The sequence below is a fragment of the Streptomyces sp. NPDC002580 genome (genome assembly GCF_042889485.1).
Classification (GTDB): Bacteria; Actinomycetota; Actinomycetes; order Streptomycetales; family Streptomycetaceae; genus Streptomyces.
Genome location: NZ_JBIAQZ010000010.1, coordinates 300,986 through 356,370 on the forward strand (window position 1 = coordinate 300,986; position 55,385 = coordinate 356,370).

Sequence of the window (55,385 nt, forward strand, 5' to 3'; positions counted from 1 at the left end):
ATGACGTCGTGCGGGTCGCCGTGGACCTCGAAGGCGATCATGGCACCGCCGATGCGCGGATAGTGGACGCGGGCCACGCGCGGATCGGCGGCGAGCCGGCGGGCGAGTTCCGCGGCGTTCGAGGACGCGGCCCGCACCCGGACCGGCAGGGTCGACAGGCCGCGCAGCAGCAGGTAGCCGGCCAGCGGGTGCAGGACACCGCCCGTCGCGAACCGCACCTGGCGCAGCCCGCGGGCGAACTCCTCGTCGCACGCGACCACGCCGGCCATCACGTCCCCGTGTCCGCCCAGGTACTTGGTGGCGCTGTGCAGGATCAGCCGCGCGCCCTGCTCGGCCGGGCGCTGCAGCACCGGCGTGGCGAAGGTGTTGTCGGCGAGGAGGGGGACGGATCCGCAGGCGTGCGCCACGGCCCGCAGGTCGAGCTCGGCGAGGGTCGGGTTGGCCGGGGACTCGACCATCACGAGACCCGTGTCGGGCCGCAGCGCGTCCGCGATCCCGGCCGGGTCGACCCAGGTGACCTCGGTGCCGAGCAGCCCGGCCGTCAGGAGGTGGTCGCTGCAGCCGTACAGGGGACGGACGGCGACGACATGGCGCAGGCCCATCGCGTTGCGTACGAGGAGGACGGCGCTCAGGGCGGCCATGCCGCTGGCGAAGGCGACCGCGCTCTCGGTGCCTTCGAGACGCGCGAGGGCGGTCTCGAAGCGGGCGACGGTCGGGTTGCCGAGGCGGGCGTAGACGGGCGGGCCCTCGGGTTCGGCGCCCTCCGCCGCGAAGGCGTCGATCCGGGCGGCCTCGCCCCGGCTGTCGTACGAGGGGTAGGTGGTCGACAGGTCGATCGGGGCGGCGTGCAGCCCCAGGGCCGCCAGGTCCTCCCGGCCGGCGTGCACGGCTTCGGTGGCGAGGGCCCGGGCCCTGGGAGCCGTCAGGACCTGGCCGTTCCCGTTCAGGTCGTCCTGCGCGTCGTACGCGCCGTGGGTGTCGTACACAACGGAGTCCATGCGGCGAAGCCTGAACACCGGACGGGGTTCGGGCGGCACATCCCGTGTTACGTTCGCGCCATGGCCGATTCTGTCGTACTCGATCCGGTGGATCTTCATCTGTTGCGGCTGTTGCAGAACGACGCCCGGACGACGTACCGCGATCTCGCCGCACAGGTCGGGGTCGCGCCCTCCACCTGTCTGGACCGGGTCACGCGACTGCGGCGGGCCGGGGTGATCCTCGGGCACCAGCTGCGGCTGGACCCGGCGAAGCTCGGAAGGGGCCTGGAGGCGCTGCTGTCCGTGCAGGTCCGGCCGCACCGCAGGGAGCTGGTGGGGCCCTTCGTGGACCGGATCCGAGTGCTGCCGGAGTCCCGCACCGTCTTCCATCTGACCGGTCCCGACGACTACCTCGTCCATGTCGCGGTCGCGGACATGACGGATCTGCAGCGCCTGGTGCTCGACGAGTTCACGTCGCAGCGTGAAGTGGCCCGGGTCGAGACCCGGTTGATCTTCCAGCAGTGGGACTGCGGTCCCCTGCTGCCGCCGGCGGCTCCGGGCTCGTCGCCCCCGACGAAATCAGGCTGACCCGGGGAAAGCACGGTCGGCCGTACTGACGGGGCGCCCGTCCCCGTACGAGGATGTGCGCATGTCGCAGACGAAGAACCCGTTGCCCCGCGAGGTCGCCGACGCGTACGTCGACGAGCTCACCGCCCTCGACCCGGTCCTCGGCACCTACCTCGGGGTGAAGGAGAGCCACAGCAGGCTCCCCGACACCTCACCCGCCGGCCAGGAGGCCGTGGCCGAGCTGGCTCGGGTGACGCTCGCGCGGCTGGACGAGGCGGAACGGCGGCCCGGCGCGGACCGCGACATCGAGCGCCGCTGTGCCCGGCTCCTGCGTGAACGGCTCACCGCCTCGCTCGCGGTCCACGAGGCGGGCGAGGGCCTGCGGTCCGTCGGGAATCTGCACACGGTGGTGCACAGTGTCCGGGAGGTCTTCACCCTGACGCCGACGGACACCGACGAGGACTGGGCCGCGGTCGCCGAGCGGCTGCGCGCGGTGCCGGGCGCGCTCGCGGGCTACCAGGAGTCCCTGGCCCTCGGGCTCGACCGCAAGCTGTACGCGGGCCCGCGCCCGACCGCGACCTTCATCGAGCAGCTGACCGAGTGGTCGGACACGGACGGGCGGGGGCGCGGCTGGTTCGAGGACTTCGTCTCGGCGGGCCCGGACGCGGCGCGCGTGGACCTGGACACGGCGGCGCGCGGCGCGACGGCGGCTCTGCTCGCCCTGCGGGACTGGATGCGCGAGGTGTACGCGCCCACGATCGCGGGCGCCCCGGACACGGTGGGCCCCGAGCGGTACGCCCGGTTGTCGCGCCACTTCAACGGCACGGATCTCGACCTCGACGAGGCCTACGCGTACGGCTGGGCCGAGTACCACCGTCTGCTCGGGGAGATGAGGACCGAGGCCGAGAAGGTGCTGCCCGGCGCCGCGACCCCCTGGGTGGCGCTCGCTCACCTCGACGAGCACGGCCGGCACATCGAAGGCGTCGACGAGGTCCGGAGCTGGCTCCAGGGACTGATGGACGAGGCGATCGCGGCCCTGGACGGCACGCACTTCGAACTCGCCGAGCCGGTACGGAAGGTGGAGTCCCGCATCGCGCCGCCCGGCGGTGCGGCGGCCCCCTACTACACCGCCCCGTCGCAGGACTTCTCGCGGCCGGGCCGCACCTGGCTGCCCACGATGGGGCAGACCCGCTTCCCCGTCTACGATCTCGTCTCGACCTGGTACCACGAGGGGGTTCCCGGCCATCACCTCCAGCTCGCGCAGTGGGCGTACGTCGTCGACGACCTGTCCCGCTACCAGGCCACCGTGGGCATGGTCAGCGCCAACTGCGAGGGCTGGGCGCTGTACGCGGAGCGGCTGATGGACGAGCTCGGCTTCCTCACGGACGCGGAGCAGCGGCTGGGTTACCTGGACGCGCAGATGATGCGGGCCGCCCGGGTCGTCGTCGACATCGGCATGCATCTGGAACTGGAGATTCCGGCCGACTCGCCGTTCCACCCGGGCGAGCGCTGGACCCCGGATCTGGCGCAGGAGTTCTTCGGCGCGCACAGCAGCCGCCCGGCCGACTTCGTGGAGAGCGAGCTGACCCGCTATCTGACGATGCCCGGGCAGGCCATCGGGTACAAGCTCGGCGAACGCGCCTGGCTGCTGGGCCGGGAGAACGCGAGGAAGCGCCACGGTGACGCCTTCGACGCGAAGGCCTGGCACATGGCCGCCCTGTCCCAGGGCTCGCTGGGCCTGGACGACCTGGTGGACGAGCTGTCCCGGCTCTGACCGTCCCCGCGCGGCCGCGGCGAGCCGTCCCGGCTCGCCGACCGCCGCGCGGGGCCCCGGCTCCGGGCCCTTGGTCAGTGCGCCTGGCGCCGCAGTAGTGCGAGGCCCACCCAGGTTTCGGGTCCTGGTTCGACCCGGGCCGCGCGGACCTCGTACCGGCCCGGTTCCAGGTCCACCCTCAGGTGGTCGCCGTGCTCGCAGGCGGTGCCCGGCCAGGCGGCGTCGAACAGGACGACGGGGCCGGGCACCTTCCACGGCACCTCCGGTTCCCCCACGGCGGCCGCCAGGGCCGCGGGGACCACCCGGAGCAGTTCGTCCTCCGAGTCGGCGGCGCACCAGCGCACGAAGGTGCCGGGTTAGGGGAGGCAGGCGGTCGGGGCGGGTCCGTCACCGAGGACCAGGGCCCTGGTGTCGCCGACGGGCAGGAGTGCGATGAACCCGTCGACGTCACAAGCCCGGTCGTAGTCGCTGGACAGGTCGTCGCCGTCGGCTCCCGCCCAGAACGGGAGCACCACCTCCGGGATCACCATGAGCGGTCCGCCGCCCGACTCCACCCACTGGACCGCGCCGGGGTCCGCGTATCCGGCCATGCGCAGAAGTCCCACGGCCCACGTCCGCCCCTGTACGGCAGGCCCCCCGGAAATCCGCCCCGTGCCCCGGCGGGAGGCGCGGGTTCCCGGGTCGGCGGCGCCGGGTCCCTGACCGGACGTCAGCAGCCACAGTCCTCCGCGTCCACCGGTGCCGTGAGCGGGTCCGCGGCACGCCGCTCACGCCCCTGCCAGGTCTCGAACTCGAAGCCCTCGCGCGCCCAGTACTCGAAGCCGCCGAGCATCTCCTTGACCTGGAAGCCGAGTTCGGCGAGGGCGAGGGCCGCCCGGGTGGCGCCGTTGCAGCCCGGTCCCCAGCAATAGGTGACGACCGGCACCGACTTGTCCAGGAGCCGCTCGGCCTGCTCGGCGATGAGCGCCGTCGGCAGGTGGACCGCGCCGGGGATGTGCCCCTGGTCCCACGACTGGGCGGAACGGGAGTCGAGGACGACGAACCCGGGGCCCTCGTCGGCGGCGAGGCCCGCGGCCACGTCGGACACGTCCGCGTGGAACGTCAGGCTCGCGCCGAAGTAGGCGGCGGCCGCAGCCGGGGAGGCGGGTGCCACCCGCAGAACGGGGTTCACGGCCGGCCCGGAACCACTCGCGGGCCCGGCCACCGTGCCCGCCGAACCGCTGGGCGCGGCGAATCCGGTGGCCGTGCCCTTCGTACCCGTCTCCTCTGGGCTCCTGTCCCCCGTCACGGCGACCCCCGCGGCGGTGCTCCCCGTGGCAGCGGCCTCCCTGGCGGTGGGTGACACGGACGTGGGTGACACGGACATGGTCACCGTGCCGGTCGTGGTGGCGTCGGCAGTCTTCGTCATGGTCGGCCCTTTCTCCGGAGTCCCGGCGTACCCGTGCCGCCGTTGCCACGCGGTGCCTCTTCCGCACCGATCTCGCGGGACTTCCTGACCAGAAATCTACGTGCGCCGGTCCCGGTCCTGAAGTGACGATCCACGGCGTCACTGTTGATCGGCCGGGGATTCACCTGGTATCCATCACGGATGACCGCGTATTCCCCGGACGCCACCGACTGGCTCATCCTCGACGTCCTCCAGCGTGAGGGCCGGTCCAGCTTCGCCGAGCTGGCCCGGGCCGTCTCCATGTCCGCGAGCGCGGTCACCGAGCGGGTGCGCCGCCTGGAGGAGGCGGGCGTCATCCAGGGGTACGCGGCCGTCGTCGACCCCGAGAGTCTCGGACTTCCGATCCTGGCGTTCGTCCGCCTCAGGTATCCGAACGGCAACTACAAGCCGTTCCACGACCTCGTCGAGACGACGCCCGAGATCCTGGAGGCGCACCACGTCACGGGCGACGACTGCTTCGTCATCAAGGTCGCGGCACGCTCGATGAGCCATCTGGAGTCGGTCTCGGGCAAGATCGGCACGCTGGGCTCGGTGACGACGAGCGTCGTCTACTCCTCGCCCCTGCCACGCCGACCCGTCGGCCGCTGAGCCCCTCGGGCCCGCAGCCCCCGGCCCCTGAGACCTCCGGTTACGCCTGCGCACCCCGTTGCCGCACGACCGATCCCGTTCTCCCCTTGACCACCTCGAGCTGGGCGTGGATGCGGCGCCGCAGGTCGGCGACATGGCTGACGATGCCGACGCTCCGGTCCCGTTCCCGGAGCGAGTCGAGGACGTCCAGCACCTCGTCGAGGGTCTGGTCGTCGAGGCTGCCGAAGCCCTCGTCGATGAAGAGCGTGTCCAGCCGCACCCCGCCGGCCTCGTCGGTGACCACGTCCGCGAGGCCGAGCGCCAGCGCGAGGGAGGCGAAGAAGGTCTCCCCGCCGGAGAGGGTCGCCGTGTCGCGCTCCCGTCCGGTCCAGGCGTCCACGACGTGCAGTCCGAGGCCGCTGCGGCCACGGCCCGCCCGGTCGGCGGAGTGCACGAGGGTGTACCGCCCCGAGGACATCCGCTGGAGACGGACGGTCGCGGCGGCCGCGACCTGCTCGAGCCGGGCGGCGAGGACGTACGACTCCAGGCGCATCCTGCGTTCGTTGTCGGCCGAGGTGCCGGCCGCCAGACCGGCCAGCCGGGCCACGCGGTCGTACTCCTCGCGCAGTGGGGCGAGCCGGAGGACTCCCGCGGTGGCGCGGGCGGAGAGCGTGTCCAGCGCCGCGCAACGCCCGGCCGCCGCGTCCCGCGCCGAGGCGGTGTCCCGCAGACGGCGGGCGGCGGACTCCGCCTTCTGCTCGGCGGCCGGCAGATCGGCGGGCGGCCGTCCGGCCGCGGCCACGGTGTCGGCCTCGGCCAGGACGACGCGGACCGCGGACTCCTCCGACTGCCAGGCGTCGAGCTGCCGTTGGAGATCTCGGTGGGCCGTGTCGTCGAGCAGCGCGGCCGCCGCGGCCGCCGGGGTCTCGAACCCGGCGCGGAAGGCCGCGTCGGCGAGCCGCGCGTCGGCCTTCTTGAGGCGCCGCGCGGTGTCCTCGGCCGTTCGGACGCGGTCCGCGGCCTCGGTGAGCAGGGCGACGCGCCGCTCCAACTGCGCGGCCCGCCCGGACACACTGCCCGCGGCGCCGCGCGCCTGCTCCAACTCCTCTTCCAGCGAAGCCTTCTCACGGTCGAGTGCATCCCTGAGCGAGGCACGTGAGGCGACCCGGCGGGCGGCCTCCTGCTGGGCGGTGAGCCGCCGCTCGTGTTCGCGCTCCGCCCGCTCGCGGGCCTCGCGCGCGGCGTGCAGCCCGGAGGCCGACTCCCGGGCCTCGGCGTGCTGCCGCTCCAACCCCTCGGCTTGTTCAGCGAGTTGCCCGGTCGGTGTGTCACCCGCCTCGGCGGTGGCGGCGGCCAGCGCCTCGCGTACGACGCCGAGCCGCCGGTCGGCCTCGGCGCGCGCCTCGTCGGCGCGCCGGTGGGCGGCGAGGGCCCGCTCCTCCGTCTCCCGGTCGACGTGACCGGCGACCTTCCGGGCGGGCGCGGGGTGTTCGGTGGCGCCGCACACGGCGCAGGACTCGCCGTCCACCAGCCCGGCGGCCAGTTCGGCGGCGATGCCCGCGAGGCGCTGTTCCTTCAGCTCCAGCCAGTGCGCCTGGGCCGCCATGGCCTGTTCGCGCGCGGTGAGACCCACCTCGTGGGCCCTCTCGGTGTCCCGGGCCAGCTCGTCGCGCAGACGCGCCGCGTCGAGCCGTCTGAGCGCGGGCTCACGCCGGACGGCCAGCTGTTCGGCGCGCGCCGCCGCCTCCTGCGCGGACTCGATGCTCGACTCGACGCCGGCACGGGTGCTCTCCCAGCCGGCCAGCCAGCTCTCGGCGTCCTGGAGCAGGTCCTCGTCGGCGCGCTCCTGGCGGTCCAGGGAGTCCCGCTCCGTCCCGAGTGCGGCGAGGCGCCGTTCGGCCCGGCGTGCCGACTCCAGGCCTCCCAGCTCCTCGGCCGCCTTGCGCGCGGCGGCGGCGAGTACGGGCGCTCCGGCGCCGGCGAACTCCTCCGGCAGGGCGGCGCAGGCCTGGGTCTCCTCGACGGCGGCCCGCCGGTGCTCGGCGTCGGCGGCGTCGCGCAGTTCGAGGGCGGGGGCCACCGCCTCGGCCTTGCGGGCGCGCTCCATCCGCGCCTGGGCGTCGCGGTGGGCGTCGGCGCGCTCCTCCAGACGTGCGGCGCGCTCGCGTGCCTCGGTGAACCGGCGCTGCAACCGGTCCACTTCGCGTACGTCGTCGAGCTCGCGGTCGGCCGCGGCCCGCGCCGATTCGGCGGTCCCTCGCGCGCAGTGGGCGATGGCGAGTCGTTCGCGTGCGCTGCTGCGGGCCAGCGCGGCCCAGCCGAGCACGGACTCGGCGAGGCCCGGATCGCCGGGCGCGAGGTCGGGCAGCGGCGCCTCGGCGGCGGGGCCGGCCTCCTGGTCCATCCGGTGCGCGTCCGCCAGCAACGTGGCATCCCCGGCGCGCACTTCGGCCTCGGCCGCGCGCTTCCGCTCGGCGAGGCTCTTCTCGACCTCGGCGAAACGACGGGTGTCGAAGAGCCGGCCGAGCAGCTTGCCGCGGGCCTCGGCGTCGGCCCGCAGGAAGCGCGCGAAGTCGCCCTGGGGCAACAGCACCACCTGGCAGAACTGCTCGCGGCTCATGCCGAGGAGCTGGGTGATCTCCTCGCCGATCTCCTGATGCGAGCGGCTGAGGTCCTTCCAGGAGCCGGCGGTCGCGTCGTACTCGCGCAACCACGTCTGGGCCTTGTCGACGGTCGTACCCGACCGCCTGCCCTTCTTGGCGCGCTCGAAGGGCGGCTGCCGGGTGACCTCCAGCCGACGTCCGGCGACGGTGAGTTCGAGGCGGATCTCGGTGCGGTCGGCGAGTGCCGCGTGGTCGCTGCGCAGACCGAGGCCCTGCCCGCTCTGCCGGGCGCCGGGAACCGCGCCGTACAGCGCGTAGCAGACGGCGTCGAGGACGGACGTCTTGCCCGCCCCGGTCGGTCCGTGCAGCAGGAAGATCCCGGCGGAGGACAGCTCGTCGAAGTCGACCCGCTGGGCGCCGCCGAAGGGGCCGAAGGCGGTGATGTCCAGGCGGTGCAGCCTCATCGGGTCCTCTCGCTCTCCGGGCGGGCGGCCCTCTGCGGGTGCGGCGTACGGGAGGTCACCGGGCGACCTCCCGTACGGTCTCGTCGGCGCGGACGGCGTCGAACGCGTCCCGGAGCACGGCCTGTTCACGGGCGTCGGGGCCCACACCGCGCACATGGGCCACGAAGTCCTCGGCGATCTGCTGTTCGCTGCGGCCCGCCAGCCGGCGCGCGTACGAGACGTCCGGGTCCCGCGGGGAGCGTTCGGGGTCGAAGACGAGGCTCAGAGTGTGCGGGAAGCGCTCTTCCAGCCGCGCCATGGGGTCCGCGGGCCGCACCGGATCGGTGAGGGTCGCCTCGACCCAGGCTCCGGTGTGACGCTCCAGCTCCGGGGCGGCGAGCAGGTCCTCCAGGTGTCCGCGGACCCGGGCGAGCGGGCGGGGCACCGGACAGTCGATCCGCTCGGCGGCCAGGGAGCCGTCGGCGCCGAGGTCCACGAGCCACATGGTCTTGCGGTGGCCGGCCTCCGAGAACGAGTACGGCAACGGGGAGCCCGAGTAGCGCACGCGCTCGGCGATGACCTGGCTGCCGTGCAGGTGGCCGAGCGCGGTGTAGTCGACGCCGTCGAAGACTCCGGCGGGCACGGAGGCGACACCGCCGACGGTGATGTCGCGCTCGCTGTCGCTGACCTCGCCGCCGGTGACGAAGGCGTGCGCGAGGACCACCGAGCGTGTTCCGGGCGCGCGGGTGCCGAGGTCGGCGCGGACCCGGTCCATCGCGGCACCGAGCACGGCCTCGTGACCCGCCCGGTCCACCGCGAACTCGTCCTTCACCAGGGCGGGTTCGAGATAGGGCAGGCCGTAGAAGGCGACGTCGCCGTGGGCGTCGGCCAGCACCACCGGGGTGCCGCACGCCGTCGGGTCGGTCCGCAGATGGATGCCCGCGCGCCCGATGAGTCCGGCGCCGACACCCAGTCGGCGCGCGGAGTCGTGGTTCCCGGAGATCATCACCGTGGGCACGCCGAGGTCCGCCAGCCGGTGCAGGGCGTCGTCGAAGAGCTGCACGGCGGCCAGCGGCGGGACGGCACGGTCGTACACGTCTCCCGAGACGACCACCGCGTCCACCTCGCGCTCGCGCGCGGTCGTGACGAGGTGGCCGATGAAGTCGGCCTGGGCGCCGAGCATGTTCACCCGGTGGAACGCCCGGCCGAGATGCCAGTCGGAAGTGTGCAGGAGCCTCATGATCCCCGAAGGGTAACGGCCGGGTCTGACATCACGGGCGGTTACTCCCGTATCGGCCCGTCATGACCTGCGCGGGAGTTGACACACTTTGCCTTATTTCATCCAGCTTCGTCATGCGTCTCCGTAGGCCTCTCCGCCCAGCTCGAACCCGGCCGTCCCCGCGGTCGCGTCGGCCAACCACGCGCGGAAGGCCTCCACATCGGCGTCCGGCAGCCCGATCTCGAGGGTGACCGCCTCGCCGTAACGCACATCACGTACCTCGCGCCCGGTGGACCGGAGATCGTTCTGCACCTTGCCGGCCCGCTGATGGTCGACGGTCACGGTGGCCAGCCGGAACCGGCGGCGGGTGACGGTGCCCAGCGCGTCCAGCGCCTCGCCCACCGAGCCGCCGTACGCTCTGATCAGCCCGCCGGCGCCCAGCTTGACCCCGCCGTAGTAGCGGGTGACGACGGCGACGACGTACCGCATGTCGCGCCGCAGCAGCATCTGGAGCATCGGGACGCCTGCCGTGCCGCCCGGTTCACCGTCGTCGCTCGCCCGCTGGACGGCGGCGTCGGCTCCGACGACGTACGCGAAGCAGTTGTGCGTGGCGTCCGCGTGCTCCCTGCGGACGGCGGCGATGAAGTCCTGGGCCTCCCGCTCGGTGGCGGCCGGGGCGAGGGCGCACAGGAAACGGGAGCGGTTGACCTCGGTCTCGTGCACGCCCGCGTGGGCCACTGTGCGGTACTCGTCCTGCATCACGCCAGCGTATGCGCTGCGCGCGGGCGTCGCCGACAGCGGGCCCGCGCCCCTCTTCCGCGAACGACGCAGGTCACACCCCCTCCGCGCCCGGTCGCCGACCGGGCACCGCCCCTGGGTCACCCGTGGAGCACCGTGGCCTCCGGACCGCCCACCCCGGACCGTCCCGACGCGGCCCTCCATGGGCCGACGCGGCTCTGCCCCGCTCGGGTCGACGCGCCCCCGCCCGGCCCCCGCCCTGGCCGACCCGGTCCCGATCGCGCCCGTACCCGAACCCGAACCCGAATCCGAGCCCGTGCCGGCCCCGGGTTCATGGGGGGCCGGGATTCACTCCTTCTTGCCCCTCGGCACGACCATGTCCGTCAACAGCGCCGCGCCGGGAACGAGTTCGTGCCAGGAGTCACCGTGCCAGACCAGGACCGCGACGGCCGAGGTCGGAAACTTGGCACGCATCAGGTCGAGGGTGTCGTCGAGACCGTCGCCGGCCAGTTCGAGGACCAGTTCCTCCAGCCCCGGGTTGTGCCCGACGAGAAGCAACGTCCTCACGCGTTCCGGTACTTCGCGCACGGCTTCCAGCAACTCGGTTACGTCCGCGGCGTACAGGCGCGCGTCGAACCGGACGGGCGGCGGGGTACCCCACTGATCGGCGGCCAACTCCCAGGTGTCCCGGGCGCGTACGGCGGTGGAGCACAGCGCGAGGTCCGGCAGCAGGTCGGCCTCCGCCATGACACGTCCGGCGGCGGGGGCGTCGCGGCGGCCGCGCGGCGCGAGCGGCCGGTCGTGATCGGGTACGTGATCGGGCCAGGCCGACTTGGCGTGCCGCATCACGATCAGCGTCCGCCTCGGACCGGCGGGGGCCCGCCCGGTCACAGCGAAGCCCCGATCTGGCGGGTGAGTTCGAGGCCGAGCAGCCGGTCGGCGTAGGCGTAGGTCTCGAAGCGGGCGCCCTCCGCGATGTCCGAGTTCTCCACCCCGCGCAGTACGTCCAGCACACCGGGCACGTCCAGGTCGTCCTCCCAGGCGGCGCGCAGCCGTCGGCGCACGTCCTCGGGCACCGGCTTGGACGGTCGGGTGGCCCACCCGGCGACGGCGGCGCGCCAGCGCCGGAGGGTGTCCTCGGCCTCGTCCAGGGCGGCCGCGTCGAGACGCAGGGGCCGGTCCCTGCCTGGCGCGAGCAGTGCCAGACGCAGCACCGTGGGATCCGCGGGAGCGGGCGCAACACCGGTGCCGCAGGCTCCGCCGGTTTCGACGGGCGCCACCGCGACCTGGACGCCGTCCGTCGCGGCGGCCCCGGACACCACGATGTCGACGGCCTGCGACGCGGCCGATCCCGGACCCGGGTCACGGTGGTCCTCGAAGGGCCGGATGCCGAGGTCCGCGGCGCTCGCCCGCAGACGCGCGCCGTCCCCGGGATCGGCCGGGTCGGCCGCCGAGGTCAGGGTCGCCCAGACGGGACTGCCGCCGATCTCCAGGGCCCGCACCAGGACGTCCGCGACGAGGAGCACCCGCAGACCTGTGGGGCCGGACCCGGGCACCTGCGCGTGGACACGGACCAGGCCGCGGCGGGCGCGGGCGGCGTCGACGGTTTCGCCCGTGCGGGCGTCGAGGATACGGAGCACGAGGTGAGCCTAGGCGGGCCGACGCCCCACTGCGGGGAGGAGGGGACCGTTCCGGACAGTCGCCCGCGCCCGGCGGTCCCCCGTGGGCTCCCCGCACCGTAGAAAAGTCCCGGCGCCCTGCCGGGAGCCCACGCCTGCGCCCACACCTGTGCCCGCGTCGGCGAACCGTGCGGCGACCTGGGCGGTCCCGAACGCCGGACCGCCGGGAATCAGCGGGTGACGCACGCTGTTGTGGTGTCTGATCAGCCATCACGACAGGGACCACAGGGAGGCCGACCGTGTACGGCGACCAGGCAACGATCCGCAAGATCCTCACCGAACTCGGCGACACCTGGGCGATCGTCGGACTCTCGTCGAACGTGCGCCGCCCGGCGCACGGTGTCGCCGACGTCCTCCAGCGCTACGGCAAGCGGATCGTGCCGGTGCACCCGAAGGCGGAGACCGTCCACGGGGAGAAGGGGTACGCGTCGCTCGCGGACATCCCCTTCGACGTCGATGTCGTCGACGTCTTCGTCAACAGCGGCCTCGCGGGACCGGTCGCGGACGAGGCCGTCGCCATCGGGGCGAAGGGGCTCTGGTTCCAGCTCGACGTCATCGACGAGGCCGCGTACGAGCGGGCGCGCGCCGCCGGGCTCGCCATGGTGATGGACCGTTGCCCCGCCATCGAGATCCCCCGGCTCGGCTGAACCCGCCGGCCGGCCGCGGTACGTCCCGGGGAACCCGCCGCGGGGCCGCCCGGCGGCGGGTTCCGTCCGGAATCCTGTTGACGCCGGGCCGCTGCCCCGGTTTCCTGCTGCGGTGTCCCTCCTTCGCATCGAAACCCCCGACGACGAGGCCCGTCTCGCGGACTGGCGGTACGTCCACAACGTGATCGTCCCGCCCGCCGCCATGTCGCTCGACGACGTGCGCGAACGGGTCCGGCGCAACCGCCTGGAGGTCGCCTACCTGGACGACGTCCTGGTGGGCTGCACGACCGTCCGGCCGCCCGCCGGCGACACCGCGACGGCGACCGTCATCGCCCGCGTGCTCGCCCCGTTCCGCGGGCGCGGCTTCGGCGCGGAGCTGTACGCGCGCGGTCTGGAGCAGGCCCGTGCCTCGGGCGCCGAGGTGATCGAGACGGTCGTCCTCGCGGCCAACGAGGACGGGCTGCGCTTCGCCGAGCGGCACGGCTTCGTGGAGATCGAGCGCTACGTCCTGCCGGGCGGGACCGTCGAATGGGTCGACCTGCGACTGGCCTGAGCCGGGCGGCCGGGGCCGCCGCCGAAGCCTTCCGGACCGGCGCCGTACGGCGCCGGGCACCGGGATCCCACGGGCGTCACGCCACCCCGTCCCGGGGGCCCGCGTCGTCGAGGAAGTCCGCGACCGTCTCCCGGAAGCCCTTCGGGTCGTCGAGCCACGGGAAGTGGCCGGCGCCCGGCAGGACGGCCTGTTCGGCCCTCGGGAAGAGGTCAGCGACGGCGGCGGCGACGCGCGGCAGCGGTCCGCTGTCCAGCGCGCCGGAGACGAGCAGGACGCGCGCGCCCCAGACGGCCACGGCCGCCCGGGCGGCGGCGGGCCGGAAGGCACCGGGGGCGGCGTACGACTCGGCGGCCGCCTCGTTCGACTGACCGACCTCGGCCGCCGCGTGGGCTCGCGCCGCCGCGTCCCAGCGGCCGTAGAAGAACGGGGTCGCCGCCTCGTAGTCGGCGTCGGTCGCGGTGCCGGCCCAGATCCGCCCGTACGCCTCGCGCGCACCGGCGAACCACGGTTCCGCCGTGCGGAGCGCCGCTCCCTCGGCGCGGTGCTCCGCCGTGAAGTCGACCCCGAGGGCCCGCGCCCGCCCGGTGACCAGGGTGAGCGAGCGGACGCGCTCCGGATGACGGACCCCGTAGAGGAGGGCGAGATCGCCGCCCGCCGAGTGGGCGAGCAGATCGACCCGGTCGAGCCCGAGGTGCGCGCGGAACGCCTCGACGTCGTCGACCTGCCGGTCGCAGCGGTACGTCGCCGGGTCGGCCGGGACCGCCGATTCGCCGGTGCCCCGCAGATCGAGCAGGTGCAACCGGCGGTGCCGCGTCAGCCCGCCGAGATCGCCCAGGTAGGCGGAGGCGCGCATCGGACCGCCGGGCAGGCAGAGCAGCGGCCTGCCGTCGCCCCTCGTGTGATGGGCGAGCGGGGTCCCGTCGGGTGCTGCGAAGATCGGCATGCCCGTCATCCTCTTCAGCGACTCGCTCCACGGGCAACCGGTTTGACCGGTCGCCCGGGCCCGGCCCGTCACGGCACCGCCCGATCCGCCCCCACCCCGCACGTCCCCTCCACTCCGTCACGCGCGGGATTCGCCTCCGGTTCTCCGCGCGTACGCCTCCGGTTGCTTCCATCGGGGGACGGAGAGGGATCCGGACATGCATCTGGACTGCGTGGCCGTGGTGGCGCACGGCATCCATCCGATCGTTCCGCGGTTCCGCCGACCCGGCGGAAAAGCGCTGACCGGCGGACAATCGGAGCACGGGAAGAGGAGGGCCGGATGACGGAACTGCTGGTCGGGATGCAGGTCGACTACACGGACCACGACGACCCGGTACTGATCCGGGCGGACGGCAGCCCGGTGGACACCTGGCGGGAGAACTACCCGTACCCGGAGCGCATGGAACGCAAGGAGTACGAGTGGCACAAGCGGCTCCAGCAGATCGAGCTGCTGAAGCTGCAGAGCTGGATCAAGGAGACCGGCCGGCGGCTCGTCATCCTGTTCGAGGGACGCGACGCGGCCGGCAAGGGCGGCACGATCAAGCGCTTCACCGAACACCTCAACCCCCGGGGCGCCCGCGTGGTGGCGCTGGAGAAGCCGACCGAGCGGGAACGCGGGCAGTGGTACTTCCAGCGGTACGTGGAGCACCTGCCGACCGAGGGCGAGATAGTGATGTTCGACCGGTCCTGGTACAACCGGGCGGGCGTGGAGCGGGTGATGGGCTTCTGCAGCGACGACGAGTACCGCCGCTTCATGCGGCAGGCGCCGGCCTTCGAGCGGATGCTCGTCGATGACGGTGTGGACCTGGTCAAGTTCTGGTTCTCGGTCTCCCAGAGCGAACAGCGCACCCGCTTCACCATCCGTCAGGTCGATCCGGTCCGGCAGTGGAAGCTGAGCCCCATGGACCTGGCCTCGCTGGACCTGTGGGACCAGTACACGGCGGCCAAGGTCGCCATGTTCCGCGAGACGGACACCGGACAGGCGCCCTGGACGGTGGTGAAGAGCAACGACAAGAAGCGGGCCCGCGTCGAGGCCATGCGCAGTGTCCTGGCCCGGTTCGCCTACGCCGACAAGGACGAGGACGTCGTCGGCAGCCCGGACCCGAGCATCGTGGGCGCGGCGGCGAACCTGCTGGAGGAGGGCGAGGAGGGCGACGACCACGTGGCGCCCTCGACGGCCCGAGCGACCGCGCGCTGACGACAGCCGTCGTGGGCGGGCCCGCCTCCACCCGCTCCGGTGGTGCGCGAGCTCACCCGCCCGGCGACTCCGACGCCCGTGAGTGTCGCCGGGGCGTGTCCTCCTCGGTGCTCAGGACGCCCGGCGAGCGGCACCGTGCCCGGCCCGGGCCCACCGGAAAAGGGGGCCCTGGAGCACAGGCCGTGGGCGTGCGGCATCCGGAACTAGGGCGTCAGGCGATCCCCAGTCCCTCCAGCACCACCGCGTTCGGCAGTTCCGCGAACGCCGTGCCCGGCACCAGGAGTTTGCCGCGCCGGCGGCCACTGCCCACGAGCACGTACGGCAGCTGGACGACGGCCGGGTCCACCAACACCGGCCAGCCGTCGGGGAGTCCGAGGGGTGTGATGCCGCCGTACTCCATGCCGGTCTCACCGGTCGCGGTATCCATCGGCGCGAACGAGGCTTTCCGGGCGCCCAGTTGGCGTCGCACGACCCCGTTGACGTCGACCCGGGTGGTGGACAGGACGAGGCACGCGGCCAGCGTGGTCTCGCCACCGCGCCTGCCCGCGACGACGACGCAGTTGGCGGAGCTGTCGAGCAGGTCCTTGCCGTAGTGCTCCACGAAGGTGGCGGTGTCGGCCCACTCGGGATCCGTGTCGACGTAGACGATCTGTCCGGCGGGTGTGCTCCCGCGCCACTCGCGCACGGCGTCGGCGACGGGGCGGGTGAGTTCGTCCAGGCAGTCGGGGGCCGGGACCGCGTGGTCGAAGTGTCCGATGGGTGCGCGCATGGCGGCACGCTAACAGCCGCGCGGACCGCGTCGGCCCGGGGCCGTCAGTGGACGAGCGGGACCGACACGGCCATGACCATCGCGACCGGGACCTCGCCCTGGTTGGCGTACGTGTGGGGGGTGTTGGCCTCGAAGGACGCGCTCGCCCCCTCGGGGACACGGTGCTCGACACCGTCGACGGTGAGGGTCAGCTCACCCGCGATGACGTGCACGAGTTCGACGGTGCCGGCCGGGTGCGGGTCGGAGGGACTGCCCTCGCCGGGCATGAGCCGCCAGTCCCACATCTCCAGCGGGCCGGGCGCCTCGGTGCCGGCCAGCAGCCGGTTGTAGCTGCCCGCCTCGGTGTGCCACAGGCGTACGGCCTGGTCGGCGGGGACGATCCGGACCTTGGGCCCCTGCTCGTAGTCGAGGAGGGTGGTGATGCTGACGCCGAGCGCGTCCCCGATCTTCACGACGGTGCCCAGGCTGGGGTTGGTCCTGGCCTGCTCGATCTGGATGAGCATGCCGCGGCTGACTCCGGCGCGAGCGGCGAGCGCTTCCAGGGTGAAACCACGCTCGGTGCGCCAGCGCTTGACGTTGCGCGCCAGGGATTGAGTCAGCAGGTCGAGATCCGACACATTCCGTCCAATATTTTGAATGACAGAGTCCAACCAGATGAACTATCGTGTGGTGCACCTGATCGTTCACCGAACTGTACTGCGAGGCACCCCGTGACAGCACTCTTCGCCCTGGCCACCAGCCTCCTGTGGGGCCTGGCCGACTTCGGCGGAGGTCTGCTGACCCGGCGCACACCGGCCCTCACGGTCGTCGTCGTCTCCCAGGCGATCGCGGCGGCGGTCCTCGGCGCGATCGTGGTGGCCACCGGCGGCTGGAGCACGGCCGGGCCGCAGTTGTGGTTCGCGGTGGCCGCGGGACTCGTCGGCCCGATCGCGCTGCTCTCCTTCTACAAGGCGCTCGCCCTCGGGCCGATGGGCGTGGTCTCCCCGCTCGGGTCGCTGGCCGTCGTCGTCCCCATCGGGGTCGGCCTGTTCCTCGGGGAGCGTCCCGGGCTGCTCCAGGTCGCGGGCATCGCGGTCGCCGTGGCGGGCGTCGTCCTCGCGGGCGGACCCCAGCTGCGGGGCGCTCCGGTGCAGCGGCAGGCGATCCTGCTGACGCTGGTCGCGGCGGCCGGCTTCGGCACGGTGTTCGTGCTGATCGCGGAGGCGTCGTCATCGGTCACCGGGCTCTTCCTGGCCCTGTTCGTGCAGCGCGTGACCAATGTCGTCACCGGGGGCACGGCCCTGGCCGTCGCCGTCAGGCGGGGTGCGCCCGCCCTTCCCGAGAGCGGCTTCCCGTGGGCCTCGCTGCCGGCACTGGCCTTCGTGGGTCTCGCCGACGTGGCGGCCAACGGCACCTACTCGGTGGCCGCCCAGCACGGCCCGGTCACGGTCGCCGCCGTCCTCGCCTCGCTCTACCCGGTGGTCACGGCCCTGGCCGCGCGCGGGCTCCTCAGGGAGCGACTGCGCGCGGTGCAGGCCGCCGGAGCGGGGCTGGCACTGGTCGGCACGGTCCTCCTGGCGACAGGCTGAGCCCGACTCGACGCCTCGTTCGCGCCGGCCCCGGACCAGGGGCGGGGCGCGGCCGGCCCCCGGCCTCGGAACGCGTCGCCGTCCCGCCCGGGGGCGGGGGTCCGCCCCGGACGGTCAGGGTCCGGAAGGCCCGGCGGGCCTGCCGGCCTGTTCGTGCCGCTCGGCCCGCCGGTCACCCCGCGGGCCGAGCACTCCGCCCGGACCGGCCCTGCTCCGAGGATTCGGCGCGAGCCGCCCGGTCTCAGGAGTCGGCGCGGACGTCGGCGGGCTGCGGGCGTACGTCCTCGGAGGCGTGCCGAGGACCGAGGTCCAGCTCCGCGAGCCGCGCGACGGTCTCCTCGTCCAGCTCCGACAGCGCCAGCAACTGCGCCGGGGTCACCCCGTCGGGAATCGGCACCGGCGGCGGGGTGCGCAGCGGCGGCTGCCATCCGGCCACGGGGTCCCAGCGCCGGACGACACGCGCGGGGGCACCCGCCACGACGGAGTGGTCCGGCACCGTCCCGCGCACCACGGCACCGGCCGCGACCACGACGTTCCGCCCGATCCGCGCGCCCGGCAGGATCACCGCGTTGGTCCCGATCCAGCAGCCCGGCCCGATCTCCACCGGCTCCATCCGCGGCCACTGCTTGCCGATGGGCTCGTGCGGATCGTCGTACGAGTGGTTCGTGGACGTCACGTAGACATAGGGGCCGAAGTAGCAGTCGCTGCCGATGGTGACCGTCGTGTCGGCGATGACATGGCTGCCGCGGCCGAGCACGACACCGTCGCCGATGCGCAGGATCGGCTCGGAGCCGAGGTCGAGATCGGGCATCAGGCCCGCGGTGAGGGTCACCTGTTCGGCGACGATGCAGTACGAGCCGAGCTCGATCCAGGGTTCGCCGAAGACCGTGCCCAGCGGGAAGGCGAGTCTGCTGTTCTCCCCCAGGGCGCCGAAGCGGAACCGTCCCGGGCTTTCGGCCGTCACCGCACCCGCGCGCTGCGCCCAGGCCCAGCCCGCGTGGACGATTCGCTGGACGAGGCGTCGCCGCCATGATGAGAACGTGTTCTTGCTCCTGGGCACCCGCTCACGGTACTCAGAGCGGGCTGCGCGGACGCGCCGCACGGCTGTGATCTTCACCCCACCGGGGGCCGACGCGATGGCATACGGTGCCGTGTGACCGGCGGGACCAGCCAACGAGACGACGAGACGGTGAAGCGGTGACGACTCAGCAGGCGCTGATCAAGGGGATCGGCGGCAAGGATCCGCAGGTGGACCGGGAGGCGTTCGCGGCGCCCACCTCGGTGGTCATCGGAGACGTCACGCTGCACGCGGGCGCGAGCGTCTGGTACGGCGCGGTGCTGCGCGCGGACGGCGGCCCGATCGTCATCGGCGCGGGCAGCAACGTGCAGGACAACTGCACGCTGCACGTGGACCCCGGTTTTCCCCTCAGCGTCGGGGAACGGGTGTCGATCGGCCACAACGCCGTCGTGCACGGCGCGACCGTCGAGGACGACTGCCTGATCGGCATGGGTGCCACCGTGCTCAACGGCGCCGTGATCGGGGCCGGCTCCCTGGTGGCCGCGCAGGCCCTGGTGCCCCAGGGGATGCGGGTCCCGCCGGGCTCACTCGTCGCGGGGGTCCCCGCCAAGGTCAAGCGTCCGCTGACGGACGAGGAGCGTGAGGGCATCTCGCTGAACGGGGTCTTCTACGGGGAGCTGGCGAAGGCGCACCGCGAGATCCACGAGTAGGACCGCTCCGCCCGGCGACCGGGACGCGGCCGCGCTACTCCGCGGCGGGGACGGGCTCCGGCTCCGCCGCACCCGGTTCCGCCGCGGCGTTCTTCGCCTTGCGGCGCACGATCAGCATCGAGGCGAGACCGATGAGCACCGCCGCGACCAGGCCGAGCCACGAGAAGCGCTTCAGCCAGGACTCGGCGACGACACCGACGTAGTAGATGACCGCGGTGGTGCCGCCGGCCCAGACGATGCCACCGAGCACGTTGGCGATCAGGAACTTCCAGTACGGCATCTTCAGGACACCGGCGAGCGGGCCCGCGAAGATCCGCAGCAGGGCGATGAAGCGTCCGAAGAAGACGGCCCACATGCCCCACTTCTGGAAGGAACGCTCGGCCGTGGCGACATGGCCCTCGCTGAAGTGCCGGGGGAACTTCCCGCCGAGCCAGGCGAGCATCGGGCGTCCGCCCTTACGGCCGATGGCGTATCCGATGGAGTCACCGACGATCGCCCCGACCGTCGCGCACGCGCCGACCATGACCGGGTTGATCCCCTCGTGCTGCGAGGAGAGCAGCGCCGCCGAGACCAGGACGATCTCGCCGGGCAGCGGGATGCCCAGGCTCTCCAGGCCGATGACCAGGCCCACGATCGCGTAGACACTGATCGCGGGTACCGTCTCTAGCCAGTCCTGGACGTGCAACGCCGGTGCCTTCCGTTTGGCTGTACGTGACCGGGGCGACCGCGTTTCGCGTGATCACCGGGGCGTGTTTCCCCGGGGCGCCCGCCGGGAAGCCTACCTGGTCGCTGTGAACGGCCGTCCGGACGTGAGGCCCGTCCGGTCGGACTCCGTGCGGCGTCGGCGTTCCGGGGCCCGCGCGATCAGGACGCGCCCGGACGGAGCACGGGCGCCCTCTCCTTCCCCTCGGCGGCGCCTCGCTGCCGCCGCCAGGTCTCGTAGTGATCGAGGAGCGTCTCCTCGATGGGCCGATAGGTGATCCCCAGTTCCCGCACGCTGCGGCTGTTGTCCACCCGGAACCGGATGCCGAGGTGCTTGCGGATGTAGTCCTGGGTCAGCCCGAACGCCGGCCCCAGGACGCGGACCGGCCAGTGCGGGAGCGCCGTGCGGGGCAGCCGCAGGCCGCGGGGGTAGCGGCTCCGGATGACGCGTGCCATGTCGTGGAAGGAGGTCATCGTCTCGGCCGCGACGATGTACCGGCCCCGCGCGTCCGGACGCTCCGCCGCCGCGATGTGCGCGTCGGCCACCTCGCGGACGTCCGCCGTGGTGAAGCTGAAGTCGGGCGCCCCGTAGAAGAAGTACCCCTTGAACAGCTCCTCCAGCAGGAACAGACTGCCGGACTCCGACGCGCGGGTGAGGGACGGCCCCAGGACCAGGCCGGGGTTGACGGACACCAGGCGCCAGCGGTCCTGGGCCGCCTCCGCCGACCACGCCGCGCGCTCCGCGAGGGTCTTCGCGTAGTGGTACGGGTTGTTCTCGACGGTGCTGGTGGTGTTGAAGTACTTCTCCGACAGGACACCGCCGTCCATGCTCCGGACGTCGATGTAGTCACCGAAGACCGCGCCGACCGTGGAGGTCAGGACGACCTTCTCGACCGTCGCCGTCCGGTCGACCGCGGCCAGCACGTTGCGCGTGCCGAGCAGGGCCGGGTCGACCATGTCCCGGCGGCCGTCCTTGATCCTCTCCGGCATCAGGAACGGTGACGCCACGTGGAAGACCACGCCGCAGCCGTTCATCGCCGCGTCGAAGGACCCCTCGGCCAGCAGGTCCGCCTCGAACAGCTCCAGCCGTCCGGGAAAGGCGTCCCGCAGCTCCGTCAGTGGCCGCACCTTCTCCGCGCTCGCCGTTCCGCGCACGGTGGTGTGGACGGTGTGGCCCCGCTCCAGCAGCCGCCGGACCAGATGGCTCCCGACGAAGCCGCTCCCACCGGTCACCAGGACCGCCGTCCGCCCTCGTACGCCCACGCTCGCACTCCTCGTTCACGGTCCCCGGCCGCACGGCCGTGCCCTTGGGCGGTGCGCCCGCAGCACCCAAGGGCCAGGGTCCGGCACGAACGCTCCGAAGGGAACAGGTGTGCGCCCCTCCCGCGCGGGTCCGCGGAGGGCGGGTGGCCGGGGACCGGGTGGCCGCCGGGCGAAGTCCGCGAGGAAGTCCCGTACAGGCAGGGCCCGGTCGACGACGCCGGTGTCACCCCACAGGTCATCCGCTCCGCGCACGTCCGGCGGTGCGTCGCGGCCGTGCGCCACGCCCCCGCGGAGTACGGCCGGATCGCCCACACGCCTCCCCTTCCTGGAACTCCTCACCCGTTCAAGGGAGTTGAAGGAACGGAACGGACCATCGGGTCCTGCACCCGTCCTCCCCCAAGGAGCCCTTCGTGACCGTCACCGCCGAAGACATCTACGCCATGGCCCCCTACGCCAGGACCCTCGGCGTACGTTTCACCGCCCTGTCGTCCGAGGGCGTGCACGCCGAGCTCGACCTCGTGCCCGAACTGTCCACCGTGGGCGGCGGGTTGCACGGCGGGGCGCTGATGGGCGTGGCCGACGTCGCCTCGGCGGTGTGCGCCGCGCTGAACGGCCCCGCGGGCGCCGTTCCCGCGACCACCACCTCCACCTCCACCACGCATTTCCTGCGTCCCGTACGCGAGGGGACCGCGTACGCGAAGGCCCGGGTACTGCGGGTGGGACGCGACACGGCGGTCGTGGAGTGCGACATCGAGGACGGCGAGCGGCGGCTCTGCGCCCGGATCACGCAGACGGTCGCCATAAGAGCACCGCGCGGCTGACCGAGGCCGGAGCGGGGCCCCGGGTGCGCGGATCACGGACAGGGCGACGGAGACGGCGTCGGGGACACGGCCCTGCGCGATGAGGGTGGCGACGTACTCGACCTGGGTGGCGGTGGCGCGGGACCGGTCACGCGGCCTCGAGGCTCGTACCGCCGCCGAAACAGGTCCCGCCCTCCTCCGGTTCCCTCATGCCCTCAGCGGAGAGCCGGTGGCGTAGTTGGCGATCACGATTCCGTCGGGGGACTGGTCGTCGACCGCCAGGATCCAGGTGACGCCGCGTCCGTCGTCCACGGCTTCGCGGGTGGTGCGGTCCCACCTGGGCAGGACGTGCTCGTTCAGGTAGGCGGCGAACTGCCGGGCCACTTCATCGACGTTGTCGCGAGTCGTCTTCACTCCGAGGATGTGTCGGGCGAAGCCGTGGAAGGCCGAGCCCCCTACTTTCATCGTCGTGTACTCGGCCAGCGCCTCGCGACGCCAAGCGGCGCCCCCGCTCCCCCCGTAGGAGATGCGAGACAGGACGCCGGAGCGATATTGCGCCCAGGTTCGCTCCCTGTGCCGGGTGCAGTACCGAAGGATCAGACCGCGGTCCGGGCTGAGCATCAAGCCGTAGCTGTCCCGAGGCAGGAGGATGCGCCAGTACCCACCGCCGTCGATCTCGGTGGGTGCGTCGGAGGTGATGAGGTCTTCCAGGAGCGAGCGAATCTGGACGACGGCCACGTTCGGGGAGACGGTGTGGTGGGCGCTGTAGTCGTTGACGACCCGGGGATGGATCTCGATCTCGTACGCCTCGTCCGGCTCGAGCCCAAGGAGACCGGGCCTCCACGGACCAGCTCCCCACTGCCAGCGCGCCCTCTTCCCGGGCCCGCTGTTCGGAGTCCGGGCGGTGTAGCCGTCACAACCGCCGCACCAGCCGTCGCCCCGAGCGGTGCGGGTGGTGCACGGGGTGCCGTCGGCGTTGAAACGAGTGCAGCCACGCTTGGGTGGTGCGGGTGCAGGCATCGGCTCCCCCTCTTCGGCCACGCTTTCCGGCAGCCCCATAAGGGAATTTGTACGCGACTCCCTGAAGCGACCAAGGTTGCTTCAGGGAGTTGAGAGACAACGCTCCACATGCCGGCGGGCCTGAAAGATCTCCCTGGCGGTCCCGTGCGCGAGCGAGGGAGCGGCGTCGGTCCGGCGTGAGCCGTCAGCCGTTCGGGCGGAGCGTCCAGATCACGGTCATCTCGCCGGTGACGGCGCCGTCGGCACGCTGGATCGCGATGGCGACGGGGAACTCGGGGCGCCGGCCGGCGTCGAGTTCCGCGACGACGTCGGCAGCGGGCCGGCCGAGCGTCGCGGTGGCCGTGACGGGGCCCATCGCGAGCTTCTTGTAAGAGATCTCGGCGCTGACCGCGAGCGGCACGGCACGGTCGAGCTGGTCCCCGAAGGCGGCGAGGACGATCGCCCCGCTCGCCGACTCCCCCAGCGTGAACATGGCGCCGGCGTGCGGTCCGCCGACGTGGTTGTGGAAGTCGCCCTGGTCCGGAAGCGCCACGACGGCCTTCTCCGGGGTGGTCTCCACGAAGTCGAGGTTGAGGGTCCGGGCCATCGGCACGGTCGCGGCGAGCATCTCGCCGATCGTCATCTGGTCTGCGCTCATGCCGCGATGTTACCCATGGGTAGCAATGCTTGGCCAGCCCCCGCCCTCCGCCGTCGAACCGGTCGACGGCGCGGGCCGGACCGCAGCGGCCACCCGCCCGACGAGACGCTCCGGGCGCCCTCGCGGCGCCCCCACGGCCGCACGTTCCGGGATCAAAGGGGCAACCGGCCTGACAGCAGGGCCTTTTCGGGTACCGCCGTGGCACTCGGGTCACGGGCACCTCTATCGTTGTCGGCCATGTGGCCAGGACAGCAGCCGCCCGGGGGCGAGCAGAACCCGCAGGACCAGAACCCGTACCAGCAGCCGGGGTACCAGCAGCCGAATCCGTACCAGCAGCCCGGCTACCAGCAGCCGGGGTACCAGCAGCCGGGCCCGTACGGACCGCAGCCGGGACAGCAGCCTGGACAGCAGCCGTGGGCGACCCCGACGGATCCCCTGGGCGCGCCCCAGGCACCCGGCGGCGGTGGCGGCGGCAACAAGACGAAGATCACCGCGATCGTCGCGGCCTCGGCCGTCGTGATCGCCGCCGCGGTGACCGGGTTCCTCGTCCTGGGCGGTGGCGACAAGGACGACGACGCGGGCGGCGACCCGTCCAAGTCCCCGAAGGCGTCCGCCGCCACCTCGCCGAGCGCGAGCGGCACCGGGAGCGACGACAACCCGCGCGGCGGCGACGCCGAGAAGGCCACGATCGCCGGCTGGAAGGTCGTGGTGAACCCGAAGTGGGGCACCGCCTTCGACGTACCGGCCGACTGGAAGGTCGAGACGCCCGGCACCTTCATCGGCTTCGAGGACGACAAGAAGGGCGACGGCTCCGCGCTCATCGGCATGTCGGCGCCCGCGTACCTCAAGGAGAAGTGGTGCACGTCCGACGACGACAAGGACGGCTACACGAGCGACACGTCGTTGGCCGCGGCGGGCACCAAGGGCCAGAGCGGCGCCAAGAACACCGGTGACGTGGCCCGCAACGACTCCGCGTGGTGGGTCTTCGGCGGCTACACCGACCAGAAGGACGCCTCGAAGAAGCTGCTGAAGATCGGCAAGCCCAAGGCGTACACCACGGCCTCGGGCATCGAGGGAAGCGTCGCGACGACGTACTCCTCGGGCGTCGCCAAGAAGGGCAAGTGCGACTCCGACGGGAAGGCGACCACCTTCGCCTTCAAGAACTCGTCGGGTGACTTCGTGTCCTGGACGCTCTACGGCGCCAAGGGCGTCTCCGAGGAGGTTCCGGACGCGACCGTCCAGAAGATCCTCAGTACCGTACGGCTGCACGGCGAGCCGACGGGCTGATTCTCCCGGACCTGGACACACGGGCTCCGGACCTGACGTAGCGGGCTCCGGACCTGGCCGCACGGGCTTCCGGGCCCGGCGGGCGGGATCGCCGCAGCCGGCCGGGAACGGCGTGCGGCCGGTGCGAGTGCAACGGGTTTGGCAAGTCGGGCACCGGGCGGCGATAGTCTCCCGGTGACCTCAGCCTCCGGCCTCGCCCGACCCTCCCGCCGCCCCTCCTGGGCGGGCCGGAACTACACCCTCCTGACCGCCGCCGCGGTCGTCACCAACCTGGGCAGCCAGGGAGCCCTCATCGCGGCCGCGTTCGCGGTGCTCGACTCGGGCGGCGACGGCGGCGACGTGGGTCTGGTGGCCGCGGCCCGGACCCTGCCGCTGGTGCTGTTCCTGCTGATCGGCGGGGCGGTCGCGGACCGGCTGCCGCGGCACCGGGTGATGGTCGCGGCCAACGCCCTCAATTGTGTGTCGCAGGCGGCGTTCGCCGTCCTGGTCCTCTCCGGCGAGGCACAGCTGTGGCAGATGATGCTGCTGTCGGCGCTCGGCGGTACCGGGCAGGCGTTCTTCAACCCGGCCGCCGAGGGCATGCTGATGTCCTCCGTGCGCGGCGAACAGGCGAGCCGCGCGTTCGCGATGTTCCGGATGGCGATGCAGGGCGCGGGCCTCGGCGGCGCGGCCCTCGGCGGCGTTCTGGTGGCCGTGATCGGACCGGGCTGGGTGCTCGCCGTGGACGCGGTGGCGTTCGCGGCCGCCGGCGCGCTGCGTTCCTTCCTCGACGTGAGCCACATACCGCCGCGTGAGCCGGGCGGCGGCCTGCTCGCCGATCTGCGCGACGGCTGGCGCGAGTTCGTCGGGCGGCCCTGGCTGTGGACGATCGTCGCGCAGTTCTCCGTGGTGGTCGCGGTCGTCGGAGCCGCCGACGCGGTCTACGGCCCGCTGGTCGCCCGGGACAGCCTCGGCGGTGCGGGACCCTGGGGCCTCGCGCTCGGCGCGTTCGGCGCCGGGACCGTCGGCGGCGCGCTGCTGATGACGCGCTGGAAGCCGCGTCGCCTGCTGCTCGCGGGCACCCTGTGCGTCTTCCCGCTCGCGGCGCCCGCCGCCGCGCTCGCGGTCCCCGTCCCGGTGGTGCCCCTGTACGCCGTGATGTTCGTCAGCGGTCTGGCGATCGAGGTGTTCGGCGTGTCCTGGATGACGGCGCTGCACCAGGAGATCCCCGAGGAGAAGCTCTCGCGGGTGTCGGCGTACGACTGGTTCGGCTCGATCGCGATGGTCCCGCTGGCCACGGCGCTGGCGGGCCCGGCGGAGCAGGTCTTCGGCCGTACGCCCGCGCTGTGGGGCTGCGCGACGCTGGTCGTGGTGGTCACGGCGGCGGTCCTGTGCGTCCCGGACGTCAGGAACCTGACCCGGCGGACCGTACCGGTGGCGCAGGGCACCCCGGCGTCCGACCCCGGGCGAGCGCCGGCCGCCTCTGAGGGATCCGTCGGCTCCGCCGGACACCTGGGCTGACGCCCCCCTCACCGGCCACCGGGGCGGCTGCCCCACCACCCGACTCGAACGTGACGACCGCGGCCCTCATCTCACCGCGCCTCGCCCGGGGGCTCTCCACGGTGCCGGGCGGGCCCGCCTCCACGGCGCCCGGGGGCGTCCGACCGCGCCCGGCAGGCATGCGGCCGCCCTCGACGACCGAGCCGACCCGGCGCTCCCGGGGCCCGGCAACCCCAGCGCCCAGCGGCCCCGGTGACCCCCGGCACCCCTGGCAGTCCCAGCGACCCCGGCGGTCCTGACACCCGGCAAGCCGCCATCGCCCCCGCCCCTCAGTGGGACAGCAGCGAGGACAGCTGCGGGGAGTACGTCGCGTGCAGGACCAGCGCCGCGCTGCCCACGACGGCGGCGTCCGCGCCCAGCGGGGACGCCGCGACCTGGACCGTACGGATGTGGCGGGCCAGCGGTCTGCCAGCCAGGGCCGAGGCGACGATGTCGACGTAGCGCGACTCCACGTGGTGGATGCCGTTGCCGCCCAGGATGATCAGGTCCACATCGATGAAGTTGGCGATGCTGACCGCGAGCGAGGCGACGTGTCCCGCGGCCTGGTCGATGACCGCCGCCGCCACGGGGTCGCCCGCCCCCGCCGCCGAGCGGATCGCGGCATGGTCCACGGAGGCCGGATCCCGGTCGAACATTTGCGACAGCGCACTGCTTCCGCCGGTACCGGCGGCGAGTCGGCGGTGCGTCTCGGTGACGATCGCGGAGGGATTGACCAGCCCTTCCAGGCACCCCCGGTTGCCGCAGTAGCACTCCGGACCGTCGGGCAGCACGGACGAATGGCCGAACTCGCCGGCGTTGAACGAGCCACCTCTGTACACCTGGTGATTGAGGATCAGGCCGCCGCCGATGCCGGTGCCCAGGTAGAAATAGGCGAAGTTCGCGACGCCCTTGCCCACTCCTGACCAGCGCTCACCGATGGCCGCGGCGGTGGCGTCGTTGTCGAGCGTCACCGGCAGGCGGGTGGCCTTGCTCAACATCCTTTGCAGGGGCACTCGCGTCCAGTGCGCGAGCTGGGGCGGATTGACGATCACGCCGAGCTCCTGGTCGATCGGCCCCGGCGTGGCGAGCCCCAGCCCCAGCACCTTCTCGCGCGGCACCTTCGCCTCGTCGAGCACATCGGCGACCAGCTCGGCCATGGCCGACACGACGTGCGACGGGTCGGTGCCGGGCGGCGTGGGCCGCCGGATGACGACCAGCGGCCGGCCCAGCAGGTCGACCACGGCACAGGTGAGTTCGACCGGGTCCAGCACCAGCCCGACGGCACATCCCGCGTCGGCGTTGATCCGCAGAGTGGTGCGGGGCTTGCCGCCACTGGCGACCCGGCTCGCTCCGTCCTCGCGCACGATCCCCTCGTCCAGCAGCCGGCGCACGATGCCGGAGACCGTCTGCGGGGTGAGACCGGTCCGCTGAGCGATCTCGACCCGGCTGATGCCGTCCGTGAGTTGGATCTGGTCCAGGACCACCGCTCGGTTGTAGCGCCCGACCTTGGGGAGATTTGTCCCTGCTTGCCGCACGAATCGTCCTCTCTTGTGCCAGCTCGACGACGATACCGCCGCCTGGGCGTTGACTTAGTAAAACAAATGGATTTAAAGTCCGGCCGCAGACGAACACGCAGTACCTGGAGACACGAGCGGTGTCATCGGAGGCAAGTTGATGTCCACGAAACGTCGTATCCCGCAACGCCCGGAACCGTGTGCTCAGCGCGGCCTCCGCGGCGTGGGGCTCCGCTGATGAGCCGCCCCGAGGTCTTGCTGGAGATGCGATCGATCACCAAGTCGTTCCCGGGTGTGAAGGCACTCGCGGACGTCAGCCTGGTGGTGAAGCAGGGCGAGATCCACGCGATCTGCGGCGAGAACGGCGCCGGCAAATCCACCTTGATGAAGGTGCTGAGCGGTGTCCACGCGCACGGCAGTTACACCGGCGACATCGTGTACAAGGGCGAGAACGTCCAGTTCCACGACATCCGGGCCAGCGAGCAGGCCGGCATCGTCATCATCCACCAGGAACTGGCGCTGGTCCCGAACATGTCGATCACCGAGAACGTCTTTCTCGGCAACGAGCCGCGCAGGCGCGGCTCGATCGACTGGAAGACCGCGCAGCGCCGGGCCCTGGAGCTGATGGAGCTCGTCGGACTCCAGGAGGACCCGGACACGCTGATCAAGGACATCGGCGTCGGCAAGCAGCAACTCGTCGAGATAGCCAAGGCGTTCGCCAAGGACGTCAAGCTGCTCATCCTCGACGAACCGACCGCGGCGCTGAACGAGGCCGACTCGCAGCATCTGCTGGAGCTGCTGCGCGGCTTCCGGGAGCGGGGGATCACCTCGATCATGATCTCCCACAAGCTGAACGAGATCGAGGCGGTCGCCGACACCATCACCATCCTGCGGGACGGCCGGACGATCGAGAGCCTGGACGTCGAGGCCGACGGCGTCAACGAGGACCGCATCGTGCGTGGCATGGTGGGCCGCGAGCTGAGCAGCCGGTTCCCCGACCACACGCCCGACATCGGCGAGGTGTTCTTCGAGGTCCGCGACTGGACGGTACGGCACCCGAGTTCCGAGGACCGGCTCGTGTGCAAGGGGTCCGACTTCACCGTCCGGCGCGGTGAGATCGTCGGCTTCGCCGGACTCATGGGCGCGGGGCGCACCGAACTCGCGATGAGCCTGTTCGGCCGCTCCTACGGCCACTTCCTCTCCGGCCGGGTCTTCAAGGACGGCAGCGAGATCCAGCTGAAGTCGGTGGCGGACGCCATCGGGCACGGTCTCGCCTACGTCAGCGAGGACCGCAAGTCGATCGGCCTCAACCTGCTGGACGACATCAAGACCTCGATGGTGGCCGCCAAGCTGTCGAAGATCGCCCGGCGCCGGGTCGTCGATCCGGTGCGCGAGCACCACGTCGCCGAGGAGTACCGCAAGAGTCTGAAGATCAAGACTCCCAGCGTCGACGAGGGGGTCGTGAAGCTCTCCGGCGGCAACCAGCAGAAGGTCGTCCTCGCGAAGTGGATGTTCACCGACCCCGACCTGCTGATCCTCGACGAGCCGACCCGCGGCATCGACGTGGGCGCCAAGTACGAGATCTACGGGATCATCCAGCGGCTCGTCGGCCAGGGCAAGGGCGTCATCGTCATCTCCTCGGAGCTGCCCGAGCTCATCGGACTGTGCGACCGCATCTACACCGTGTTCGAAGGTGCCATCACCGGTGAGGTGACGCGGCGCGACGCGAACCCCGAACTCCTCATGAAGAAGATGACCTCACTCACGAAGACAGCGACCACATGAGCCGCATATCAGAGCTGCAGAAGAACCTCTTCGGAGGTACGACCTCCAACGCCCGCCAGTTCGGCATGATCTCCACGCTCGTGGCGATCGTCGTGCTGTTCCAGATCTGGACGGGAGGGCTGACCCTGACCTCCGGCAACCTCATCGCCGTGGTCAGCCAGTACTCGTACATCCTGATCCTCGCCATCGGCATGCTGATGGTGATCGTCGCCGGCCACATCGACCTCTCGGTCGGCTCGGTCGCCGCGTTCACCGGCATCGTGGTCGCCAAGGCGATGCAGGAGTACTCGCTCCCCTGGCCCGTGGGCATCCTGCTCGGGCTGCTCGTCGGCGCGGCGATCGGCGCCTGGCAGGGCTTCTGGGTGGCCTACGTGGGGGTGCCCGCGTTCATCGTCACGCTGGCCGGAATGCTGTTGTTCCGCGGCGGCAACCAGTACATCGGCAACGCCGACACGGTTCCGGTGCCCGGCGGCTTCCGTGACATCGGCGCCGGATTCCTTCCGGAGGTCGGGCCGGAGACCGGGTACAACAACCTGACCCTGCTGCTCGGCCTCGCCGCCTGCCTCGGTGTGGCCTGGCGGGAGTGGAAGGCGCGCCAGACCCGGCGCGAGATGAACGCCGACGCCGCGCCGCTGTGGGTGGCGGGGATACGGATGGCCGTGATGGTGGGCATCATCGTCTTCGCGACGCTGAGGTTCGCCGGCGGCCGCGTCGGGACCAGCCTGCCGATCTCCGGCATCATCCTGATCGTCCTGGTGCTCGTGTACTCGTACTACACCCGCAACACCATCGGCGGCCGGCACATCTACGCCGTCGGAGGCAACTCCCGTGCGGCCGAGCTGTCCGGTGTGAAGCTCAAGCGGGTCAACTTCCTCGTCATGATGAACATGTCCGTGCTCGCCGCGCTGGCCGGCATGATCTTCGTGGCCCGGTCCGCCGCCTCCGGCCCGCAGGACGGCCTGAGCTGGGAACTCGACGCCATCGCGGCCGTCTTCATCGGCGGCGCGGCGGTCTCCGGCGGCCTCGGGACCATCAGCGGCTCGATCGTCGGCGGTCTCGTCATGGCCCTGCTCAACAACGGGCTCCAGCTCGAGGGCGTCGGCTCCGACATGGTCCAGATCATCAAGGGCCTGGTCCTCCTGCTCGCCGTCGCGTTCGACGTCTACAGCAAGAAGCAGGGCCGGTTCTCGATCATCGGGACGCTTTCACGCCCGTTCCAGCGGGACGAGGCGAAGGGCCCGGCCGATCCGCCGAAGCCGGTCTCGGACACCGACACCGACAAGGCACCGGTCGCAGGCTGAACGCCGAGTCGTCACCGATCACGCCGTCTCCCACGGCGTCCCACTCACCCCGCACCACCGTAAGAAAGGCTCGATCCACCATGCGCAGAGGCATCATCAGAGGCATCGCCGCCGTCGGCGCCGTCGCACTCCTCGGCCTGGGCACCGCGTGCTCCAACGAGCGCGAGGGCTCCTCCTCCGACAAGGGCGACGAGGCCAAGGGCTTCGCGAAGAACTCCCTCGTCGGGGTCGCGCTGCCCGCGAAGACCTCGGAGAACTGGGTGCTCGCCGGTGACCTGTTCACCAGCGGTCTCAAGGAGGCCGGCTTCAAGGCCGACGTGCAGTACGCGGGTGCCTCGACCACCGTCGCGGACCAGCAGGCGCAGATCTCCTCCATGGTCACCAAGGGTGCCAAGGTGATCGTCATCGGCGCGACCGACGCCGCGCAGCTCTCCACCCAGGTCGCCCAGGCGAAGGAGGCGGGCGCCACGGTCATCGCCTACGACCGCCTCATCACCAACACCAAGGACGTCGACTACTACATCGCGTTCGACAACTTCAAGGTCGGCCAGCTGCAGGGCCAGGCCCTGATCGACGGCATGAAGGCGAAGAAGCCGAAGGGCCCCTGGAAGATCGAGCTGTTCTCCGGCTCGCCGGACGACAACAACTCCAAGGTGTTCTTCGACGGCGCGATGGAGGTCCTGAAGCCCCTCATCGACAAGGGCGACATCGTTGTCGGCTCGGGCCAGACGGAGATCAAGCAGACCGCGACCCAGGGCTGGAAGGCGGAGAACGCCCAGCAGCGCATGGACTCCCTGCTGACCTCGACGTACAGCGGCAGCAAGAAGCTCGACGGTGTCCTGTCGCCGAACGACACCCTCGCCCGCGCGATCATCACCTCGGTCAAGGGCGCCGGCAAGACGGTCCCGGTCGTCACGGGTCAGGACTCCGAGGCCGAGTCGGTCAAGTCCATCATGGCCGGTATCCAGTACTCGACCATCAACAAGGACACCCGCAAGCTCGTCGCCGAGACCGTCAACATGGTCAAGGCGATCCAGAAGGGCGACAAGCCGCAGATCAACGACACCAAGTCGTACGACAACGGCTCCAAGGTCGTTCCCTCGTACCTCCTCCCGCCGGTCATCGTGACCAAGGAGAACGCGGCCGAGGCGTACGCCAACGACCCGAAGCTGTCGCAGCTCACCAAGTAGGCACAGACCCCGAGCGCCGCTGTCCCGACCCGTACCTGACCGGGTCGGGACGGCGGCGCTCGGCCGTTCCCCGGCGCGGCGAGGAGGCACCGACGTGCGGACGCGCCGCGCCGCGCGTACACGCGCCCGGTCGCCGTGTCCGCGTCCCGTGCGGGTCAGCCGATCCCGAAGGATCCGCCCGGCGGCTCCGGTGACGGAACGGCGTCCGCGTCGCCCACCGGAGCGGCCCCGCCGATGAACTTCCTTACCCCTGAGCCGTGTTCGACGCGTGCGGGGAAGGCGTCGGCGGCGGTACGACGGGCCAGGGCCGCCGTGTCGAGCGGTCGGTGGGAGGCCACGAGCACCGCGTTGCCGAAGCGCCGCCCGCGCAGCACACCGGGTTCGGCGATGAGGGCGATCTCCTCGAACACCGTCGAGAAAGTGGCGAGTTGGGAGCGGAGGAACGCGAAGGGCGCGGCGTCCGCCAGGTTGGCGAGGTAGACGCCGTCCGGGCGCAGCACCCGCTCGGCGGCGCTCGCGTAGGCGGTGGACGTCAGATGCGCCGGCACGCGCGAGCCGCCGAAGACATCGGCGATCAGGACGTCGGCGGAGTCGGGGTCGGCGGCTTCGATCCAGGCGCGGGCGTCGGCGCGGTGCAGTTCGATGCCCGAGCCGCCGGGGACCGGCAGGCACTCGTCGATCAGGGCCAGCAGACCCTTGTCCGCCTCCACCACGTCCTGTCGCGAACCGGGCCGGGTGGCCGCGACGTAGCGGGGCAGCGTCAGCGCCCCGCCGCCGAGGTGCAGCACGTCCAGGGCGCGGCCCGGCTCCGCCACCGTGTCCAGCGCGTGCCCGAGGCGCCGCGTGTACTCGAACTCCAGGTGTGTCGGCTCGTCCAGGTCGACGTACGACTGGGGCGCGCCGTCCACGGTCAGCAGCCACGCCCGCTCGCGGTCCACGTCGGGCATCAGCTTGGCGGTCCCGTGATCCACGGCCCGCGTCACGGGTATCGGCTCGTCCACGGGTCCATTGTGCCGTCCGGGCGCTCCCGTCGACGGCCGAGGAGGCCGGTGCCGGTCCTCGGCCCTGGGCTCCGGCCGAGGACCGGGGAGCCGGGCCGGCGAGAACGGGTGCCCGCCCTCTCGCGCGGGCACCCGTCGCCGGCGTACCGGAGGCCGGACGTCAGCCGACCGAGGTCACCGTCCCCGCGCCGACCGTCCGGCCGCCCTCGCGGATCGCGAAGCCGAGGCCCGGCTCCAGCGGCACCTCGCGGCCGAGCTGGACCGTCATGGTGACGGTGTCGCCGGGCCGGGCGACGGCCTGCTCGCCGAGGTCGACGTCGCCGACCACGTCCGCGGTGCGGATGTAGAACTGCGGCCGGTACCCGGTGGAGACGGCCGTCGTCCGGCCGCCCTCCCGTGTCGACAGGACGTACACCCGCGCCGTGAAACGACTGCTGGGTACGACGCTGCCGGGCGCGGCGGCGATGTGCCCGCGGCGGACCGCGTCGCGGGGCACGCCGCGCAGCAGCAGTGCCACGTTGTCGCCGGCCTGCGCCTCCTCCATGGGCTTGCCGAAGGTCTCCAGGCCGGTGACCACGGTGTCGACGCCGGCGCCGAGCACCTCGACGCGGTCGCCGACGTGGACGGTGCCGCGCTCCACGGCTCCGGTGACGACGGTTCCCCGCCCGGTGATGGTGAGCACGTTCTCGACCGGCATCAGGAACGGCGCGTCGAGGTAGCGCTCGGGCATCGGCACGTAGGTGTCCACCGCGTCGAGCAGCGCGTCGATCGCCGCCGTCCACCGCGGGTCCCCCTCCAGGGCCTTGAGGCCGGACACCCGCACGACGGGTACGGAGTCGCCGCCGTAGCCCTGCGAGGAGAGCAGCTCGCGGACCTCCAGCTCCACGAGGTCGGTGAGCTCCTCGTCGCCCGCGTCGGCCTTGTTGAGGGCGACGACGATGTGGTCGACGCCCACCTGCCGGGCGAGCAGCACGTGTTCGGCGGTCTGCGGCATGATCCCGTCCAGCGCGGACACGACGAGGATCGCCCCGTCGAGCTGGGCCGCGCCCGTGACCATGTTCTTGACGTAGTCGGCGTGGCCCGGCATGTCCACGTGCGCGTAGTGCCGGGTGTCGGTCTCGTACTCGACGTGCGCGATGTTGATGGTGATGCCGCGCGCGGCCTCCTCCGGCGCCCGGTCGATCCGGTCGAACGGGACGTACGTGGAGCCGCCGGAGCCGCGCTCGGCGAGGACCTTGGTGATGGCGGCGGTCAGGGTGGTCTTGCCGTGGTCGACGTGACCCATGGTGCCGATGTTCAGGTGCGGTTTGGTGCGCACGTAAGCGGTCTTGGGCATGGCTGTACCTCGAAGCCTCTGCGATGTCAGCGGAGCTGAGTGATGGCCCCGGCGCTACGGGCCGGGACGGGGACCCCGAAGGACTGCCGACCCTCCCCCTGCGGGGTCCGCCGGACAATCCGGGAAGGGTCAGCTTCGGGCGCCGCCGACGGCTGCCGCGATGATCGGGACGGCAGCCTTCGGCGCATCCGCGACCGCGGATGCTGCCAGGAGGAAGGTGTGCCGGAACATGAGGAGATCATCGCCGACGGGTCCGTCCACGTCGAATGGTTTTCGGCACCCCGTGGAGCGCCCCGGCACGCCCGGTGCGGCCGGTGCGCCAGGGGTTCACGGGTCCCGGGGAAGGCCGGCGGGTGCCTCAGGGCCCGATGTTCTTGAGCGCCTCGCGCACGGACAGCGGCGCGAGCCTCTCCCCCTCCGCGGCGACGAAGTCCCGTACCGCCCGCGGGTCGGTCTTCGCGTATTCGCGCAGACACCACCCGATGGCCTTCCGGACGAAGAAGTCGGGGTGGTCGGACCGGCGGACGCAGTAGGCGAAGAGACGCCCGGTGTCGGTGGCGTCCTTGTGGCGGAGCTGGTGGAGCAGCGCGGTGCGGGCGACCCACAGGTCGTCGTCCTCGATCCAGACGTCCATGTCCGCGCGCAGCTTCGGATCCGCGGCGACCAGGCCTCCCACCACATGCGCGGCCAGCGCGTCGACCGTGTCCCACCAGGGGTCGGTCGCGACGAGCCGGCGGGCCGTCGGCAGGAAGCCCGACGACAGGCAGCGCACGTGACGGCGCAGGTAGTCGACGGCGAAGTAGCGGTACTCGCGCTCGGGCAGTTCCCAGCAGCGCAGCGCGATCGCGGCGCAGTCCGACTCCGCGGGGCGCGCGGTGCCCAGGAGCACGGTCCGCGACAGGGCGCGGCGCTCGGGGGTGGCCAGCCCGAGGAAGGGAGCGATGTCCTTCATGTACGCGCGCATCGACGTGGCCCGTCGGGCATCGGCACCCGTCGGGTAGACAGCCGTGAGCCGTTCCAGCACGGTGTCCGCGAGGGCGCTGTCCGGCGCTTCGAACCGCGCACCAGACGTTCCGGAAGCTGTGACGCCCATGAGACGACCATACGGCGATCACACACCCGGTTCGGCTAGTGTCACCAAAATGCTCGATGCCACCACCCGCTCTGGGGGCACCGCCACGGCCACTCCCCAGGCCGCCGCCACGGAGCTCGCCGTCGCCGCCGACCTGGTCGTCGCCCCGGAGACCGCCGTCGCCGCACCCGTGTTCCCGACCGCCGCCCGCACCGGCCCGGCCGGACCGTTCCTGAGAGCGCTGCTCTCGCCCTGGGCGCGGTTCTCCCTGCTCGTCGCGCTGCTCGCGGCGGCCGCTTCGAGCGTGCTGCTCTTCGAACCGCAGCGGCTGCTGGCCGACGGCTGGCCGCCCCAACTCGGCGGTGCGGCGGCGGCCCTGGCGTTCGGACTGGCCTACGGTCTGTGCACGGTCGCCTTCGTGCCCCGGCCCCTGCTCAATCTGGCGGCCGGCGCGCTGTTCGGCTCCCAGCTGGGGCTCGCCACGGCTCTGGCGGGGACGGTGCTCGGCGCCGGTGTCGCCTTCGGGCTCGGCCGGCTCCTCGGACAGGACGCGCTGCGGCCGCTGCTGCGGGCCCGCTGGCTGAAGGCCGCGGACGGCCAGCTCAGCCGGCACGGCTTCCGTTCGATGATGGTGGCCCGGCTGTTCCCGGGCGTGCCGTTCTGGGCGGCCAACTACTGCGCCGCCGTGTCCCGGATGGGCTGGCCGTCCTTCCTGCTCGCGACGGCGCTCGGCTCGATCCCCAACACCGCCGCGTACGCCGTGGCCGGCGCCCGCGCGTCGTCGCCGACCTCCCCGGCCTTCCTGATCGCGATGGCCTTCATCGCGGTCCCCGCCCTCGCCGGAACGGCGGTGGCCTGGCGCAAGCGCCACCACCTGCGCGGCCGCTGAGGCCCACCGTCCGCCACGAGGTCCACGACACCCCGACGACTACGCCCGCGGCCCGTCGGCCACCAGGACGGCGGCCGGCACGACGACCGACACGACGGCCACGACCGGCACGCCGAACAGGCCGGGCACGCCCGCCGTCATCGCACGGCTTCCAGGATCATCGCGTTGGCCAGTCCGCCCGCCTCGCACATCGTCTGCAGCCCGTAGCGGGCCCCGCGGGCCCGCATCGCGTGGACCAGGGTCGTCGTGAGACGGGTACCGCTCGCGCCGAGCGGGTGGCCGATCGCCAGCGCGCCGCCGTGCACGTTGACCTTGGACAGGTCCGCGCCCGTCTCCTCCCGCCAGGCGAGGACGACGGCGGCGAAGGCCTCGTTCACTTCGAAGAGGTCGATGTCGGCCAGTTCCAGCCCTGCCCCGCGCAGCACCTTCTCGGTCGCGGGGACCACGCCGGTCAGCATCAGCAGCGGGTCCGAACCGGTGACGGCGAAGCTGTGCAGGCGGGCGAGGGGGCGCAGGCCGAGGCGGGCGGCGGTCTCGCTCGAGGTGATGAGCACGGCGGACGCGCCGTCGTTGACCGGGCTCGCGTTCCCCGCCGTGACGGACCAGTCGATCTGCGGGAAGCGCTCGCCGAACGCGGGGTCGTAGTAGGCGGGCTTCAGCCCGGCGAGTACGTCGGGAGTGGTGCCGGGGCGCACGCTCTCGTCCCGGGTGACGTCCTCCAGCGGTGCGACCTCGGCGTCGAACAGGCCGCCGCTCCACGCCTCGGCCGCCTTGCGGTGCGAGTCCACGGCGAAGGCGTCCATCCGCTCGCGGGTGACGCCCCACTTCGCGGCGATGAGTTCGGCGCTGATGCCCTGCGGCACCAGTCCCCCGGGGTAGCGCGCGGCGACACCGGGACGAAGGGATCGGCGCCCGCCGGCACGTTGGACCACATCGGCACCCGGCTCATGGATTCCACGCCGCAGGCCACGACCAGGTCGTACGCCCCCGACATGACGCCCTGCGCGGCGAAGTGCACGGCCTGCTGCGACGACCCGCACTGGCGGTCCACCGTGGTCGCGGGCACCGTCTCGGGGAATCCCGCCGAGAGCACGGCGTACCTGGTGGTGTTCATGGCCTGCTCGCCGACCTGGTCGACCGTGCCGCCGATGACGTCGTCGATCAGCGCCGGGTCGACTCCGGAGCGCTCGACGAGGGTGCGGAGGGTGTGGGCGAGGAGTTCCACGGGGTGGACATGGGCGAGGGAGCCGTTCGGCTTGCCCTTGCCCACGGGGGTGCGTACGGCTTCGACGATCACGGCGTCACGCATGGGTTGCCTCTCAGGTCTCTCGGTCTCTCGGGTCTCTGAGGTCGGGGAACCGGCGGCCGGGCGGCGGATCCCGTCTTCGAACGGAGTGAGTTTGGTTTTCCAACTCGCCAAGTGACCCGAGAGTAACCCAGCGAGTTGGAATATCCAACCCACTCCGTAGACTGAGGTCATGAAGGATCCCCGCCCCTGCTCGATCGCCGCGACGCTCGCCCTCGTCGGCGAGAAGTACTCCCTGCTGGTCCTGCGCGAGGTGTCGCTCGGGGCCACGCGCTTCGATCAGCTGGTGCGCAACACCGGCGCCCCGCGTGACGTGCTGACGACCCGGCTGAAGCGCCTCGTCGACGCCGGACTGCTGGAGAAGGCGGAGTACAGCGACCGTCCCAAGCGCTACGAGTACCGGCCCACGCGGGCCGGTCTCGAACTGGAACCCGTCCTGCTCACGCTGATGGCCTGGGGCGACCGGCACCTCCAGGAGGGCGGCTTCCGGCCGATGGTCCTGGAGCACACCTGCGGCCACGAACTGGTTCCCCAGGTCGTCTGCCGGGAATGCGGGGAGCGGGTCGAGCACGACGCCCTCACGGCCCACCCGCAGGCCCCGGGCTGGACGGTGACGGGACCCGCCGAGCACGCGGGGCGGTGACGTCGAGCCGGTGCCGGGGCGCGGGCACGGACCGAGGGCGGCGCACCTCGCGCACGGCCGGGAGTCCGCACGCCGACCCTTCGTGGGCGAGGCGTACGGGTCACCGCCCGTGCCCACGGTCGGGACACCGCGCCTGTCGCCCCCTCGCGGGCGAGGCCGTACGGGTCACCGCCGCCCGTACGGGTCACCGCCCGCCCCCTCGCGGAGCACGGCCGCACGTCGTTCCCGGCCTCCTCGTCGTCGAGGTCAGGGGTCCGGCGCGTCACCTCCGCGACGGGGCCGCACGCCCCGCTCCGTGGCCTCGTAGACGTCGAGCAGTCCGCACATCCCGAACCGGCCTCGCGCGAAGGGCCGTTCGGCCCGCACGACGGCGTCGGCGAGATGCGAGACGTCGCCCTGTTCCAGTCGGCCGAGCTGGTCCCCCGTGGCCGCCGCGGAGGCTTCGGCGCCGCGCCTCCAGCGCTCGCGCCACTCCGCGAGGCGCGGTCGCACCAGCGCGGCGGCGGCCCGGTGGAACGCCGCGAGCGGCGCGGGGCCGTCCGCCTCGCGCAGCGCGCGGTACCCCTCCAGCGCGAGATCACGACGGTCGCGGGCGAAGCGGGCCTGCTCCTCCTCGGGCGCGTCCGCCGGGACGAGGGTGGCCGCCGCGTACGTGCCGGGATCGGTCAGGTACTCCGGGGGCAGGGTCATGACCGCGTCGCCCGCTTCCGGCAGCCCGCTGTTCTGCATGAGCACCGTGACGCGCAGGCCGTCCGCGTTGACGAGCCGGTGGATCGTGCCCGGGGTGAACCAGGCGACCGTGCCGGGCGCGAGCGGCGTCACCCCGTACCCGGACGCCGTCAGCGTCTGGACGGAGCCGTGTCCGCCCGTGACGACGTACGCCTCCGAACAGGTCAGGTGGAGATGGGGAGTTCCGCCGGCCGCGCCGTCGAGCGCGGGCCAGTCGTACACCCGCAGGTGGGACACGGCGACGGCCCCCGGGAGTCCCCCGAAGCCGGGCGTCGCGCTCACCAGGGGTGCTCCGCCAGGTACTTGACGATGTCGTCGCGTTCCCAGGCCCCCTCGGCGACGACCACCCGGTAGCGACGGGCGAGCGTGTCGCCGGGTGCGAGCACCAGTTCGTCGAAGAAGGCCGGGGACGGGGCGACCGCGGCGAAGGGCTCGTTGCGCACGAACCAGTGGGCCGGGTGGGCGCCGCCCGCCCCGGAGTGGTCGTTCTCGGGCGCGTGGGCGAAGACGAGGGTGGCGTGCCCGTCGCTGCCGTCGTGCTCCGCCGAGTACGCGAGCCACGGCGCCTGCCTCCCCATCAGGCCGGGCCCCTCGGAGTCCGGTCCGATGACCCGGCCGCCCCGGAAGGCCCGTGGCCCGCGCCAGAACAGGCCCGTGTAGCCGGCCATCTCCCGCCCCGCGGTGGTCGGGCTGCCGAGGCGCAGGGGCTCCTCGCGCCGGTTGGTGACCGCCGAACTCCAGGTCAGCGCCCAGGAGCCGGCTCCGGGATCGACGTCGTGAACCTCGACGCGGCGCTCCTCCTCGGCCCACAGCTCACCGTCGTACGGATGCCAGGTGAGCCGCTCGGCGATGAGCGCCCCGGAACCCTCCCCGGCGACCTTCTCGAAGGTGACGTGCGCCATCGACCCGACGCGTTCGGGGAGTTCGAGATACCCCTTCCCGTGGACGTACGTGTTGCCACCCCACAGGTTCTGGCCGGACAGGTGCGAGGCCGTCATCTGGAGGCCCTTGTGCCAGCGGTGGTCGTTCGGGCGGTAGCCCGTGACCACGTCGCCCGCCAGCGTCCGCAGGGGATGCAGATACGGCTTCGGGGACTCCCAGGCGGCCTCGGGACGGTAGACGTAGGTCAACAGGTCGACGCCGGTGGAGACTTCGGCGATCGCGATCCGCTCCCCGTGCGTGTGGACGATCCGCAGGCCGCCCGCCGATGCCTCGCTCATGCCCGGACCTCCGCACCGGCGGCCGGCGAAGGCGCGGCCCCGAGCCGTTCGCCCCCGCCGGCCCCCTCCGGCCGCCCGGCGGTGTCCGGCCCCTCCGACCCGCCGTCCGCCTCCGACCGCTCGTTCCCGTCGGGCCCCCCGGGACTCCCGAGGGCTTCCGGACCCTCGGGGGCCCAGCCGGGCGCGCCGCCGTGCAGCGCCGTGTAGTACGGGTCCCCCGGCCCGATCTCCCCCGCGCGGACGGTCGTGTCCGTGAACGCCGACTTGTAGAGCGCGGTGATCAGCTCCAGGCTGGTCCGCCCGTCGGCACCGCTGCTGCGCGGCCGTTCACCCGCCCGCATGCTGGCGACGAGTTCCCGCAGCTGCGCGAGGTGCGAACTGGGCACGTCCGGGCCGAAGTCCCGCCAGGCGGCGGCCTCGGCCTCCGGCACGTCGGGCGCCGGGGTGATCCGCCAGTCGTCGTTCCCGTGGCCGTACAGATGGGTCAGCTCGACCGTGGCCCGCTCGCAGTCGACGCGGACACGGCTGACCTCGTCGGGACTCAGGACGCTGTTGACGACGGTCGCCAAGGCGCCGTTCGCGAAGCGGACCAGGGCGGTCGAGACGTCCTCCGTCTCCACGTCGTGCACCAGGCGCCCGGCCATCGCCCGCACCTCGGTCCACGGCCCCAGCAGATCCAGGAGCAGATCCATCTGATGGATGCCGTGCCCCATCGCCGGGCCGCCGCCCTCGGTCGCCCAGCGGCCCCGCCAGGGAACCGCGTAGTAGGCCGCGTTCCGGTACCAGGTGGTCTGGCAGTGCGCGACGAGCGGCCGGCCCAGGGCGCGTTCCGCGATCAGGCGCCGTACGTGCCGGGCGCCCGAGCCGAAGCGGTGCTGGAAGACGATCGCGGCGTACGGCCCGCCGTCCGTGCCCTCCGCCGCCTCGACGGTGTCGAAGTCGGCGAGCGTCGGAACGGGCGGCTTCTCGCACCACACCCACGCGCCGGCCCGCAACGCGGCGACGGTCTGCTCCCGGTGCAGGGTGGGCGGGGTGCAGACGGCGACCAGATCGGGCCGCCGCTCGCCGAGCATCCGCTCCAGATCGGTGTACGCGTACGGAATGCCCGCCTCGGCACAGAAGTCCCGGACCGCGTCCCCGGCGATGTCCACCGCGGCGACGATCTCCGTCTCGCCCTCCTCGGCGAGCCGGGCGAGTGCGGGAAGGTGACACCCCCGCGCGATGGCTCCCACGCCGACGACGGCGGCCCTGATACGGCGGCCCGGGAAGGGGGTGTCCATAGGTCTCGCGGTGGTCGCGGTACTCGCGGCGCTCGCCCTGCGCGCCGTGCTCGTGGCGGCACAAGCGGTATCGGCGGTATCGGCGTGCGCCACGTTCGCGGCGTCGCCCGGCGGGGTCATGGGGGCGATCGCGTGGGGGGATGCGGTCATCTACCTGATCAGCGCTCCATCGAACCTGAAGTCGGACGTCGGCCAACGCGTGTCACCACCGGCCGGATCCGCCCCGGCGGGAGCAAGCGCTTTCTCTTCCGTCGCAACGTAAGCGGCGGCCCGTCGGCCGGTCAACACCCCACCCATCGCGCCGCGACGCCCCGGCATCGCCCCGCATCCGCACCGGCGCCCACCCGTCCCCGGGACTCGGCAGACCTCCCCGTGGCGGCCCTGAGCCGTACCGGGGCCGAAAAGGGTCCGACCTCGCACCGCAGGCGGCCCGACCTCGGGCCGACGCCGACCCGGCCCTGGACCGACGACCGACCGCCCCGGCCCCGCCGCCGACGACTCCGGAGCCCGTCACCAGGGAAGACGAGGTCCGGCACCCGTACCGCGAGGGGTCTCCGACCCCTCTGCGAAGCCCCTGTGGGCGGGCTGTCGCGGGCGGACGCTACGCTGCCCTCTACGCCCGTGATCACCTCGCACCGCGATCCGGTGTTCCCATCACCCCTTCCGCGATCAGCACTTGGACCACGTAACTTCATGTCTTGGTTTGAATCCCTCATCCTCGGACTCGTCCAGGGGCTGACCGAATTTCTTCCCGTCTCCTCCAGCGCGCATCTGCGGCTGACCGCCGCGTTCGCGGGCTGGGAGGACCCCGGGGCGGCTTTCACCGCCATCACGCAGCTCGGCACGGAGGCCGCGGTCCTGATCTACTTCCGCAAGGACGTGGGAAGAATCCTGTCGGCGTGGTTCCGCTCGCTCACGAACAAGGCGATGCGCGGCGACCACGACGCGCAGATGGGCTGGCTGGTGATCGTCGGCTCGATCCCGATCGGCGTGCTCGGGGTCACGCTCAAGGACCAGATCGAGGGACCGTTCCGCGACCTGCGGGTCACCGCCACGATGCTGATCGTCATGGGCGTCGTCCTGGGCGTCGCCGACCGGCTCGCCGCACGCGACGAGACGGGCGGGAAGCACCGGGCCGCCAAGCAGCGCAAGACACTTGAGGACCTGAACACCAGGGACGGCCTGCTGTTCGGCATCTGCCAGGCGATGGCCCTGATCCCCGGCGTCTCCCGGTCCGGCGCGACCATCAGCGGCGGCCTCTTCATGGGCTACAGCCGCGCGGCGGCGGCCCGTTACTCCTTCCTCCTCGCCATGCCGGCCGTCCTCGCCTCCGGCACCTTCGAGCTCAAGGACGCGGCCGAGGAGGGCCATGTGTCCTGGGGCCCCACGATCTTCGCGACGATCATCGCCTTCGGCGTCGGCTACGCGGTGATCGCGTGGTTCATGAAGTTCATCTCGAACAAGAGCTTCATGCCGTTCGTCTGGTACCGGATCGCGCTCGGCATCCTCATCATCGTGCTGGTCAGCACGGACGTCCTCAGCCCTCACGCGGCCGAATCCGCGGGCTGACCGGTCCGCCGGGCTCCCCCGAGCGCCGGTCCGCGGATCCCGCGGGCCGGACGCGTCGATCAAGGTGGCGCTCGGCACACCACCGAAGACGTACCAGCTCACAGAGCTGTAGGCCGTCTGGCCGAACGCCCCTGCCGACCGCGGCGGGGGCGTTTACCGTGGGCTCCCCGAATGAAGGTGGAACATGCCGAAGGAAGCGACGCCGGGCCGGTTGGGCACGGAAGCGCGGAGTGTGAAGTTCCCGGACGGCAGCCGCGGGATCATCCTCGTGAAGGCGGGGATTCCCCAGCACGAGGCGGACGCGCTCGCGGCACGGGTCTGGGCGGAGCGGTCCGAGGCGGCCAGGCCGAACGGCTGAGCCCGCGACAGTCCCCGGACCCCTCCGGACGGGGCCTGTCGGCTGCCTGCCCACCCGCTCGCGAGCCGGGTCCTCCCCGATCCGGCCGCCGCCGTCATGTCGCGGAGCGGGCCTGCGACGCCCGCGACGCCCGCGAGCGACTCCGACGGGATGTCGTGGACGAGGGCGACGGCGTCCGGCCAGTGGTCCCGCTCGACCACCCGCTCGGCGGGCGCCCGCCCGGCCACGATGTCGCAGAACGCACAGACCGGTCCGGCCATGGCGTTTCCCCCTGGGGCGGGCGGCGACAGGACCCGCCACCCCTGTCGGGACAAGGTCCGGAGCGGGCGGCCGAGGCCCCAGGAACGGGAGTTCAGCGGTACGGCGAGGGGCCGGTCTCCCGAGCCGTGACGAAGCACATACGACTTGCGTAGTCGCCCGGTAGCGCAGTGTCAGTCCTTGCCCCTAGGCTGAGGCGCATGTCCCCCGATCTCGCTTCGTCTGGTTCCGTGCGCTCTGCCGCCGCGTTGAACGAACAGATCCGCTCCCTGTGGACACGGGCGGGCGGCTCCCTGTCGTCACAGGAACGCGCGGAGTACGAACTGTTGGTCGTGAAGTGGGCCGAGGCGATCCGCGGGGAGATCACCGAGGCGGCGTGAGGCCGTTCGCGCCGCGGACCGAGGACGTCCAACGCCCGGGGGCGGGGCTGGACTCCGAGGGGAGCGCCGCGGGCCGACCGGGGGGACCCGGCCCTCCGACGGTGTCGGGGAACGGACGTCCACGGGGGACGGCTCATCCCTGGAGCTTCATGCCCTTGGGCGAGGTGAGGCCCTTGTCGGGGTGGGCCCGGAACGTCGCCGTCCGGACGGTGGGCGGGCAGGCCGCGCCGTTGGGGTGCTGTTCCGTCAGCCTGGCCCGGGCGCTGTCCTCGACGACGGTGTCACCGCTCTTCACGGACGTCACGGTGAGCCGTACCGGCAGGGTGGACGCACCGACGTCGTCGGAGAGGCGGATCCCCATCCGGAGGAACGGGTCGTCGGGACCACCCGACGACCGCGTCTTGCAGGTGCCGTCCACGCACAGCCGTATCCTCGCCGCGTCGAGGCCGCCGAAGTCGGCGGGCCGCCACAGGAGGGCGACCTCCGAGTCCGCGTCCGCCCGGGTGCACGGCGTATCCGGGCCGAGAAGCGAACACCCGGTCAGGGCCACCGCCAGCAGCGGTACGAGAATTGTTCGGCGCATGCCAGGGCACGTTACCCACGCCGGGAAGAGCACGATTCACCGGCCCGGTGGGTGCACGAGCCGGTACCGGCGCCGGCTCGGACCGTGCCTGCGGATGAACTTCCGCCCGGTCGTCGAATATCCCCGCACAGCCCTTGGCGTGGCAGGCCCCGTGGCCAACACTGAGCCGATGACTCAGCGTGTGGAGCTCGCGACCGTGCTGGACCGGTTCGCCGTGGACGAGATCGTCACCGCCTACGCGGTGGCGGTGGACGACGGCGACTGGGAGGCGTACCGGGGGCTGTTCACGTCGGACGGACGCGCCGACTACCGCTCGGCCGGGGGCATCGAGGGCGACGCGACCGAGGTCACCGGGTGGCTCTCGGAGAGCATGGAGCTCTTCGCGATGCGTCAGCACCTGATCGTCAACCGGCGGGTGCGGTTCGGCGTCCTGGACCAGGACGCCGGGGACACCGCCGAGGTGCGCGCCGACTACATCAATCCGATGAGGTTCGCGGGACAGGACGGCGAGTCCACCGCGCCCGACTTCGTGTGCGGCGGACGCTACGCCTTCGACCTGGTCCGCACGGGCGAGGGCTGGCGGCTGCGCCGGGTGACCGTCCAGGAGAAGTGGCGCCGGATGCCGCGACCCCGGCACGCGCCCGCGACCACCTGAGCCCCTCCGGTCCCTCACCACGTGGCCGCCCGCCCCGCCTCCCGGGGCGCCTGCCCCGCGACGCGCCCCCTCCCGGTCTCCACGCCCCCTGTCGGAGATCGTCGGCGACGCGCACACTGGAGGGACCACCGGGGAGGGAGGCGGAGGATGAAAGGGTCCGACCGTGGGTTCGGACGATGGCTGGTCTCCCCCTGGCGGCGCGGTGTCGTCGCCGCGCTGGCGGGCGCGCTGCCCATGCTGGCCTTCCCCGCTCCGTCCTGGTGGTGGTTCGCGTACGTCGCGATCGTCCCCTGGATCCTGCTGATCCGCTCGGCCCCGACGGGCAGGCGCGCCGCGTACGACGGCTGGCTCGGCGGCCTCGGTTACATCCTCGCCGTGCACCACTGGCTGCTGCCGAGCCTGCACGTCTTCACCGTGGTCATAGCCGCGCTGCTCGGCACGCTGTGGGCGCCGTGGGGCTGGCTGGTCCGGCGGTTCCTGGCCGGGGTGCCGTCACCTGGCCAGGTCTGCGCCGCCCTGCTCGTCCTGCCGTCGGGGTGGCTCGTGGTGGAGCTCGCCCGGTCCTGGCAGGGCCTCGGCGGCCCCTGGGGTCTGCTCGGATCGAGCCAGTGGGACGTGGCGCCCGCCCTGCGGCTGGCCTCCGTGGGCGGGGTGTGGCTGATCAGCTTCCTGGTGGTGTCCGTCAACGTCGCGGCCGCCGTGCTGGTCGCGGTGCGCGAGTCCCGCAGGCCCGCCCTGGCCGGACTGCTCGCGACGGCCGCCGCGACCTCGGCGGCCTGGATCTGGTCGCCGCGTCCGGACGTCGACGGCCGGGTGCGGATCGCGGTCGTGCAGCCCGGGATCGTGGACGGCGGCGCCAGCGGCGACAGGCGGTTCGCGCGCGAGGAGGCGCTCACCCGGCAACTCGCGGGACAGGGTGCCGACCTGGTCGTCTGGGGCGAGAGCAGCGTCGGATCCGACCTGGCCGAACGGCCCGACCTGGCGCGCCGGGTCGCGGCACTGTCCCGTGAGGTCGGCGCCGACATCCTCGTGAACGTCGACGCGCGCCGGTCCGACCGGCCCGGCATCTACAAGAGCTCGGTCCTGGTGGGGCCGCAGGGCACGACCGGGGACCGCTACGACAAGAGGCGGCTGGTCCCGTTCGGCGAGTACGTGCCCGCGCGCGCCCTGCTCGGCTGGGCCACCTCCGTGGGCAAGGCGGCCGGCGAGGACCGGATGCGGGGCACCGAACAGGTGGTGATGAACGTCGGGCAGGGGCTGCGGGTCGGCCCGATGGTCTGCTTCGAGTCGGCGTTCCCCGACATGAGCCGCCACCTCGCCCAGGACGGCGCCGAGGTGCTCGTCGTGCAGTCCTCCACGTCGAGCTTCCAGCACAGCTGGGCACCGGAGCAGCACGCGTCGCTCGCCGCGCTGCGCGCCGCCGAGACCGGCCGCTCCATGGTGCACGCGACGCTCACCGGCGTCTCGGCCGTCTACGGTCCGAGCGGTGAGCGCGTCGGTTCCTGGCTCGGCACCGACGCGAGCGGGACGGTGCTGTACGAGGTGCCGGTGGCCCGGGGGGTCACCCCGTACGTCCGGTTCGGCGACTGGCCGGTGCACGCCGCTCTGCTCGTGCTGGCCGCGCTCTGCGTGACGGAGGGGGCGCGCACGCTCAGGCTGCGGCGGACCTCTCCTGAACCGCTCGTACCACCCGCTCGCACAGCTCATGAGTCGCCAGCGCGTCCCGGGCGCTGAGCACCTTTCCCGCGCGCACGGCGTCGAGGAACACCAGGACCGCCTGCTCGATGCCGCGCTGCCGGGCCACCGGAACCCAGTCCCCGCGGCGTCGCACGGTCGGCTGCCCCTTGTGGTCGATGACCTCGGCGAGGTTGACCACCTGTCGCTTGGTGTCCTGGCCCGAGACCTCGAGGATCTCCTCGCTCGATCCGCTGAGCCGGTTCATCACGCCGAGTGCCGTGAACCCGTCCCCGGCGAGCTGGAGGACGACGTGGTGCAGCAGCCCGTCCTCGGCGCGCGCCCGGACCGTCACGTCGTCGACGGGACCCGGCACCAGGAAGCGCAGGGTGTCGACGACGTGGATGAAGTCGTCGAGGACCATCGTGCGGGGCTTCTCGGGCAGGCCCGTGCGGTTCTTCTGCATCAGGATCAGCTCGCGCGGGTGCTCGACGCATTGGGCGTATCCGGGTGCGTACCGCCGGTTGAAGCCGACCGCGAGACTGATGTTCCGCTCCTCGGCGAGCCGCACCAGCCTTTCCGATTCGGCCAGTTCGTACGCGAGCGGCTTGTCGACGTACGTCGGTACGCCCGCTTCCAGCAGGCGGGTGACGATCTCGGGGTGGGCGACCGTGGGGGCGTGCACGAACGCCGCGTCGAGGTCCTGTGCGAGCAGGTCGTCCAGGCCGGTGTGGCGCTGTGCCGGCGGCAGCCGGAGCGTGTCGGCGACCCGGTCGAGCGTGGCCGGCGTCCGCGTCTGCAGATGCAGCTCGATCCCGGGCTGCACGCCCAGCACCGGCAGGTACGCCTTCTGCGCGATGTCGCCGAGTCCGATGCAGCCGACCTTCACGGAGATCTCCTTCGGTTGCCGACGCGGGTTCCGTCGGAAGCATACGGCCGCCACCACGGCCACCGGCCGGCGATGCCGCCGAACCTCCGCGCGAAATTCGTGGGCCCGGACCGGGCGTGACCACCGAGGTCGCGCGGGGCACCGCCGACGCGGTCGTCCGCCGTGCCGTTCCGGGCCCTCCGGAGACCGTTCGGGTGACGGCGGCCGTGCGGCGTCCCGGTGCCGGTCCCCCTCGGGTCGAACCGCGCCTCCCGGCGACGGGCCGGCACACGGACCGCCCGTGCCCCGCCGGAGGACCCGAAGGATCACCCGTGCGGGGCATCCTGTGCCACTCCGCCCCCCGAGGCGGCCCGGAACCAGCAGAGTTGCGTGGGTGTATCGAACGACGACGACCGCGACCCTGCTGGTCACCGTGGCGGTCTCCGCCCTCTCCGGCTGCATGACCGTCCACCGGCCGACCGCCCCCGGCTCGCCCTCCGCCCCGTCCGGGTCCGCCGCTCCCCCTCACCACGGGCGGGCGGAGCCCCAGATCGCGCAGGCACCGGCGCGGGAGGCCCTGGGACGCAGCGGTCCTTCGGGGCGGCCCTCGTCGGCCGCCCCGCCCCGGCGTCCGACCGCTCCCGCGCTCCAGGTCCCGCGGGCGGCGGCACCCGCGGCACCCCCGCGGCGCGACCGCCCGGCCGCACCTCCCGAGCCACGGCACCGCAAACCCCGCGCCGCCGCCCCGTCCGGCACGTCCGACCTGCCGAAGGGGCCGGACGTGTGCGGCCTCGGCAGAAAATACGGTGGATGGAGCGCGAACAGCCCGGAGGCGGTGATCTGCACCAGGACGTACGGCCACTGACCGCCCTGCGGGGCCGGGGGCGGTGCGCCACCCCGGGAACCGGGCGCGGAGGCGGAGGGCGGGACTCGAGGCGGTGCGCCGGGCCGAACGGGGTTCAGGGCCGCTGTCTGGGTGGCCCGAGCCTCTCACCGCCGGGACGGTCGAAGCGGTCCGGCCCGCCGGTGGCAGCCGGGCCCCCGGAGTCCTTGAGCCTGAGTTCCAGGCGGCCGATGGCGGCGCGGACGCCGTCCCCGTAGGTGTCCTCCCCCAGGGCGCCGATCGCCCCGCGGGCCCGGCGCAGATGTGTGCCGGCCGCCTCCGAGCGGCCGAGCTTCACGTAGTCGGCGGCGAGGTTCAGGTGCAGCGAGGGGTAGAACACGCGTACGGCGAGGGACCGGTGGTGTTCGGCGGACGTGCTGTCGGTGAGTTCCTCGGCCGCGGACAGGGCTCGCAGGTCCCAGGCGAGTTCGTCCGCCGGATCGTCCTGGGTGTCGGCCATGTAGTGCGCCAGCGTGCAGCGGTGCAGCGCGTCGCCGCCCTCGCCGATCTCCTCCCACAGCGCCAGGAAGCGGCCCCGGGCCTCTTCGCGGTCACCGGCGTGGTGCAGCATGACGGCCTGTCCGATCCGGGTCATCATGGCGTCCGGCGCCGCCTGCTCCTGTTGTTCCGCCACCGCGTCCTCCAGGCTCGTACTGTCCCCCAAGACGCTAGGACCTGTCCGGCCGATCATGCCGCAGACGCGCGGTCCGGCACGTACTCCCCCGAGCCGTTCGGGCAGGTGGCCCCGGCGGCCGGGGCCACCGACGCCCCCGTACGCCGGTGGGCCGGGCAGGTGACCGCCCGGCCCACCGGCGCGGTGCTCAGCCCAGGTCCGGGATGCGCCAGTCGATGGGCTCGTGCCCCTGCGCGGCCACCGCCGCGTCGATCTGCGTGAACGGACGCGAGCCGAAGAACTTCTTCGCGGACAGCGGTGAGGGGTGTGCCCCCTTCACGACCACGTGCCGCTCCTCGTCGATCAGCGGGAGCTTCTTCTGCGCGTAGTTGCCCCACAGGACGAACACCGCCGGGTCGGGGCGGTCGGCCACGGCGCGGATGACCGCGTCCGTGAACTTCTCCCAGCCCTTGCCCTTGTGCGAGTTCGCCTCGCCGGAGCGGACCGTCAGCACCGCGTTGAGCAGCAGCACGCCCTGCTCGGCCCACGGCATCAGATAGCCGTTGTCCGGGATGGGGGTGCCGAGCTCCTCCTTCATCTCCTTGTAGATGTTCCGCAGCGACGGCGGGGTCTTCACACCGGGCCGGACCGAGAAGCACAGGCCGTGCCCCTGGCCCTCGCCGTGGTACGGGTCCTGACCGAGGACGAGCACCTTGACCCGCTCGTACGGCGTGGCGTCGAGCGCGGCGAAGACCTCCTCCCGCGGCGGGTAGACGGGACCCTTCGCGCGCTCCTCCTCGACGAACTCGGTGAGTTCCTTGAAGTAGGGCTGCTGGAGCTCCTCGCCCAGGACGCCGCGCCAGGACTCGGGCAGCATGGCGATATCGGTCACGTCAACTTCCTTCGATGTGCGGTGACTTCCAGAAGCAGAACCTACCGCCGCCCACTGACAATCGCTTCCCGGTCCCCGCGCCGCCGGTCGTCCGCCTGTTCGGCGACCGGCCGCCGGGTCCGCTACCAGCTGGTCTTGCGGTCGAGCTCCCACATCGTCATGATCGTCGACGGGTCCAGCGCCCGCTCCGCCCCCGAGATCTCCTCGTTCGCGGCCACGTACTGCCTGCCCTGCCACAGGGGCAGCAGCCGGGCGTCGTCGACGAGGATCCGCTGGGCCTCCTTGAACTCCTTGACCACCGCCGTGCGATTGCTGATCCCGCGCGACTTGGGCAGCAGGTCGTCGGTGATGCGCGGCTCCCGGTAGGGCGTGCCGAGGGCGTTCTCCTGGCCGACGAAGGGCGCGATGAAGTTCTCGGCGTCCGGGAAGTCGGGGAACCAGCCGCGGCCGAACACCGGGTACTCGCCCGCCCGGTATCCCGCTTCGTACGTCTTCCAGGGGCGGCTCTTGAGCGTGACGGTGAACAGGCCGGAGCCCTCGAGCTGGCTCTTGAGTTCGCGGAACTCCGGAGCGGTCTCGGAACCGTAGCGGTCCGTCGTGTACCAGAGGGTCAGCGGAACGCGCTCGTCGATGCCCGCGTCCAGCAGGATCTTGCGGGCCTTGGACGTGCTGGGCCTGCCGAAGGCGTCGAAGTAGCCGGTGGTGTGCCCGATCAGACCCGCGGGGACCATCGAGTAGAGCGGGTCGACGGTGTCCCGGTAGACCTTGTGCACGATGGCCGGCCGGTCGACGACCTGGGCGATCGCCCGGCGGACCGCGCGCTTCCCGGCCCACGGGTCCTTCGGGTTGAAGACCAGGTACCTGATCTCGGTGCCCGTGCCGTCGATGAGCTGGATGCCCCCCTCGGACCCCTGCTCCTCGAGGGAGACGATGTCCGAGGCCGCGAGGCCGCGGTAGGTGGCGTCCGTCTTCCCGGCCTTCAGCGACTCGACCATCTGGGCCGAGTCCTTGAAGTAGCGGATGGTGACCGCGTCGTTCTTCCGCCGGGCGATGCCGTCGTAGCGGTCGTTCCTGACGAGTTCGGCCCGCTCCCCCTCCGTGTAGGACCGCAGGTCGTAGGGCCCCGAGCCGACGATCTCGTCGCCCTTGCGCAAGGCGTCGGCGGGGTAGTCGTCGGGGTCGACGATCGACATGGCCGGCGTCGCGAGGACGAAGGGGAAGGTGGCGTCCGCCTTGTTGAGGTGGAACACGATCTCGCGTTCGCCCAGTACCTGGACCCGGTCGAGACTGCCGAGCAGTCCGGAGGGACCCCCGCGTACGCCGATGGTCCTGATCCGGTCGATGGAGTGCTTGACGGCCCGGGCGTCGAGCGTGTCCCCGTTGGAGAACTTCAGGCCGGGACGCAGTTCACAGCGGTACGTGCGACTGGTTCGGTCGGTGAACGCGCAGCGCTCGGCGGCGTCGGGCTTCGGGGTGACCGAACCGTTGGGATAGCCCAGCAGCGTCTGGTAGATGTTGCGGAACAACTCCCACGAGCCGTCCCAGGAGGCGGCCGGGTCCAGCGTGCTGGGGGCACTGGTGGTGCCCACCACGATCGGTCCCTCGTCGTCGGAGGATCCGGGGGACAGCACACCGCACCCGGCCACCAGGGCTATGGACGTGATCGCCGCCAGTCGTCGCAGGCATCGGTTCCGGTTGAACACGCGCACGCTCCTCGATCTGCCGTACCAAGGGTCGGCAGACCATACCGCAGTGCCCCGCCGGGGGAACCGTGTTCCCGGCAGGGCACTTGATCAGCATATGTGTGACTACGTTGTCAGCGTTCGGTGGATCCGCCGGTGATCCGGACGCGGACCGCCGGTCGCCCCACGCGGGCGTCGGCTTTCCCGACTCCCGCGGTGTGCCGGTCAGTCGCCCTCGCGCGGGCCCAAGTCTCTTGGTGCGAAAGGCTCCTGACCGGCACGTACGTCACTCGACTCCGGCGTTGAGGAACATCCCGCCGTCGACCACGAGCGTCTGACCGGTGACCCAGTCCGACTGCTGCGAGGTGAGGAACGCGGCGGCTCCGCCGATGTCGGAGGGCACGCCGAGCCGGCCGAGCGGGTAGGCCGCGGCGGCCTCCGCCTCGCGGCCCTCGTACAGCGCGGCCGCGAACTTCGTCTTCACCACGGCGGGCGCGATCGCGTTGACCCGCACCTTGGGCGCGAACTCGTGCGCCAGCTGGACCGTCAGGTTGATCATCGCGGCCTTGCTGATGCCGTAGGCGCCGATGAACGGCGAGGGCGCGAGGCCGGCGACGGAGGCGATGTTGACGATCGCGCCGCCGTTCTCGCCCTGCCAGGCCTTCCAGGTCTGCTGGGCGAAGCCGAGCGCGGAGACGACGTTGGTCTCGAAGACCTTGCGCGCCACGTTGAGGTCCAGCTCGGCGATCGGCCCGAACACCGGGTTCGTACCGGCGTTGTTGACCAGGAAGTCGACGCGCCCGAAGGCCTCCATGGTGCGCTCCACGGCGACGGCCTGGTGGGCCTCGTCGTGGGCCTTGCCGGCCACTCCGATGACCCGGTCGGCACCGAGTGCCTCGACGGCCTCCTTGAGGGCGTCCTCGTTGCGGCCGGTGATGCAGACCCGGTCGCCGCGGGCGACCAGGGCCTCCGCGACGCCGTAGCCGATGCCGCGGCTTCCGCCCGTGATGAGCGCGACCTTGCCCGAGAGTTCGGGAAGAGTGGTCATGTCCGTGCCTCCCGGCCTTAGTTGAGCGGTCCGCCGGCCACGTACAGCACCTGGCCCGAGACGAATCCCGCGGCCTCGCCCGTGAAGAAGGCGATGGAGTTGGCGATGTCGTCCGGGTTGCCGACGCGCTGCACGGGGATCTGGGTGGCGGCCGCGGCCTGGAAGTCGTCGAAGTCCATGCCGACACGGGCGGCGGTGGCGGCCGTCATGTCGGTGACGATGAAGCCGGGCGCGACGGCGTTCGCGGTGACGCCGAACTTGCCGAGCTCGATGGCCAGCGTCTTGGTGAGGCCCTGGAGACCGGCCTTGGCGGTGGAGTAGTTCGCCTGGCCGCGGTTGCCCAGCGCCGAGGACGAGGACAGGTTGACGATGCGGCCGAACTTGGCCTCGACCATGTGCTTCTGGACGGCCTTCGCCATCAGGAAGGCGCCGCGCAGGTGCACGTTCATGACGGTGTCCCAGTCGGACGCGGTCATCTTGAACAGCAGGTTGTCGCGGAGGACACCCGCGTTGTTCACCAGGATGGTCGGCGCGCCGAGCTCCTCGGCGATCCGCGCGACGGCGGCCTCCACCTGGGCCTCGTCGGAGACGTCGCAGCCGACCGCGAGAGCCCGGCCGCCGGCGGCGGTGATCTTCTCGACGGTGTCCTTGCACGCGGCCTCGTCGAGGTCGATCACCGCGACGGCGCGGCCCTCCGCGGCCAGTCGTACGGCGGTCGCGGCGCCGATGCCGCGCGCGGCACCGGTGACTACGGCGACACGCTGCTCAGTGGTGGACATTGCTGGTTCTCCTCGCCCTTGGAAAAGCCGGCCCAAGCCCGGCCAAGCTGTCTCGACAACCTTGCGGAGTCTTCCGGGTCCCGGAGACCCGCGGCCCCTACGGTACGCCCGTCAGGTGAGCGACCGCTTAGTACCTTCGGCAGACGTGACGCTAGAAGCCCTGGCACCCGGTGTCAACGGCACACCGCGCGCGTGTGATCCATTACCTGACCAGCAACTGGAGCAACCGGTCCGTCTCGGCCCCCGGATCGGCGGTCAGACCCGTGTGCACGGGCCCCGGCCGGACGACCGTCGAGCGGGGCGCGATCAGCCAGCGAAACCGTCGTCCGGCGTCGTCGCCCGCCGCCTGACCAGCCGCTTCTCCTCCGGCGCAGACACCCTCGACCGCGCGCAGCGCCGCCCGTACGCCCTCGACGTCCGCGCCCGGATCGAGCGCGAGCAGCTTGTTCTCGTCCAGATGGGTGCGCGCCGCGACGAAGGAGTGGGCGCGGCAGTAGACCAGCACGCCCGCGTTGAAACACTCGCCGCGCTCCGCGCGCGGCACCACGCGCAGCAGCGCGTACTCGAAGACGTCCCGCTCGCTCACCTGTGCCCCTTGATGCCGTCGATGCCCGTGATCCGCTCGTGGATGTCAGCGGCGCGTGCCAGGAGCGGCCGCGCGTAGGCGCGCCGCAGCGCGTCCGGCGAGTCGAAGCCCGGCTCGTCGGTCAGCCAGACCTCGGGGATCTCGGCGGTGACCTCGGCGAGCAGTTCCTCGGTGACCAGCGGGGCCAGCTCGGCGGCGGCCGAGGCGATGTCCGGGCGGAACGGGGCGAGCGCGTGGTCAAAGACGTCGTAGGGCTTGGCGGCGGAGGTCTCCGCGCCGGGCCAGTGGTGGTGCCAGATCATCGTGGCGCCGTGGTCGATGAGCCACAGGTCGCCGTGCCACATCAGCAGGTTGGGGTTGCGCCAGGAGCGGTCGACGTTGTTGATCAGGGCGTCGAACCAGACGATCCGTCCGGCGTCCTCCGCGCTCACCTCGAAGGCGAGCGGGTCGAAACCGATGGCGCGGGTGAGGAAGTCCATCCCGAGGTTCGTGCCGCCGCTCGACTTCAGCAGTTCCTGGACCTCCTGGTCCGGTTCGCCGAGGCCCAGGACCGGATCGAGGCCGATCGTCACCAGGCCGGGCACCCGCAGGCCGAGCCGGCGGGCG

At 72.3% G+C, this 55,385-nt stretch carries 53 protein-coding genes and 2 pseudogenes (2 of these 55 running past the window's edge); 21 read left to right on the forward strand and 34 right to left on the reverse strand.

Annotation, left to right across the window (positions count from 1 at the left end; all coding sequences use genetic code 11):
- A protein-coding gene (locus ACFYW7_RS29430; protein ID WP_389507789.1) for a trans-sulfuration enzyme family protein crosses the window boundary here: on the reverse strand, nucleotides 1-998 show its 5' portion. Its footprint begins 217 nt before the window's first position; only the first 998 of its 1,215 coding nucleotides appear in the window; the start codon lies at nucleotides 996-998; its stop codon lies beyond the left edge, outside the window.
- Between the two features lie 60 nt (nucleotides 999-1,058).
- Between ACFYW7_RS29430 and ACFYW7_RS29435 the strand changes: the two genes are divergently transcribed.
- Together ACFYW7_RS29435 and ACFYW7_RS29440 are read left to right on the forward strand one after the other, a co-directional pair.
- Nucleotides 1,059-1,565, forward strand: a complete 507-nt coding sequence (locus ACFYW7_RS29435) for an Lrp/AsnC family transcriptional regulator (protein ID WP_389507791.1) — start codon at nucleotides 1,059-1,061, stop codon at nucleotides 1,563-1,565.
- A 61-nt stretch (nucleotides 1,566-1,626) separates the two neighbouring features.
- Nucleotides 1,627-3,318 (forward strand): DUF885 domain-containing protein, encoded by a 1,692-nt coding sequence (locus ACFYW7_RS29440; RefSeq protein ID WP_389507793.1) that lies wholly within the window; start codon nucleotides 1,627-1,629, stop codon nucleotides 3,316-3,318.
- 74 nt (nucleotides 3,319-3,392) lie between these two features.
- On the opposite strand, the pseudogene ACFYW7_RS29445 reads toward ACFYW7_RS29440, so the two are convergent.
- Nucleotides 3,393-3,908: pseudogene (locus tag ACFYW7_RS29445) on the reverse strand (Imm21 family immunity protein).
- Between the two features lie 119 nt (nucleotides 3,909-4,027).
- Entirely contained in the window at nucleotides 4,028-4,522 is a 495-nt protein-coding gene (locus tag ACFYW7_RS29450; protein ID WP_389507989.1) for a rhodanese-like domain-containing protein, read from the reverse strand.
- Between the two features lie 384 nt (nucleotides 4,523-4,906).
- Between ACFYW7_RS29450 and ACFYW7_RS29455 the strand changes: the two genes are divergently transcribed.
- Nucleotides 4,907-5,353, forward strand: coding sequence for an Lrp/AsnC family transcriptional regulator (locus ACFYW7_RS29455; RefSeq protein WP_389507795.1), 447 nt, complete (start codon nucleotides 4,907-4,909; stop codon nucleotides 5,351-5,353).
- Between the two features lie 40 nt (nucleotides 5,354-5,393).
- Here the strand turns inward: ACFYW7_RS29455 and ACFYW7_RS29460 are convergent, their stop codons facing one another.
- The 5 genes from ACFYW7_RS29460 to ACFYW7_RS29480 form a co-directional block, all read right to left on the reverse strand.
- Nucleotides 5,394-8,399, reverse strand: a complete 3,006-nt coding sequence (locus tag ACFYW7_RS29460; protein WP_389507797.1) for an AAA family ATPase — start codon at nucleotides 8,397-8,399, stop codon at nucleotides 5,394-5,396.
- Nucleotides 8,400-8,454: 55 nt separating this feature from the next.
- Complete coding sequence (locus ACFYW7_RS29465; RefSeq protein WP_389507799.1) at nucleotides 8,455-9,618, reverse strand: exonuclease SbcCD subunit D; 1,164 nt, start codon at nucleotides 9,616-9,618, stop codon at nucleotides 8,455-8,457.
- 111 nt (nucleotides 9,619-9,729) lie between these two features.
- The gene (locus ACFYW7_RS29470; protein WP_389507801.1) at nucleotides 9,730-10,356 is read right to left on the reverse strand and encodes a YigZ family protein; all 627 of its coding nucleotides are present in this window, start codon (nucleotides 10,354-10,356) and stop codon (nucleotides 9,730-9,732) included.
- Nucleotides 10,357-10,683: 327 nt separating this feature from the next.
- Nucleotides 10,684-11,181, reverse strand: coding sequence for a SixA phosphatase family protein (locus tag ACFYW7_RS29475; RefSeq protein ID WP_389507803.1), 498 nt, complete (start codon nucleotides 11,179-11,181; stop codon nucleotides 10,684-10,686).
- Between the two features lie 41 nt (nucleotides 11,182-11,222).
- A complete protein-coding gene (locus ACFYW7_RS29480; RefSeq protein ID WP_389507805.1) occupies nucleotides 11,223-11,975 on the reverse strand; it encodes a hypothetical protein in 753 nt (250 codons plus the stop codon).
- A gap of 278 nt (nucleotides 11,976-12,253) precedes the next feature.
- Here ACFYW7_RS29480 and ACFYW7_RS29485 point away from each other — a divergent pair, with 278 nt between their 5' ends.
- Together ACFYW7_RS29485 and ACFYW7_RS29490 are read left to right on the forward strand one after the other, a co-directional pair.
- Nucleotides 12,254-12,661, forward strand: coding sequence for a CoA-binding protein (locus ACFYW7_RS29485; RefSeq protein ID WP_389507807.1), 408 nt, complete (start codon nucleotides 12,254-12,256; stop codon nucleotides 12,659-12,661).
- 112 nt (nucleotides 12,662-12,773) lie between these two features.
- Nucleotides 12,774-13,214: a GNAT family N-acetyltransferase gene (locus tag ACFYW7_RS29490; RefSeq protein ID WP_389507809.1), complete on the forward strand. Its 441-nt coding sequence runs from the start codon at nucleotides 12,774-12,776 to the stop codon at nucleotides 13,212-13,214.
- Between the two features lie 76 nt (nucleotides 13,215-13,290).
- On the opposite strand, the gene ACFYW7_RS29495 is transcribed toward ACFYW7_RS29490, so the two are convergent.
- Complete coding sequence (locus tag ACFYW7_RS29495) at nucleotides 13,291-14,157, reverse strand: alpha/beta fold hydrolase (RefSeq protein WP_389507811.1); 867 nt, start codon at nucleotides 14,155-14,157, stop codon at nucleotides 13,291-13,293.
- Between the two features lie 318 nt (nucleotides 14,158-14,475).
- Between ACFYW7_RS29495 and ppk2 the strand changes: the two genes are divergently transcribed.
- Nucleotides 14,476-15,393, forward strand: coding sequence for a polyphosphate kinase 2 (ppk2, locus tag ACFYW7_RS29500; protein ID WP_389507813.1), 918 nt, complete (start codon nucleotides 14,476-14,478; stop codon nucleotides 15,391-15,393).
- A 211-nt stretch (nucleotides 15,394-15,604) separates the two neighbouring features.
- On the opposite strand, the gene ACFYW7_RS29505 is transcribed toward ppk2, so the two are convergent.
- Nucleotides 15,605-16,162, reverse strand: coding sequence for a YbaK/EbsC family protein (locus ACFYW7_RS29505; protein ID WP_389507815.1), 558 nt, complete (start codon nucleotides 16,160-16,162; stop codon nucleotides 15,605-15,607).
- A gap of 44 nt (nucleotides 16,163-16,206) precedes the next feature.
- Nucleotides 16,207-16,779, reverse strand: coding sequence for a helix-turn-helix domain-containing protein (locus ACFYW7_RS29510; protein WP_389507817.1), 573 nt, complete (start codon nucleotides 16,777-16,779; stop codon nucleotides 16,207-16,209).
- Between the two features lie 93 nt (nucleotides 16,780-16,872).
- Between ACFYW7_RS29510 and ACFYW7_RS29515 the strand changes: the two genes are divergently transcribed.
- On the forward strand, nucleotides 16,873-17,730 hold the full coding sequence (locus ACFYW7_RS29515; protein ID WP_389507819.1) for an EamA family transporter: 858 nt from the start codon (nucleotides 16,873-16,875) through the stop codon (nucleotides 17,728-17,730).
- A gap of 241 nt (nucleotides 17,731-17,971) precedes the next feature.
- On the opposite strand, the gene ACFYW7_RS29520 is transcribed toward ACFYW7_RS29515, so the two are convergent.
- Entirely contained in the window at nucleotides 17,972-18,790 is an 819-nt protein-coding gene (locus tag ACFYW7_RS29520) for an acyltransferase (protein WP_389507821.1), read from the reverse strand.
- A 137-nt stretch (nucleotides 18,791-18,927) separates the two neighbouring features.
- Between ACFYW7_RS29520 and ACFYW7_RS29525 the strand changes: the two genes are divergently transcribed.
- On the forward strand, nucleotides 18,928-19,458 hold the full coding sequence (locus tag ACFYW7_RS29525) for a gamma carbonic anhydrase family protein (RefSeq protein ID WP_389507823.1): 531 nt from the start codon (nucleotides 18,928-18,930) through the stop codon (nucleotides 19,456-19,458).
- 34 nt (nucleotides 19,459-19,492) lie between these two features.
- Here ACFYW7_RS29525 and ACFYW7_RS29530 read toward each other — a convergent pair whose 3' ends face one another.
- A complete protein-coding gene (locus tag ACFYW7_RS29530) occupies nucleotides 19,493-20,143 on the reverse strand; it encodes a DedA family protein (protein ID WP_389507825.1) in 651 nt (216 codons plus the stop codon).
- 179 nt (nucleotides 20,144-20,322) lie between these two features.
- Nucleotides 20,323-21,423 carry an NAD-dependent epimerase/dehydratase family protein gene (locus ACFYW7_RS29535; protein ID WP_389507827.1) on the reverse strand — a complete coding sequence of 367 codons (1,101 nt, stop codon included), beginning with the start codon at nucleotides 21,421-21,423 and terminating at the stop codon, nucleotides 20,323-20,325.
- A 410-nt stretch (nucleotides 21,424-21,833) separates the two neighbouring features.
- Between ACFYW7_RS29535 and ACFYW7_RS29540 the strand changes: the two genes are divergently transcribed.
- The gene (locus ACFYW7_RS29540; RefSeq protein WP_389507830.1) at nucleotides 21,834-22,244 is read left to right on the forward strand and encodes a PaaI family thioesterase; all 411 of its coding nucleotides are present in this window, start codon (nucleotides 21,834-21,836) and stop codon (nucleotides 22,242-22,244) included.
- Between the two features lie 186 nt (nucleotides 22,245-22,430).
- On the opposite strand, the gene ACFYW7_RS29545 is transcribed toward ACFYW7_RS29540, so the two are convergent.
- Both ACFYW7_RS29545 and ACFYW7_RS29550 read right to left on the reverse strand, forming a co-directional pair.
- Nucleotides 22,431-23,243, reverse strand: a complete 813-nt coding sequence (locus tag ACFYW7_RS29545) for a hypothetical protein (RefSeq protein WP_389507833.1) — start codon at nucleotides 23,241-23,243, stop codon at nucleotides 22,431-22,433.
- A gap of 184 nt (nucleotides 23,244-23,427) precedes the next feature.
- Nucleotides 23,428-23,880, reverse strand: a complete 453-nt coding sequence (locus tag ACFYW7_RS29550; protein WP_389507835.1) for a DUF4442 domain-containing protein — start codon at nucleotides 23,878-23,880, stop codon at nucleotides 23,428-23,430.
- Between the two features lie 237 nt (nucleotides 23,881-24,117).
- Here ACFYW7_RS29550 and ACFYW7_RS29555 point away from each other — a divergent pair, with 237 nt between their 5' ends.
- Together ACFYW7_RS29555 and ACFYW7_RS29560 are read left to right on the forward strand one after the other, a co-directional pair.
- Nucleotides 24,118-25,167, forward strand: coding sequence for a hypothetical protein (locus ACFYW7_RS29555; RefSeq protein WP_389507837.1), 1,050 nt, complete (start codon nucleotides 24,118-24,120; stop codon nucleotides 25,165-25,167).
- Nucleotides 25,168-25,341: 174 nt separating this feature from the next.
- Nucleotides 25,342-26,667: an MFS transporter gene (locus ACFYW7_RS29560; protein WP_389507839.1), complete on the forward strand. Its 1,326-nt coding sequence runs from the start codon at nucleotides 25,342-25,344 to the stop codon at nucleotides 26,665-26,667.
- Between the two features lie 308 nt (nucleotides 26,668-26,975).
- Here the strand turns inward: ACFYW7_RS29560 and ACFYW7_RS29565 are convergent, their stop codons facing one another.
- On the reverse strand, nucleotides 26,976-28,220 hold the full coding sequence (locus tag ACFYW7_RS29565) for an ROK family transcriptional regulator (protein WP_389507841.1): 1,245 nt from the start codon (nucleotides 28,218-28,220) through the stop codon (nucleotides 26,976-26,978).
- 216 nt (nucleotides 28,221-28,436) lie between these two features.
- On the opposite strand from ACFYW7_RS29565, the gene mmsA reads away from it, so the two are divergent.
- From mmsA to ACFYW7_RS29580, 3 genes are all read left to right on the forward strand, one after another.
- Entirely contained in the window at nucleotides 28,437-29,984 is a 1,548-nt protein-coding gene (gene mmsA / locus ACFYW7_RS29570; RefSeq protein WP_389507843.1) for a multiple monosaccharide ABC transporter ATP-binding protein, read from the forward strand.
- The gene (mmsB, locus tag ACFYW7_RS29575) at nucleotides 29,981-31,285 is read left to right on the forward strand and encodes a multiple monosaccharide ABC transporter permease (RefSeq protein ID WP_389507845.1); all 1,305 of its coding nucleotides are present in this window, start codon (nucleotides 29,981-29,983) and stop codon (nucleotides 31,283-31,285) included. Before mmsA ends, mmsB begins: the two co-directional genes overlap by 4 nt.
- An 80-nt stretch (nucleotides 31,286-31,365) precedes the next feature.
- Entirely contained in the window at nucleotides 31,366-32,475 is a 1,110-nt protein-coding gene (locus tag ACFYW7_RS29580; RefSeq protein WP_389507848.1) for a substrate-binding domain-containing protein, read from the forward strand.
- A 155-nt stretch (nucleotides 32,476-32,630) separates the two neighbouring features.
- Here the strand turns inward: ACFYW7_RS29580 and ACFYW7_RS29585 are convergent, their stop codons facing one another.
- From ACFYW7_RS29585 to ACFYW7_RS29595, 3 genes are all read right to left on the reverse strand, one after another.
- Nucleotides 32,631-33,476 (reverse strand): spermidine synthase, encoded by an 846-nt coding sequence (locus tag ACFYW7_RS29585; RefSeq protein WP_389507851.1) that lies wholly within the window; start codon nucleotides 33,474-33,476, stop codon nucleotides 32,631-32,633.
- Nucleotides 33,477-33,636: 160 nt separating this feature from the next.
- Nucleotides 33,637-34,812 carry an elongation factor Tu gene (gene tuf, locus ACFYW7_RS29590; protein WP_389507853.1) on the reverse strand — a complete coding sequence of 392 codons (1,176 nt, stop codon included), beginning with the start codon at nucleotides 34,810-34,812 and terminating at the stop codon, nucleotides 33,637-33,639.
- Between the two features lie 358 nt (nucleotides 34,813-35,170).
- Nucleotides 35,171-35,905, reverse strand: coding sequence for a DNA alkylation repair protein (locus ACFYW7_RS29595; RefSeq protein WP_389507855.1), 735 nt, complete (start codon nucleotides 35,903-35,905; stop codon nucleotides 35,171-35,173).
- Between the two features lie 49 nt (nucleotides 35,906-35,954).
- Here ACFYW7_RS29595 and ACFYW7_RS29600 point away from each other — a divergent pair, with 49 nt between their 5' ends.
- Complete coding sequence (locus tag ACFYW7_RS29600) at nucleotides 35,955-36,773, forward strand: TVP38/TMEM64 family protein (protein WP_389507857.1); 819 nt, start codon at nucleotides 35,955-35,957, stop codon at nucleotides 36,771-36,773.
- 137 nt (nucleotides 36,774-36,910) lie between these two features.
- Here ACFYW7_RS29600 and ACFYW7_RS29605 read toward each other — a convergent pair.
- Nucleotides 36,911-38,082, reverse strand: a pseudogene (locus ACFYW7_RS29605) (thiolase family protein).
- 169 nt (nucleotides 38,083-38,251) lie between these two features.
- Here ACFYW7_RS29605 and ACFYW7_RS29610 point away from each other — a divergent pair.
- Complete coding sequence (locus tag ACFYW7_RS29610) at nucleotides 38,252-38,722, forward strand: winged helix-turn-helix transcriptional regulator (RefSeq protein WP_389507859.1); 471 nt, start codon at nucleotides 38,252-38,254, stop codon at nucleotides 38,720-38,722.
- A gap of 246 nt (nucleotides 38,723-38,968) precedes the next feature.
- Here the strand turns inward: ACFYW7_RS29610 and ACFYW7_RS29615 are convergent, their stop codons facing one another.
- The 3 genes from ACFYW7_RS29615 to ACFYW7_RS29625 are packed head-to-tail and all read right to left on the reverse strand — an operon-like array spanning nucleotide 38,969 to nucleotide 41,951.
- Nucleotides 38,969-39,736: a cupin gene (locus tag ACFYW7_RS29615; protein ID WP_389507991.1), complete on the reverse strand. Its 768-nt coding sequence runs from the start codon at nucleotides 39,734-39,736 to the stop codon at nucleotides 38,969-38,971.
- A complete protein-coding gene (locus tag ACFYW7_RS29620; protein WP_389507861.1) occupies nucleotides 39,730-40,671 on the reverse strand; it encodes a PmoA family protein in 942 nt (313 codons plus the stop codon). The genes ACFYW7_RS29615 and ACFYW7_RS29620 overlap by 7 nt, the downstream gene beginning before the upstream one ends.
- Complete coding sequence (locus ACFYW7_RS29625; RefSeq protein WP_389507993.1) at nucleotides 40,668-41,951, reverse strand: Gfo/Idh/MocA family protein; 1,284 nt, start codon at nucleotides 41,949-41,951, stop codon at nucleotides 40,668-40,670. The genes ACFYW7_RS29620 and ACFYW7_RS29625 overlap by 4 nt, the downstream gene beginning before the upstream one ends.
- 693 nt (nucleotides 41,952-42,644) lie before the next feature.
- Between ACFYW7_RS29625 and ACFYW7_RS29630 the strand changes: the two genes are divergently transcribed.
- Nucleotides 42,645-43,520, forward strand: coding sequence for an undecaprenyl-diphosphate phosphatase (locus ACFYW7_RS29630; RefSeq protein WP_389507863.1), 876 nt, complete (start codon nucleotides 42,645-42,647; stop codon nucleotides 43,518-43,520).
- Between the two features lie 153 nt (nucleotides 43,521-43,673).
- On the opposite strand, the gene ACFYW7_RS29635 is transcribed toward ACFYW7_RS29630, so the two are convergent.
- On the reverse strand, nucleotides 43,674-44,138 hold the full coding sequence (locus tag ACFYW7_RS29635) for a hypothetical protein (RefSeq protein ID WP_389507865.1): 465 nt from the start codon (nucleotides 44,136-44,138) through the stop codon (nucleotides 43,674-43,676).
- 198 nt (nucleotides 44,139-44,336) lie between these two features.
- Between ACFYW7_RS29635 and ACFYW7_RS29640 the strand changes: the two genes are divergently transcribed.
- Nucleotides 44,337-44,516, forward strand: a complete 180-nt coding sequence (locus tag ACFYW7_RS29640; RefSeq protein WP_389507867.1) for a hypothetical protein — start codon at nucleotides 44,337-44,339, stop codon at nucleotides 44,514-44,516.
- Between the two features lie 133 nt (nucleotides 44,517-44,649).
- On the opposite strand, the gene ACFYW7_RS29645 is transcribed toward ACFYW7_RS29640, so the two are convergent.
- On the reverse strand, nucleotides 44,650-45,099 hold the full coding sequence (locus ACFYW7_RS29645; RefSeq protein ID WP_389507869.1) for a hypothetical protein: 450 nt from the start codon (nucleotides 45,097-45,099) through the stop codon (nucleotides 44,650-44,652).
- Nucleotides 45,100-45,268: 169 nt separating this feature from the next.
- On the opposite strand from ACFYW7_RS29645, the gene ACFYW7_RS29650 reads away from it, so the two are divergent.
- Nucleotides 45,269-45,754, forward strand: a complete 486-nt coding sequence (locus ACFYW7_RS29650) for a nuclear transport factor 2 family protein (protein WP_389507871.1) — start codon at nucleotides 45,269-45,271, stop codon at nucleotides 45,752-45,754.
- A 147-nt stretch (nucleotides 45,755-45,901) separates the two neighbouring features.
- The gene (gene lnt, locus ACFYW7_RS29655; protein ID WP_389507873.1) at nucleotides 45,902-47,488 is read left to right on the forward strand and encodes an apolipoprotein N-acyltransferase; all 1,587 of its coding nucleotides are present in this window, start codon (nucleotides 45,902-45,904) and stop codon (nucleotides 47,486-47,488) included.
- Here the strand turns inward: lnt and ACFYW7_RS29660 are convergent.
- Nucleotides 47,406-48,317 carry a Gfo/Idh/MocA family protein gene (locus tag ACFYW7_RS29660; protein WP_389507876.1) on the reverse strand — a complete coding sequence of 304 codons (912 nt, stop codon included), beginning with the start codon at nucleotides 48,315-48,317 and terminating at the stop codon, nucleotides 47,406-47,408. The genes lnt and ACFYW7_RS29660 overlap by 83 nt on opposite strands.
- Nucleotides 48,318-48,690: 373 nt before the next feature.
- On the opposite strand from ACFYW7_RS29660, the gene ACFYW7_RS29665 reads away from it, so the two are divergent.
- Complete coding sequence (locus tag ACFYW7_RS29665) at nucleotides 48,691-49,161, forward strand: hypothetical protein (RefSeq protein ID WP_389507878.1); 471 nt, start codon at nucleotides 48,691-48,693, stop codon at nucleotides 49,159-49,161.
- Between the two features lie 94 nt (nucleotides 49,162-49,255).
- Here ACFYW7_RS29665 and ACFYW7_RS29670 read toward each other — a convergent pair whose 3' ends face one another.
- From ACFYW7_RS29670 to ACFYW7_RS29700, 7 genes are all read right to left on the reverse strand, one after another.
- Nucleotides 49,256-49,813, reverse strand: coding sequence for a hypothetical protein (locus ACFYW7_RS29670; RefSeq protein ID WP_389507996.1), 558 nt, complete (start codon nucleotides 49,811-49,813; stop codon nucleotides 49,256-49,258).
- 187 nt (nucleotides 49,814-50,000) lie between these two features.
- Nucleotides 50,001-50,684 carry a uracil-DNA glycosylase gene (gene ung / locus ACFYW7_RS29675; protein WP_389507880.1) on the reverse strand — a complete coding sequence of 228 codons (684 nt, stop codon included), beginning with the start codon at nucleotides 50,682-50,684 and terminating at the stop codon, nucleotides 50,001-50,003.
- A gap of 122 nt (nucleotides 50,685-50,806) precedes the next feature.
- A complete protein-coding gene (locus tag ACFYW7_RS29680; protein WP_389507882.1) occupies nucleotides 50,807-52,387 on the reverse strand; it encodes an ABC transporter substrate-binding protein in 1,581 nt (526 codons plus the stop codon).
- 265 nt (nucleotides 52,388-52,652) lie between these two features.
- Nucleotides 52,653-53,414, reverse strand: a complete 762-nt coding sequence (locus tag ACFYW7_RS29685) for an SDR family oxidoreductase (RefSeq protein ID WP_389507884.1) — start codon at nucleotides 53,412-53,414, stop codon at nucleotides 52,653-52,655.
- 17 nt (nucleotides 53,415-53,431) lie between these two features.
- Complete coding sequence (fabG, locus tag ACFYW7_RS29690; RefSeq protein ID WP_389507886.1) at nucleotides 53,432-54,193, reverse strand: 3-oxoacyl-ACP reductase FabG; 762 nt, start codon at nucleotides 54,191-54,193, stop codon at nucleotides 53,432-53,434.
- Between the two features lie 202 nt (nucleotides 54,194-54,395).
- Nucleotides 54,396-54,779, reverse strand: coding sequence for a DUF3037 domain-containing protein (locus ACFYW7_RS29695; protein ID WP_389507888.1), 384 nt, complete (start codon nucleotides 54,777-54,779; stop codon nucleotides 54,396-54,398).
- On the reverse strand, nucleotides 54,776-55,385 hold the 3' portion of the coding sequence (locus tag ACFYW7_RS29700; protein WP_389507890.1) for a HipA family kinase. It continues 164 nt past the right edge of the window; the window shows 610 of its 774 coding nt (coding positions 165-774); its start codon lies beyond the right edge, outside the window — the gene reads right to left on this strand; its stop codon occupies nucleotides 54,776-54,778. Before ACFYW7_RS29700 ends, ACFYW7_RS29695 begins: the two co-directional genes overlap by 4 nt.

Coding starts and splice junctions, on each gene's coding strand:
- ACFYW7_RS29435 (WP_389507791.1), top strand. CDS start 1,059: ATGGCCGATTCTGTCGTACTCGATCCGGTGGATCTTCATCTGTTGCGG.
- ACFYW7_RS29440 (WP_389507793.1), top strand. CDS start 1,627: ATGTCGCAGACGAAGAACCCGTTGCCCCGCGAGGTCGCCGACGCGTAC.
- ACFYW7_RS29455 (WP_389507795.1), top strand. CDS start 4,907: ATGACCGCGTATTCCCCGGACGCCACCGACTGGCTCATCCTCGACGTC.
- ACFYW7_RS29460 (WP_389507797.1), bottom strand. CDS start 8,399: ATGAGGCTGCACCGCCTGGACATCACCGCCTTCGGCCCCTTCGGCGGC.
- ACFYW7_RS29465 (WP_389507799.1), bottom strand. CDS start 9,618: ATGAGGCTCCTGCACACTTCCGACTGGCATCTCGGCCGGGCGTTCCAC.
- ACFYW7_RS29470 (WP_389507801.1), bottom strand. CDS start 10,356: ATGCAGGACGAGTACCGCACAGTGGCCCACGCGGGCGTGCACGAGACC.
- ACFYW7_RS29475 (WP_389507803.1), bottom strand. CDS start 11,181: ATGCGGCACGCCAAGTCGGCCTGGCCCGATCACGTACCCGATCACGAC.
- ACFYW7_RS29495 (WP_389507811.1), bottom strand. CDS start 14,157: ATGCCGATCTTCGCAGCACCCGACGGGACCCCGCTCGCCCATCACACG.
- ppk2 (WP_389507813.1), top strand. CDS start 14,476: ATGACGGAACTGCTGGTCGGGATGCAGGTCGACTACACGGACCACGAC.
- ACFYW7_RS29505 (WP_389507815.1), bottom strand. CDS start 16,162: ATGCGCGCACCCATCGGACACTTCGACCACGCGGTCCCGGCCCCCGAC.
- ACFYW7_RS29545 (WP_389507833.1), bottom strand. CDS start 23,243: ATGCCTGCACCCGCACCACCCAAGCGTGGCTGCACTCGTTTCAACGCC.
- ACFYW7_RS29550 (WP_389507835.1), bottom strand. CDS start 23,880: ATGAGCGCAGACCAGATGACGATCGGCGAGATGCTCGCCGCGACCGTG.
- ACFYW7_RS29555 (WP_389507837.1), top strand. CDS start 24,118: ATGTGGCCAGGACAGCAGCCGCCCGGGGGCGAGCAGAACCCGCAGGAC.
- mmsA (WP_389507843.1), top strand. CDS start 28,437: ATGAGCCGCCCCGAGGTCTTGCTGGAGATGCGATCGATCACCAAGTCG.
- mmsB (WP_389507845.1), top strand. CDS start 29,981: ATGAGCCGCATATCAGAGCTGCAGAAGAACCTCTTCGGAGGTACGACC.
- ACFYW7_RS29580 (WP_389507848.1), top strand. CDS start 31,366: ATGCGCAGAGGCATCATCAGAGGCATCGCCGCCGTCGGCGCCGTCGCA.
- tuf (WP_389507853.1), bottom strand. CDS start 34,812: ATGCCCAAGACCGCTTACGTGCGCACCAAACCGCACCTGAACATCGGC.
- ACFYW7_RS29595 (WP_389507855.1), bottom strand. CDS start 35,905: ATGGGCGTCACAGCTTCCGGAACGTCTGGTGCGCGGTTCGAAGCGCCG.
- ACFYW7_RS29600 (WP_389507857.1), top strand. CDS start 35,955: ATGCTCGATGCCACCACCCGCTCTGGGGGCACCGCCACGGCCACTCCC.
- ACFYW7_RS29610 (WP_389507859.1), top strand. CDS start 38,252: ATGAAGGATCCCCGCCCCTGCTCGATCGCCGCGACGCTCGCCCTCGTC.
- ACFYW7_RS29620 (WP_389507861.1), bottom strand. CDS start 40,671: ATGAGCGAGGCATCGGCGGGCGGCCTGCGGATCGTCCACACGCACGGG.
- ACFYW7_RS29625 (WP_389507993.1), bottom strand. CDS start 41,951: ATGGACACCCCCTTCCCGGGCCGCCGTATCAGGGCCGCCGTCGTCGGC.
- ACFYW7_RS29630 (WP_389507863.1), top strand. CDS start 42,645: ATGTCTTGGTTTGAATCCCTCATCCTCGGACTCGTCCAGGGGCTGACC.
- ACFYW7_RS29635 (WP_389507865.1), bottom strand. CDS start 44,138: ATGGCCGGACCGGTCTGTGCGTTCTGCGACATCGTGGCCGGGCGGGCG.
- ACFYW7_RS29640 (WP_389507867.1), top strand. CDS start 44,337: ATGTCCCCCGATCTCGCTTCGTCTGGTTCCGTGCGCTCTGCCGCCGCG.
- ACFYW7_RS29645 (WP_389507869.1), bottom strand. CDS start 45,099: ATGCGCCGAACAATTCTCGTACCGCTGCTGGCGGTGGCCCTGACCGGG.
- ACFYW7_RS29650 (WP_389507871.1), top strand. CDS start 45,269: ATGACTCAGCGTGTGGAGCTCGCGACCGTGCTGGACCGGTTCGCCGTG.
- lnt (WP_389507873.1), top strand. CDS start 45,902: ATGAAAGGGTCCGACCGTGGGTTCGGACGATGGCTGGTCTCCCCCTGG.
- ACFYW7_RS29685 (WP_389507884.1), bottom strand. CDS start 53,414: ATGACCACTCTTCCCGAACTCTCGGGCAAGGTCGCGCTCATCACGGGC.
- fabG (WP_389507886.1), bottom strand. CDS start 54,193: ATGTCCACCACTGAGCAGCGTGTCGCCGTAGTCACCGGTGCCGCGCGC.